Origin of the sequence: Marinobacter sp. (assembly GCF_048259445.1) — a bacterium.
In the GTDB taxonomy this organism is placed as follows: Bacteria; Pseudomonadota; Gammaproteobacteria; order Pseudomonadales; family Oleiphilaceae; genus Marinobacter.
In genome coordinates this window covers 57672-115342 of the sequence record NZ_JBLXHQ010000013.1, presented here as the reverse complement: position 1 = coordinate 115342, position 57671 = coordinate 57672, and the positions used below count along the sequence as shown (strand labels likewise).

General features: G+C 55.0%; 49 protein-coding genes (2 of these 49 cut by a window edge). 14 read left to right on the top strand and 35 right to left on the bottom strand.

Features of this window, described 5'->3' with window-relative positions; translation table 11 throughout:
- From ispH to murJ, 6 genes are all read right to left on the bottom strand, one after another.
- A protein-coding gene (gene ispH / locus ACN0RL_RS11195; protein ID WP_417516726.1) for a 4-hydroxy-3-methylbut-2-enyl diphosphate reductase crosses the window boundary here: on the bottom strand, positions 1–590 show its 5' portion. The gene continues 361 nt to the left of window position 1, outside the view; the window shows 590 of its 951 coding nt (coding positions 1–590); it begins with the start codon at positions 588–590; its stop codon lies beyond the left edge, outside the window.
- Between the two features lie 2 nt (positions 591–592).
- Complete coding sequence (fkpB, locus tag ACN0RL_RS11190; protein ID WP_417516724.1) at positions 593–1045, bottom strand: FKBP-type peptidyl-prolyl cis-trans isomerase; 453 nt, start codon at positions 1043–1045, stop codon at positions 593–595.
- 5 nt (positions 1046–1050) lie between these two features.
- Complete coding sequence (gene lspA, locus ACN0RL_RS11185) at positions 1051–1575, bottom strand: signal peptidase II (RefSeq protein WP_417516722.1); 525 nt, start codon at positions 1573–1575, stop codon at positions 1051–1053.
- On the bottom strand, positions 1575–4394 hold the full coding sequence (gene ileS, locus ACN0RL_RS11180) for an isoleucine--tRNA ligase (protein ID WP_417516720.1): 2820 nt from the start codon (positions 4392–4394) through the stop codon (positions 1575–1577). Before ileS ends, lspA begins: the two co-directional genes overlap by 1 nt.
- Positions 4395–4443: 49 nt before the next feature.
- On the bottom strand, positions 4444–5421 hold the full coding sequence (gene ribF / locus ACN0RL_RS11175) for a bifunctional riboflavin kinase/FAD synthetase (RefSeq protein ID WP_417516718.1): 978 nt from the start codon (positions 5419–5421) through the stop codon (positions 4444–4446).
- 82 nt (positions 5422–5503) lie between these two features.
- Entirely contained in the window at positions 5504–7084 is a 1581-nt protein-coding gene (murJ, locus tag ACN0RL_RS11170) for a murein biosynthesis integral membrane protein MurJ (RefSeq protein ID WP_417516716.1), read from the bottom strand.
- A 298-nt stretch (positions 7085–7382) separates the two neighbouring features.
- Here murJ and rpsT point away from each other — a divergent pair, with 298 nt between their 5' ends.
- Positions 7383–7652, top strand: a complete 270-nt coding sequence (gene rpsT, locus ACN0RL_RS11165; RefSeq protein WP_417516714.1) for a 30S ribosomal protein S20 — start codon at positions 7383–7385, stop codon at positions 7650–7652.
- A gap of 70 nt (positions 7653–7722) precedes the next feature.
- Here the strand turns inward: rpsT and proB are convergent, their stop codons facing one another.
- The 4 genes from proB to rplU all read right to left on the bottom strand — a co-directional run bounded on the left by proB (position 7723) and on the right by rplU (position 10854).
- Positions 7723–8847 (bottom strand): glutamate 5-kinase, encoded by a 1125-nt coding sequence (gene proB, locus ACN0RL_RS11160; RefSeq protein WP_417516712.1) that lies wholly within the window; start codon positions 8845–8847, stop codon positions 7723–7725.
- 58 nt (positions 8848–8905) lie between these two features.
- Positions 8906–10096 carry an Obg family GTPase CgtA gene (cgtA, locus tag ACN0RL_RS11155; protein WP_417516710.1) on the bottom strand — a complete coding sequence of 397 codons (1191 nt, stop codon included), beginning with the start codon at positions 10094–10096 and terminating at the stop codon, positions 8906–8908.
- A 146-nt stretch (positions 10097–10242) separates the two neighbouring features.
- Positions 10243–10506, bottom strand: a complete 264-nt coding sequence (gene rpmA, locus ACN0RL_RS11150) for a 50S ribosomal protein L27 (protein WP_144780029.1) — start codon at positions 10504–10506, stop codon at positions 10243–10245.
- Between the two features lie 36 nt (positions 10507–10542).
- On the bottom strand, positions 10543–10854 hold the full coding sequence (gene rplU / locus ACN0RL_RS11145; protein WP_072799598.1) for a 50S ribosomal protein L21: 312 nt from the start codon (positions 10852–10854) through the stop codon (positions 10543–10545).
- A gap of 249 nt (positions 10855–11103) precedes the next feature.
- On the opposite strand from rplU, the gene ispB reads away from it, so the two are divergent.
- Positions 11104–12072 (top strand): octaprenyl diphosphate synthase, encoded by a 969-nt coding sequence (gene ispB / locus ACN0RL_RS11140; RefSeq protein ID WP_417516708.1) that lies wholly within the window; start codon positions 11104–11106, stop codon positions 12070–12072.
- A gap of 9 nt (positions 12073–12081) precedes the next feature.
- On the opposite strand, the gene ACN0RL_RS11135 is transcribed toward ispB, so the two are convergent.
- On the bottom strand, positions 12082–13065 hold the full coding sequence (locus ACN0RL_RS11135; RefSeq protein ID WP_417516706.1) for a glutathione S-transferase family protein: 984 nt from the start codon (positions 13063–13065) through the stop codon (positions 12082–12084).
- A 102-nt stretch (positions 13066–13167) separates the two neighbouring features.
- Here ACN0RL_RS11135 and ACN0RL_RS11130 point away from each other — a divergent pair, with 102 nt between their 5' ends.
- Together ACN0RL_RS11130 and ACN0RL_RS11125 are read left to right on the top strand one after the other, a co-directional pair.
- Positions 13168–14079, top strand: coding sequence for a LysR family transcriptional regulator (locus tag ACN0RL_RS11130; RefSeq protein ID WP_417516704.1), 912 nt, complete (start codon positions 13168–13170; stop codon positions 14077–14079).
- Positions 14080–14205: 126 nt separating this feature from the next.
- On the top strand, positions 14206–15747 hold the full coding sequence (locus tag ACN0RL_RS11125; protein WP_417516702.1) for a WS/DGAT/MGAT family O-acyltransferase: 1542 nt from the start codon (positions 14206–14208) through the stop codon (positions 15745–15747).
- 22 nt (positions 15748–15769) lie between these two features.
- Here ACN0RL_RS11125 and ACN0RL_RS11120 read toward each other — a convergent pair whose 3' ends face one another.
- Positions 15770–16474 (bottom strand): DUF2057 family protein, encoded by a 705-nt coding sequence (locus ACN0RL_RS11120; protein WP_417516700.1) that lies wholly within the window; start codon positions 16472–16474, stop codon positions 15770–15772.
- Positions 16475–16729: 255 nt separating this feature from the next.
- On the opposite strand from ACN0RL_RS11120, the gene ACN0RL_RS11115 reads away from it, so the two are divergent.
- Positions 16730–16933, top strand: coding sequence for a DUF6316 family protein (locus ACN0RL_RS11115; RefSeq protein ID WP_417516698.1), 204 nt, complete (start codon positions 16730–16732; stop codon positions 16931–16933).
- Between the two features lie 47 nt (positions 16934–16980).
- On the opposite strand, the gene ACN0RL_RS11110 is transcribed toward ACN0RL_RS11115, so the two are convergent.
- The 8 genes from ACN0RL_RS11110 to glyA form a co-directional block, all read right to left on the bottom strand.
- Positions 16981–17508: a phosphatidylglycerophosphatase A gene (locus tag ACN0RL_RS11110; RefSeq protein ID WP_417516696.1), complete on the bottom strand. Its 528-nt coding sequence runs from the start codon at positions 17506–17508 to the stop codon at positions 16981–16983.
- A complete protein-coding gene (gene thiL, locus ACN0RL_RS11105) occupies positions 17505–18461 on the bottom strand; it encodes a thiamine-phosphate kinase (RefSeq protein ID WP_417516694.1) in 957 nt (318 codons plus the stop codon). Before thiL ends, ACN0RL_RS11110 begins: the two co-directional genes overlap by 4 nt.
- Positions 18462–18464: 3 nt before the next feature.
- Entirely contained in the window at positions 18465–18941 is a 477-nt protein-coding gene (gene nusB, locus ACN0RL_RS11100; RefSeq protein ID WP_417516692.1) for a transcription antitermination factor NusB, read from the bottom strand.
- Positions 18941–19417, bottom strand: coding sequence for a 6,7-dimethyl-8-ribityllumazine synthase (gene ribE / locus ACN0RL_RS11095; protein ID WP_417516690.1), 477 nt, complete (start codon positions 19415–19417; stop codon positions 18941–18943). Before ribE ends, nusB begins: the two co-directional genes overlap by 1 nt.
- Before the next feature lie 47 nt (positions 19418–19464).
- The gene (gene ribBA / locus ACN0RL_RS11090; protein ID WP_417516688.1) at positions 19465–20580 is read right to left on the bottom strand and encodes a bifunctional 3,4-dihydroxy-2-butanone-4-phosphate synthase/GTP cyclohydrolase II; all 1116 of its coding nucleotides are present in this window, start codon (positions 20578–20580) and stop codon (positions 19465–19467) included.
- A gap of 75 nt (positions 20581–20655) precedes the next feature.
- Entirely contained in the window at positions 20656–21771 is a 1116-nt protein-coding gene (ribD, locus tag ACN0RL_RS11085) for a bifunctional diaminohydroxyphosphoribosylaminopyrimidine deaminase/5-amino-6-(5-phosphoribosylamino)uracil reductase RibD (protein WP_417516686.1), read from the bottom strand.
- Positions 21768–22286, bottom strand: a complete 519-nt coding sequence (gene nrdR, locus ACN0RL_RS11080; protein WP_417516684.1) for a transcriptional regulator NrdR — start codon at positions 22284–22286, stop codon at positions 21768–21770. Before nrdR ends, ribD begins: the two co-directional genes overlap by 4 nt.
- Positions 22287–22358: 72 nt before the next feature.
- On the bottom strand, positions 22359–23612 hold the full coding sequence (gene glyA, locus ACN0RL_RS11075) for a serine hydroxymethyltransferase (RefSeq protein ID WP_417516682.1): 1254 nt from the start codon (positions 23610–23612) through the stop codon (positions 22359–22361).
- 282 nt (positions 23613–23894) lie between these two features.
- Here glyA and ettA point away from each other — a divergent pair, with 282 nt between their 5' ends.
- On the top strand, positions 23895–25556 hold the full coding sequence (gene ettA, locus ACN0RL_RS11070) for an energy-dependent translational throttle protein EttA (protein ID WP_417516680.1): 1662 nt from the start codon (positions 23895–23897) through the stop codon (positions 25554–25556).
- Positions 25556–26932 (top strand): DNA repair protein RadA, encoded by a 1377-nt coding sequence (gene radA / locus ACN0RL_RS11065; protein WP_417516678.1) that lies wholly within the window; start codon positions 25556–25558, stop codon positions 26930–26932. Before ettA ends, radA begins: the two co-directional genes overlap by 1 nt.
- Before the next feature lie 193 nt (positions 26933–27125).
- Here radA and ACN0RL_RS11060 read toward each other — a convergent pair whose 3' ends face one another.
- The 12 genes from ACN0RL_RS11060 to ACN0RL_RS11005 form a co-directional block, all read right to left on the bottom strand.
- A complete protein-coding gene (locus ACN0RL_RS11060; RefSeq protein WP_417516676.1) occupies positions 27126–27497 on the bottom strand; it encodes a PilZ domain-containing protein in 372 nt (123 codons plus the stop codon).
- Between the two features lie 266 nt (positions 27498–27763).
- Positions 27764–28828 (bottom strand): uroporphyrinogen decarboxylase, encoded by a 1065-nt coding sequence (hemE, locus tag ACN0RL_RS11055; protein ID WP_417516674.1) that lies wholly within the window; start codon positions 28826–28828, stop codon positions 27764–27766.
- A 128-nt stretch (positions 28829–28956) separates the two neighbouring features.
- On the bottom strand, positions 28957–30375 hold the full coding sequence (locus tag ACN0RL_RS11050) for an FAD-dependent oxidoreductase (protein ID WP_417516672.1): 1419 nt from the start codon (positions 30373–30375) through the stop codon (positions 28957–28959).
- A 90-nt stretch (positions 30376–30465) separates the two neighbouring features.
- Positions 30466–34914, bottom strand: a complete 4449-nt coding sequence (gltB, locus tag ACN0RL_RS11045; RefSeq protein ID WP_417516670.1) for a glutamate synthase large subunit — start codon at positions 34912–34914, stop codon at positions 30466–30468.
- 223 nt (positions 34915–35137) lie between these two features.
- Positions 35138–36556: an AAA family ATPase gene (locus tag ACN0RL_RS11040; protein WP_417516668.1), complete on the bottom strand. Its 1419-nt coding sequence runs from the start codon at positions 36554–36556 to the stop codon at positions 35138–35140.
- Positions 36557–36591: 35 nt separating this feature from the next.
- Complete coding sequence (gene aroB / locus ACN0RL_RS11035) at positions 36592–37689, bottom strand: 3-dehydroquinate synthase (RefSeq protein ID WP_417516666.1); 1098 nt, start codon at positions 37687–37689, stop codon at positions 36592–36594.
- Positions 37682–38248, bottom strand: coding sequence for a shikimate kinase AroK (gene aroK / locus ACN0RL_RS11030; protein WP_417516664.1), 567 nt, complete (start codon positions 38246–38248; stop codon positions 37682–37684). The genes aroB and aroK overlap by 8 nt, the downstream gene beginning before the upstream one ends.
- Positions 38249–38381: 133 nt before the next feature.
- On the bottom strand, positions 38382–40445 hold the full coding sequence (gene pilQ, locus ACN0RL_RS11025) for a type IV pilus secretin PilQ (protein ID WP_417516662.1): 2064 nt from the start codon (positions 40443–40445) through the stop codon (positions 38382–38384).
- 65 nt (positions 40446–40510) lie between these two features.
- The gene (locus ACN0RL_RS11020; RefSeq protein WP_417516660.1) at positions 40511–41059 is read right to left on the bottom strand and encodes a pilus assembly protein PilP; all 549 of its coding nucleotides are present in this window, start codon (positions 41057–41059) and stop codon (positions 40511–40513) included.
- A gap of 2 nt (positions 41060–41061) precedes the next feature.
- The gene (locus ACN0RL_RS11015) at positions 41062–41673 is read right to left on the bottom strand and encodes a type 4a pilus biogenesis protein PilO (protein WP_417516658.1); all 612 of its coding nucleotides are present in this window, start codon (positions 41671–41673) and stop codon (positions 41062–41064) included.
- Positions 41673–42236, bottom strand: a complete 564-nt coding sequence (locus tag ACN0RL_RS11010) for a PilN domain-containing protein (protein WP_417516656.1) — start codon at positions 42234–42236, stop codon at positions 41673–41675. The genes ACN0RL_RS11015 and ACN0RL_RS11010 overlap by 1 nt, the downstream gene beginning before the upstream one ends.
- Positions 42236–43300 (bottom strand): pilus assembly protein PilM, encoded by a 1065-nt coding sequence (locus ACN0RL_RS11005; protein WP_417516654.1) that lies wholly within the window; start codon positions 43298–43300, stop codon positions 42236–42238. Before ACN0RL_RS11005 ends, ACN0RL_RS11010 begins: the two co-directional genes overlap by 1 nt.
- 195 nt (positions 43301–43495) lie before the next feature.
- Here ACN0RL_RS11005 and ACN0RL_RS11000 point away from each other — a divergent pair, with 195 nt between their 5' ends.
- The gene (locus ACN0RL_RS11000; protein ID WP_417516652.1) at positions 43496–46012 is read left to right on the top strand and encodes a penicillin-binding protein 1A; all 2517 of its coding nucleotides are present in this window, start codon (positions 43496–43498) and stop codon (positions 46010–46012) included.
- A 90-nt stretch (positions 46013–46102) separates the two neighbouring features.
- Here ACN0RL_RS11000 and ACN0RL_RS10995 read toward each other — a convergent pair whose 3' ends face one another.
- Positions 46103–47368 carry a malic enzyme-like NAD(P)-binding protein gene (locus ACN0RL_RS10995; protein ID WP_417516650.1) on the bottom strand — a complete coding sequence of 422 codons (1266 nt, stop codon included), beginning with the start codon at positions 47366–47368 and terminating at the stop codon, positions 46103–46105.
- Between the two features lie 230 nt (positions 47369–47598).
- Positions 47599–47820 carry a 50S ribosomal protein L31 gene (rpmE, locus tag ACN0RL_RS10990; RefSeq protein WP_096784074.1) on the bottom strand — a complete coding sequence of 74 codons (222 nt, stop codon included), beginning with the start codon at positions 47818–47820 and terminating at the stop codon, positions 47599–47601.
- A 263-nt stretch (positions 47821–48083) separates the two neighbouring features.
- On the opposite strand from rpmE, the gene ACN0RL_RS10985 reads away from it, so the two are divergent.
- The 6 genes from ACN0RL_RS10985 to hslU all read left to right on the top strand — a co-directional run bounded on the left by ACN0RL_RS10985 (position 48084) and on the right by hslU (position 56906).
- Positions 48084–50258 (top strand): primosomal protein N', encoded by a 2175-nt coding sequence (locus ACN0RL_RS10985; protein ID WP_417516647.1) that lies wholly within the window; start codon positions 48084–48086, stop codon positions 50256–50258.
- A 203-nt stretch (positions 50259–50461) separates the two neighbouring features.
- Entirely contained in the window at positions 50462–52339 is a 1878-nt protein-coding gene (locus ACN0RL_RS10980) for an Ig-like domain-containing protein (RefSeq protein WP_417516645.1), read from the top strand.
- 142 nt (positions 52340–52481) lie between these two features.
- Entirely contained in the window at positions 52482–54167 is a 1686-nt protein-coding gene (gene argS, locus ACN0RL_RS10975) for an arginine--tRNA ligase (RefSeq protein ID WP_417516643.1), read from the top strand.
- A gap of 9 nt (positions 54168–54176) precedes the next feature.
- On the top strand, positions 54177–54809 hold the full coding sequence (locus ACN0RL_RS10970; protein ID WP_417516641.1) for an SPOR domain-containing protein: 633 nt from the start codon (positions 54177–54179) through the stop codon (positions 54807–54809).
- A gap of 208 nt (positions 54810–55017) precedes the next feature.
- Positions 55018–55572, top strand: coding sequence for an ATP-dependent protease subunit HslV (gene hslV, locus ACN0RL_RS10965; RefSeq protein WP_417516639.1), 555 nt, complete (start codon positions 55018–55020; stop codon positions 55570–55572).
- A 2-nt stretch (positions 55573–55574) separates the two neighbouring features.
- Positions 55575–56906 carry an ATP-dependent protease ATPase subunit HslU gene (gene hslU, locus ACN0RL_RS10960; protein ID WP_417516637.1) on the top strand — a complete coding sequence of 444 codons (1332 nt, stop codon included), beginning with the start codon at positions 55575–55577 and terminating at the stop codon, positions 56904–56906.
- Between the two features lie 61 nt (positions 56907–56967).
- On the opposite strand, the gene ACN0RL_RS10955 is transcribed toward hslU, so the two are convergent.
- Positions 56968–57671, bottom strand: partial view of a patatin-like phospholipase family protein gene (locus ACN0RL_RS10955; protein WP_417516635.1) — the 3' portion only. 541 nt of this gene lie beyond the right edge of the window; 704 of the gene's 1245 nt are visible here — the last part of the coding sequence; the start codon falls outside the window, past its right edge — the gene reads right to left on this strand; the stop codon is at positions 56968–56970.

The following is a 57671-nucleotide window of genomic DNA, read 5'->3' as shown; positions in this document are numbered from 1 at the left end:
ATGTCGTCTTTACGCGGGCCTTCGATTAAAGGGAATTTCTCACGCAGGGCGTCAATCACCCGGGCGGTGTCGTCCATGGAGAGTGTGGTCTGGGTAACGTAGGAAACGTGGGCCGGGTCTTTTACTTCGAGCTTTGATACGTCTTCTTCGTTCTCAACCAGATAAATATCACCGCCGGTGCTGTGATCATACTGGCCCATGGTGCCTTCCACTTCCGGATGGCCATGGTGACCAATCAGTATGCACTCGCGGCCGTCGCGGCTGTAGCGCATGACTTCCAGGTGCACTTTGGTGACCAACGGGCAGGTGGCGTCGAACACTTTCAGGCCACGGCGGGCCGCCTCGTTCTGAACGGCCTGGGATACGCCGTGGGCACTGAAGATCACCAGCTTGTCATCTGGCACTTCATCCAGTTCGTCCACAAAAATGGCGCCGCGATTGCGGAGGTTGTCGACCACAAATTTGTTGTGCACGACCTCGTGACGCACATAAATTGGCGCACCGAATACGTCCAGAGCGCGATTCACGATCTCGATGGCGCGATCCACGCCTGCACAAAAGCCACGGGGGTTTGCCAGTCTTATTTGCATAGTCAGTGCGTCTGTCCTGCCGGTTCTACATCAATAACTTCAATATCGAAAGTCAGTGTACGCCCGGACAACGGATGATTGAAGTCCACCTCCACCTCATCGCCTTCCACACGGCTCACCACGCCTGGCAGTTCTTGCTGCCGCGCATCCGCAAAGGAGATCATCACACCCGGGTCCAGAACCATATCCGCACTGAATTCGTGCCGTTTGAAGGTTTGCACGTTGTTGGGGTTACGCTGACCAAACGCTTTTTCCGGAGGCACCTGATGGCTGGCCTTGTCGCCGGCCTTCATGCCCATCAGATAGGCCTCAAAGTTCTCCGGCAGGCTTTCGTCGCCAATTTCCAGAGTTGCAGGGTCTTTATCGAAGGTAGAATCAATGACTTCGCCGCTCTCGAATTTGAGCGCAAAGTGCAGGGTTACACGTGTACCTTTATCTACTGGCAGTTCTTTCATAACCACTATTCGCTCCCGTTCGCAGGCTTGCCGGAATCAGCGGGCTTGCGAAACATATCAAGAATCATCATCGCGGCGCCTATGGTAATGGCGGTATCGGCCAGATTGAATGCGGGGAAATGCCAGTCCTGCCAGTAAAAATGCAGGAAATCGACGACATAACCGTGCACTACCCGGTCGTATACGTTACCCAGAGCACCGCCAAGTATCAGTACGATGGCAATGGCCGACCAGGTTTCATGGCGCTGCAGATTTCTCAGCCAGCCGACCAATACCACGCTGACTACAAGCGCCAGGGTTACGAAGAACCAACGCTGCCAGCCGGCGGCGTCAGCAAGAAAGCTGAATGCAGCTCCGGTGTTGTGCAGCAGCGTCAGATTAAACATGGGAATCACCGGCACCGGATTACCGTAGGTCAGCATCGCCGTTGCCATGGCCTTGGAGCCAAGATCCAGCGCGACTACCAGAACCGCCAGCCAGAGCCATTTCAGTTTGCTTCCGGTCACCTGCTCATTCATTGCCAGTTCCATCAGGCAAACGAGCGGGTTTCGCCCGGCCCTTCCACGTTGGTGATGCAGCGGCCACACAGGTCTACATGCTCAGCGTTGGCACCCACATCTTCCCGGTGGTGCCAGCAGCGCTCGCATTTCGCGTGAGTCGCTGGGTTCACTTTTACCAGCAGGCCTTCGTAGCTGGTCATCTCGGCGCTACCGGCTTCCGATACGGGCCTTACGGTTGCTTCGGAAGTAATCAGCACAAAGCGCAACTCTTCTCCAAGAAACTCCAGGTCAGCTGCCAGATCGCCTTCACAGTAGAGCGTTACTTCGGCGCTCAGTGATCCCTTGATCTCCCCTCGGGCGCGAGCTTCTTCAAGGCGCTTGTTTACCGCTTCTTTAACGCCGAAAATCCGGCGCCAGTAGTCCCGGCCCAGCTCAGCATCTTCCGGGAGTGCCGTAAGGCCCGCATACCAGGTTTCGTAGAAAACTGTCTCGCCGCGCTCGCCCGGCAGGTGCTGCCAGATTTCGTCGGCAGTGAAGCTCAGGATGGGCGCTATCCAGCGCACCAGTGCTTCAGCTACGTGGTAAAGCGCCGTCTGACAGGAGCGCCGCGCCAGGCTGTCCGCCTGGGTGGTGTATTGGCGATCCTTGATTATATCGAGGTAAAAGCCGCCCAGTGTGGCTTCGCAGAAGTTGTAAACCTTCTGGTAGATCCGCAGGAAGGCATAGTTCTGGTAGTCCTCATGGAGCTCATTCTGCAACTGCAGAGCGCGATCCACCATCCAGCGATCCAGCGCAATCATGTCTTCCGGCGCGACCATGTGCTGCTTCGGATCGAAGCCGGTAAGGTTACTCAACAGGAAGCGCGAAGTGTTGCGGATACGGCGATACCCGTCTGCTGTCTGGCGCAGAATATCCTTGGAAACCGTCATTTCACCGCTGTAATCGGTTGCTGAAACCCACAAGCGGAGAATATCGGCACCCAGTTCGTTCATGACTTCCTGTGGTGCGATCACGTTGCCCAGAGACTTCGACATCTTCAGGCCTTTGCCATCCACGGTGAAACCGTGGGTCAGCACTTGCCTGTATGGAGCCACACCGTTCATGGCAATAGAGGTTTTCAGCGACGACTGGAACCAGCCACGGTGCTGATCAGAGCCTTCAAGATACATATCCGCCGGGAATTGACCCAGCTCAGGACGTACACGCAGCACGGATTCGTGGGTAACACCGGAATCGAACCAAACATCCAGTGTGTCCATGACTTTTTCATAGTGATCGGCATCGTCGCCCAGAAGTTCGCGGGTGTCGATTTCGTACCAGGCGTCAATGCCACCGGTTTCGATGGCCTGGGCCACTTTCTCAATCAGGCTCTGGGTATCCGGGTGCAGTTCCTGCGTTTCTTTGTGGATAAACAGGGTAATTGGCACGCCCCAGGTGCGCTGGCGTGAGATGCACCAGTCCGGAGACTGCTGGAACATGGCCTCGATTCGATTCTGGCCCCAGGCAGGTACCCAGCGCACACCCTTGATGGCTTCCAGTGCGTCTGCGCGGAGGTTTTCTTTCTCCATGCTGATAAACCATTGCGGCGTCGCACGATAGATCAGAGGTGTTTTGGTGCGCCAGCAATGGGGAAAGCTGTGGCGGAATTTTTCCCTGCGCACCAGTTTGCCTTCCCGGACCAGAGCCTCGCATACAGGCTCGTCAGCCTTGTAAACATGAATGCCTGCAAATTCACCGGTCGCGCTGGTATAGGTACCGTCGGCCTGAACCATGTTCAAGGTACCAATGCCGTAGGCTTTGCCGACCACAAAATCTTCCATGCCATGATCAGGCGCTGTATGTACGGCACCGGTACCTGCCTCTATAGACACATGGTCACCCAGAATCGCCGGAACCTGCTTGTCGTAGACCGGGTGATGCAGGAGCAGGTGTTCAAGGTCAGCGCCCAGGCAAGTGCCCAGCACTTCAAAATCCGCAATATCCCAGCGCGCCATAACGCCTTCGACCATGGCCGCAGCCAGAATCATGCGCTCCGGGCCGTTGCCGGCGTCAACCTGCACCAGTGCATAGTCCAGATCGGCGTTGAGCGATACCGCCTGGTTAGCCGGGATGGTCCAGGGCGTGGTGGTCCAGATAACGATGGAAACGTCACCCTCGCCCTTGTCCGTTCCAAACAGCGACAGAGCTTTGGCCTGGTCCACGGCAGTAAAACGCACATCAATCTGCGTTGAGGTTTTGTCCTGATATTCCACTTCGGCCTCTGCCAGCGCGGACTGACCCACCACACTCCAGTAAACCGGCTTGAAACCACGAACCACGTGCCCTTTGGCAACGATCTTACCCAGCGCGCGTACAATGCCGGCTTCCACTTTCGGATCCATGGTGAGGTAAGGCTTGTCCCACTCGCCCATGATGCCAAGGCGGACAAAGTCCGCTTTCTGGCCTGCAATCTGTTTGGTGGCGTAGTCCCGGCAAGCCTGACGAAAAGTCTTGTAGTCGACCTTCACACCGGCTTTGCCGATTTCCTGCTCAACCTTGTGCTCTATTGGCAGACCGTGGCAATCCCAGCCTGGCACATAGGGCGCATCGAAGCCCATGAAACCGCGAGATTTGACGATCATATCCTTCAGAATCTTGTTAACCGCGTGACCAATATGAATGCTGCCGTTGGCGTAGGGAGGGCCATCGTGGAGAATGAACTTGTCACGCCCTTCGCGCTGCTGGCGCAGATTGGCGTAAACGTCCAGATCCTGCCAACGCTTGAGCATTTCGGGCTCGCGCTTGGCCAGGTTACCGCGCATGGGAAACGCGGTTTCCGGCAGATTCAGAGTGTGCTTGTAGTCGCTCATGGTTTGTGTGCGTACTCTTTTGGTCAGTAGGTTTGGTCAGCTTTTTCGTTCAATTCTGCTCAGAGCTGCTCTTTAACAGGTGTTCGGCCAGCCACGCTCTAGCGTCGTCGAAATCTCTGGCAATCTGCGCTTTAAGCGCATCGATGGATTCAAACTTTTCTTCATCCCGCAGTCCGTGGCGGAAAACAACGTCAATATGCTGGCCGTAAAGTGTGCCAGTAAAGTCAAACAGGTGCACTTCCAGCGCTGGCTGCTTGCCGTCAACGGTCGGGCGCAAGCCAATATTGGCAATGCCGTCCTGATTGCTTCCGTCTTCCAGCGTCACGGTGACAACATACACGCCGCGCAAGGCTGGAATCTGTCGGAGCAGAATGTTCGCTGTAGGCGAGCCGATACGTCGGCCCAGCTGCCGGCCATAAACAACACGGCCCCGGATACGATAAGGGCGCCCAAGCAAAAACTCGGCCTGCTCGAGCTGGTTACCCTGCAGCAGATTACGGATTCGTGTGCTACTTATTCGCTCATCTGAAACGGTTACGGTGCGGGTGTTCTCCACTGAAAAACCCGCGTTTTCGCCGACCTCTTCCAGTAGCGCAAAGTCTCCTGCCCTGTCACAGCCGAAACGAAAATCATCACCTACAACCAGGTGGCGCACCGCCAGCCCATTGATGAGTACGTCATCTATAAAGCCCATAGCGGAGTAGCTGCGAAAGTTATTATCGAACTTCAGACAAAGCACGATATCAATACCCGCTGCCAGCAGGGTTTCAAGTTTCTGCCGGAAACTCATCAGCCTGGGAGGCGCCTCCACACCCTGGAAAAACTCCCTTGGCAAAGGTTCAAAAACCATAACCACCGAAGGTAGATTTAACGCACGCGCTTTGCTTTTTACCTGGTCAATAATCGTCTGATGGCCCAGATGAACGCCGTCAAAGTTGCCAATAGTGGCCACACAGCCCTCCGCCAACGGAGAGTCCACCTGCCTTGAAAGCGTTTTCAGGTTAGTCAGGCTTCGGATCAGACGCATGCAGTGCGAACCTTCATTTGCCAGTTGGCTTTCAGCGCCTGACTGTACGCAAGACGCTGGTGAGAAAACGCGCGATTATACCTTACCTCTGCCGGAAATGTCTTACCCGCACCCCTGCCAGCGCCAGAACGACGAAATAGGTACCACTGGCAGCCACGACCATCATCCCCATGTAAAGTGAACGCTCAATACCGTCTGCCGACAGCCAGCGCATGACCGGCATGTTCAGCCAGAGGATAACCGCAACCATGGCAGCATTCGCGAGGCCAATCTGTAAAAGATACTTTCCCCAGCCGGGCTGGCTTTGCCAGGCACCCTGCCGCTTGAGCCCGCGCCAGAGAAGAATCGCATTAAGCCAGGCTGACAGCGACGTTGCCAGTGCCAAACCAGCGTGGGCCAAGGGTACGATGAGCGCCAGATTGAAAACCATATTGGCCACCATGGCAATGATCCCGATTTTCACCGGCGTACTGGTGTCTTGCCGCGCAAAAAAGCCCGGCGCCAGAACCTTGATAACCATAAAAGCGAGTAACCCCGCAGAATAGGCCCGTAAGCTCTGGGCCGACATGGCCACATCTCTGTCCGTGACTTCACCATAATGAAACAAGGTTGCAATCAAGGGCTCAGCCAGCAGCCCCAGTGCAAGAGCGGACGGAACGCCAATGATCAATACGGCGCGAACCGCCCAATCCAATGTTGCGGCAAACTGATCAGCAGAGGCTGCGGCATGCTTGCGGGATAAACTGGGCAGAATGACTGTCGCGATGGCAATTCCGAAGACCCCCAAAGGCAACTCTGAGAGCCGGTCAGAATAATACAGCCAGGATACACTTCCCGTTTGCAGGAAAGACGCCAGCACCGTATCCAGCAAAAGGTTGATCTGGCTGACAGACACACCGAAGAGTGCCGGCACCATCAACTTGAGAATACGGCTGACCCCTTCGTGATGGTAATCCACCCGCGGCCGGGGCATTAGCCCCAATCGCATAAGGAACGGCAACTGGAAAAACAGTTGTAACGCACCGGCAATGAATACTCCCCAGGCCAAAGCCATTACCGGCTCGCTCATAAGAGGGGCGAGATACACGGCAGCGCCGATCATCGCCAGATTCAATAAAACTGGCGTAAACGCGGGTACCGCAAAGCGGTCATAGCTATTCAGGATACCGCCGGCAAATGCCGTCAGGGAAATCATCAACAAATACGGAAAGGTGATGCGCAGCATGTCGCTGGTCAGCGCAAACTTGACGTCATCATCCAGAAAGCCAGGCGCAAAGACGGCGGTCAGGAGTGGCGCGCCAAGCATCGCCACCAGGGTGATGCCCAGCAATACAAGCCCCAGAGATCCGGCTACTGCATCTATCAGGCGCTTTACGTCGGAGACCGGACGGTTTTCGCGATAGGATGACAACACCGGAACAAACGCCTGGGAAAAAGCACCCTCGGCAAAAAGCCTGCGTAAAAAGTTGGGGATTTTGAACGCAACAAAAAAAGCATCAGCGCCCGCTCCGGCGCCGAAGTAGCGCGCAATCACCATGTCCCGTACCAGCCCAAGCACCCGGGACAGCATGGTCATCATGCCCACCAGACCGGAAGACCTGAGCAGGCCCGGCACTTTGGCAGGCGGCTGTTTTTCCGGTGATGTTTCAGGTTGCGATGACATTCAGGTTTTTATCCGGTTGCGCACACGTTCGGTCGGGTATTTCGGGAATTACCTGCTTCCCTGCTGAACCCGTATCCGGCGAGCCGGGAGTTTACCACAGCCCTTTTGAATCATGGGATCAAATGGGCTTTGGTATTGACATTTACAGGTTTGGGCGGCATAGTTCCGCGTCATTTATTTCGACGCGCTGGTTATGGGCGCGCCCGCGATTTCAGGGAGCCTCTGGTTATTATTTTGCCCGGAGTTTTCCGTACGAATCATTCAGTAACGAATTTAAAGTACTTTCAGGAGTTTTACGGTGGCAAATACCCCGCAAGCCAAAAAGCGCGCACGTCAGAACGAGAAAAACCGCAAGCACAACGCAAGCCTGCGTTCCATGACTCGCACATACATGAAAAAAGTTCAGGCAAAGATTGAGTCTGGCAACTACGAAGAAGCTCAGGCCGCATTCCAGACTGCCCAGCCTATTATGGACAGCATGGTCAACAAGGGCATCTTCACCAAGAACAAGGTTGCTCGCCAGAAGAGCCGCATGAGCGCGAAGATCAAAGCGCTGAAGAGTGCCTGATAGCGCCTTGCGCTAGCCAAAAGCTCTTGTTGCGATTAAAAAAACCGGCTATCAAGCCGGTTTTTTTGTTTCAGACAATCACCATATTGTCCCGGTGAATCATTTCTTCGTCTGAAATATAACCCAGAATTTCAGTAATACTGCTGCTTGAACGACCCGCTATCAACCTGGCCTCGCCTGCATCGTAGTTCGCCAGCCCGCGCGCGACCTCATCACCCTTCTGGTCAACACAGGACACCATCTCGCCTCGACGAAACTGCCCGGCAACACCTTTTATTCCAACCGGCAGAAGGCTACGCCCACCCTGGCGAAGCACCTTCACTGCACCGTCATCCAGTGTCAGCTTGCCCCGGGTCTGCAAATGGCTGGCCAGCCACTGCTTACGCGCTGCGATGCGACCCTGCTCAGGAAGAAGAAGAGTGCCAAGAACTTCACCCTGGCGCAGCCGCGAAAGAACGCCTTCAACACGACCACCTGCAATTACCGTAAAAGCTCCGGATCGCGCGGCCAGGCGTGCGGCGCGAAGCTTGGTTTGCATGCCGCCACGACCAAGAACACCGGCACTTCCGCCAGCCATTGCGTCCAGCTCACGATCACCGGCGAGCCGCTCCGTCACCAGACGGGCATCCGGGTTTTTGCGAGGGTCCTTATCAAACAGGCCGAGCTGATCTGTCAGGATAATCAGACCATCTGCCTCAACCACGTTGGCAACCAGAGCTCCCAGGGTGTCGTTATCACCAAAGCGGATCTCATCGGTAACCACCGTATCGTTTTCGTTTACGATAGGCACAACACCAAAATCCAGAAGCGCCCTGAGCGTACTCCGCCCGTTCAGATAGCGTTTGCGATCAGAAAGGTCGTCGTGGGTAAGCAAAATCTGGGCAGTATGAATACCATGGCGCTTGAACTCAGCCTCCCAGGTTTGCACCAACCCCATCTGTCCGACTGCAGCGGCAGCCTGCAGTTCGTGCAATCTTTCCGGGCGTTTTTTCCAGCCCAAACGACTCATACCTTCAGCGACCGAGCCGGAAGAAACCACAACCAGCTCGACACCCTGCCTGACCAACGCTGCCATCTGGTCTACCCAGAGCCCGAGCGCTGGCACATCGAGCCCTCGGCCATCATTGGTCAGGAGGGCACTTCCGATTTTCACCACAAGGCGTCTGGCCTGAGGCAGCTGGGCGCGTTCAGTCATGATTCAGACACTGTCTCTTTCTGATTACCTGGATAGCCCAGGCTGTAAAAACCTGAATTCATTCAGGCGCATAAACTACTTCAACGTCGTAATCGTCGTCATCAAAGTCATCGTCATTTTCCTCACGGGCCGCACGGCGAGCCTGCTTTTCTTCCTCTATACCGATTCGGGCTTCCTCGTCCATGCGCTTGCGCCTCGCGGCTTCCTGCTCGGCAACCTCCGGATTTTCAGCCTCTTCCTCTGCGCGTTCTTCAATCCAGCGCATCACTGCCTGCGTCAGAGGCTTGGTTCCCTCACCGCTCAGCGCAGAAATACGGAACACAGGGCCCTGCCAATCAAGCTCATCAATGATCGCCTGGCAATGAGCCTCACGATCCTCCTCCGGAACCATATCCAGCTTGTTCAGCACCAGCCAGCGATCACGGCCAGCCAGGGTTTCGCTGAACTTCTCGAGCTCATGAGCAATGGTTGTCACAGCATCAGCCGGCGAGGAACCGTCGAAAGGCGCTACGTCTACCAGATGCAGCAGCAAACGGGTACGTACAAGATGCTTGAGGAAACGAATTCCCAGGCCAGCACCTTCTGCAGCACCTTCGATCAGGCCGGGTATATCCGCTATAACAAAACTCTGATGCGCCTGCACACTGACAACGCCCAGATTTGGCACCAGCGTCGTAAACGGGTAATCAGCCACTTTAGGCGTCGCGGCTGATACAGATCGAATAAAGGTGGACTTGCCGGCGTTGGGCAAGCCCAGAAGACCGACGTCTGCCAGAACCTTCAACTCCAGGCGCAGGTTCCGGAGCTCACCCTCGGAGCCTTTGGACGTTTGACGAGGAGCACGGTTTATTGACGATTTGAATCGGGTATTCCCGAGACCATGAAACCCACCCTGAGCCACCTTGAGGCGCTGACCAATGCGAGTCAGATCGCCGAGCACCTCATGGGTATCCACATCAACCACCGTGGTACCGACTGGCACCGGCAACACCAGATCATCCCCTTTGGTGCCGGTACAGTTACGCCCGGACCCCTGCTCACCGCCGGGTGCTTTATGCTTTCGCTGAAACTGGTAATCAACCAATGTATTAAGCGAATCGCTTGCCTCGAGATATACGGAGCCGCCATCCCCACCATCACCACCGTCGGGACCACCTTTCGGAATGTATTTTTCACGCCGGAAACTGAGGCAGCCGTTACCGCCGTTACCGGCCTCAACGATGATTGTGGCTTCGTCTACGAATTTCATGAATCAACCCTTTGCGCATGGCGCATAAACTAAAAAGCCCCGCAGCCTCAAGAAAGCTTTGCGGGGCTCCGGGCGGCTCTGAATCCTGCTTCGATCAACAGGATATCAGGGCTGCCCAAGGTTCGACAGAACCGTATCGCCGCTGCTTACGCAGCCGCTGGAACGATACTTACGAACTTACGATTCTGCGGACCTTTCACTTCGAACTTGACCTGGCCGTCAGCTTTCGCGAACAACGTGTGGTCTTTGCCCAGGCCAACATTCACGCCTGCGTGGAAACGGGTTCCGCGCTGACGAACGATAATGCTGCCTGCAGATACTGATTCGCCGCCATAGCGCTTTACACCAAGTCGTTTCGACTCGGAATCGCGACCGTTACGGGTACTACCTGCTGCTTTTTTATGAGCCATGACAAGCCTCCTGATTAAGGGGTTTTTTCCGAGAGCCTAGCCCTGGATACCCGTGATCTTTACTTCAGTAAACCACTGGCGGTGGCCCTGACGCTTCATCGAGTGCTTCCGACGACGGAATTTGATGATCTGAATCTTGTCGTGACGGCCGTGGCTGACTACTTCCGCAGTCACTTTGGCACCATCAACAACCGGCGCGCCAACTTTAAAGTTGTCGCCATCAGCAATCAGCAGAACGCGGTCAAACTCGACGTTGCCGCCGGTTTCCACTTCCAGCTTTTCCAGCTTCAGGGTTTCGCCTTCTTTAACACGGTGCTGTTTACCACCGCTAACAATAACTGCGTACATTAACATTCTCCGCGATTGACCCATCCCTGCTCTTATCCACCTGGTTCTAAGGGAAGCGCTCTGGCGACCCTATAGCAGGGAGCGCAGGTTGGGATGAGTTGGGCGCGTGATTGTACGAAAACACGCTTCGCAATACAAGCCAAGTTGACACTAACCGCAGCAATACCTAGCATTGCCGCAACCTGCCTGTATTAACAGTACGCCAGACAGCTCCATAATTACGACACCAGCAAGGGATCCACAAGCCGCATGACAGCCCAGCGCATTTACGACACCGTGGCGGAAGACTTCAGCCGCGTTAATGACCTGATCATCCAGCGGCTTTCTTCGGACGTTCCTCTGGTAGAAAAAATAGCCCAGTACATTATTGAAAGCGGCGGTAAGCGCCTGAGACCCTTACTGGTTTTACTTTCCAGCCGCGCTGCAGGTTACAGCAAAGACGAACACCTGAAGCTGGCTGTGGTGATCGAATTCCTGCATACGGCCACTCTGCTCCATGACGATGTGGTAGACACATCGGATATGCGTCGGGGCCGGAGCACAGCCAATGCGAACTGGGGGAACGCGCCCAGTGTATTGGTAGGTGATTTCCTCTACGCCCGTGCATTCGAGATGATGGTCGAGCTGAAGAGCCTTCCTATTATGGAGATCCTGTCTCATGCCACCGCGGTAATCGCCCAGGGCGAAGTCATGCAGCTGATGAATGTAAAGAACCCGGATCTCACCGAAGATCAGTACATGACCGTGATACATAACAAGACGGCCATGCTGTTCGAAGCTGCATCCCACTCCGGCGCTTTGCTCGCCGGCGCAGACGGCGCTCAGGAACAAGCACTGAAAGATTACGGCAAACATCTGGGGCTGGCCTTCCAGCTGGTGGATGATGTGCTCGATTATCGTGGTGATGCGGAAGCCATGGGCAAAAACGTTGGCGATGATCTCGCCGAAGGCAAAACCACCCTGCCCCTGATCCACGCCATGGCCCACAGCAACGAAGAAGACCGGCAGCTCATTCGCCAGGCCATTCGCAAAGGCGGGCTGGATGATTTACCGCGGGTTCTGAAGCTTGTTGAATCATCCGGAGCGCTGGAATACACCATGGAGCGAGCCAAAGCTGAAGCAGCCAAGGCTTCTGACACCCTGGCTACCCTGCCTGACTCACCCCACAAAAACGCCCTGGAGCTATTGACCCAGGTCGCCGTGGCGAGAGTAAGCTAAAGCCTGCCTTTATAGCTCATCACGCCCGTGGGGAGTCGTGAAATCCAGGTGCGGCCCCACCGGCACGACCTGCGTGGGGTTAATGGTGCGCTGGCTCACGTAGTAGTGCTGCTTGATCTGCCCAATATCAACGGTATCGGCCACCCCTGCCACCTGGTACAACTCCCTCAGGTAGCCTGAAAGCGCCGGGAAGTCACTGATGCGCTGGCGATTACATTTGAAATGACTGTAATAAACCGCATCAAATCGAACCAGTGTTGTGAAGAGCCGCCAGTCTGCTTCTGTTATCGTAGCTCCCGTGAGATAACGCTGCTTCGACAGCCTGGCTTCCAGCCAGTCCAGCGAATCGAACAACTCGACATAGGCCTTTTCATACACATCTTGAGCCGTGGCAAAGCCTGCCTTGTACACGCCATTATTAACAGTGTTGTAAACCCGCTCGTTCACCGCATCAATGTTTGCCTGAAGCGCTTCCGGGTATAAATCCAGATCAGCGTTCACTCCTTCCAGACCATCAAACCCGGAGTTAAACATACGGATAATATCCGCGGACTCGTTGCTGGCAATGGTCTGCTGATGCTTATCCCACAGAACCGGAACCGTCACCCGCCCAGAGTACTCAGGCGCGGCTCTGGTATAGATCTGATGCATAAAACGGAAGTCATACAGATCGTCCCTGTGCATTTCCTCGCCGGGCCGGAACTCCCAGCCATTCTCCACCATATCCGGATGAACAACAGACACTGACACATGGGCCTCAAGCCCCTTCAGTTTCCGGAAGATCAACGTGCGATGCGCCCAGGGACAAGCCAGAGAAACATACAAATGATAACGGCCCGACTCTGCCTTGAAACCACCTTCACCCGCAGGCCCCGGAGAGCCATCCGCCGTAACCCAGTTCCGGAACCGGGCAGCTTCGCGCTCAAACTTGCCACCGGTCTTGTCGGTGTCATACCACTGATCATGCCATTTACCGTCTACGAGAAGACCCATACCTGACTCCATTAAATTTACTGATAGTCTGAGAAGAATAACGGCCACCCTGCTACCCTCTCAAGCAAGCAATTCTGGCCAACAACCTCAGATAATTCGAACATGCAAACAGCCATCACAATAGACGCCCTGAAAGTCCTCGACGCCATCGACCGCAAAGGCAGCTTCGCCGGTGCCGCCGGTGAACTCTTCCGGGTCCCCTCGGCAATCAGCTATACCGTGCAAAAGCTTGAAGAAGACCTGAACGTGGCCCTGTTCGACCGAAGCGGTCACCGGGCCGTTCTCACCCCGGCCGGCCTTTATCTTCTGGAAGAAGGGCGAACACTGCTTGATGCGGCCGACAACCTCGCACATTCAACCCGGCAAGTTGCCCAGGGCTGGGAAACCCGGCTGCGCATCGGGTTCAACTCTCTACTGCCCGCGGAGTGCCTGTTCCCGGCCATTAGAGAATTCTGTGCTCTGGGCATTCCGGTTGACGTTCAGATTACCGAAGAAGTTTTTGCCGGTACCTGGGATGCACTTCAAAGCCGCAGGGCTGATCTTATTGTCGGCGCCGACGACATCAGTAAGCCCGCCGGAAACTTCACCAGCCATATCCTTGGCAAAATGACCTTTGTTTTTGCCATCTCCCCCGACCACCCGCTGGCAAATGCACAAGAACCGCTGACTGAAGAAGATATTTGCCGCTATCCGGCAGCGGTCGCCGCAGACACCTCCCGTTCTCTGCCCGCTGGTCATGCTGGCATCTTTCACCGGCAGCGCACGCTGACCGGCGCGAATATCGATCATAAAATTGCCATGCAGAAGGCAGGTCTCGGTGTAGGTTGGTTACCAAAACCTCGAGTGAAAGAGCTTCTGGCTTCCGGCCAACTCGTTGAAAAGCAGGTAGGGGAGCCAAGGCAGGCAGTCGCGCTGCAGGCAGCAAGGCATGCTGACGATAAAGGCAAAGCGCTGATGTGGTTCTGGCAAAGACTGATCGGCGATTCGGCGGTAACAGAATGGCTTGATGACTGAAGCTTCGGGAAAGGTCAGGTGCAATATTGACTCCGCCGCAGAATTCTGACAGGCAAATGAGTCAACCGAAGCGACAGCAGATTCATCTATACTACGGAAAACCCGGAAAATAAACGGAGCCCATTGATGCGGCAGCTATCCGAACTGGACGCTTCCTTCCTGTACCTCGAATCCGCGAATGCGCCGATGCACATCGGTAGCATCTACCTCTTTGATGCCAGCGAACGGGACACGCCCCTGGCGTTCAGTACCTTTATTGCGTATCTGCGCAGCCGCCTTCATGTAGTGCCTGTTTTCCGCCAGCGCCTGAAAGAGATTCCTCTACGCCTGGGACGGCCCTACTGGATTGATGATCCTGAATTCAGCATCGAACGGCACCTGGCCTATGTAAGCCTCGGCGAAAACAGCCGGGAGGCAAACCTGATGACACTTGCCTCGAAAATTATCGAAGAACCCCTCAAACGGGATCGGCCGCTTTGGCATATAACCTTCGTGGACGGCTTTCGTCTGGGCGAAGAAAAAGAAGGCAGCGAGAAAGGTCGAGAGGGCTTTGCCCTTATCGTCAAACTGCATCATGCAGCCATTGACGCCTTCAGCGGCGAAGAAATTATCAGCAAACTGCTTGAATATACTCCGAAGCCGCAGCCCATCAATGCTCCACGCCCCTGGCAACCGCGCCCGAAGCCATCCGAGGAACGGGTGATAGTCCAGGCCGGTGTCAATATCCTGCGCACACCCTGGCGATTCGCCTCCCTTGCAGTGGGCGCGGCGGAGACGACCGCCCGGGGACTCATCCAGAAGCAACTGCTGAAAATCCCTCTGCCGTTCCCCCTGTTTTCCGCACCTCACAGCCCATTCAACCGGAAAATCACACCCAATCGCCAGATCGTGCCGGCTAAAATTGAATTGTCCCGACTCAAAGCCGTCAAGGCAGCACTGGGTGATGTCACGCTTAATGACGTGGTATTGGGGCTTTGCGCGGAAACTCTGCGGCGATACCTTGGAAATCAAGGCACAAACACGGGCCAGTCTCTGATTGCCATGACGCCGATTTCAGTGCGCTCAAGCACGCTACGCAGAACCACAGGAAATCAGATGTCCGCCATGCTGCTGGACCTCGCCACAAACGAATCCGACCCGGCACGGCGCATCCGGAAAATTCACTGGAACGCGGTATCCTCAGAGCCATATCGGGACGCGATTGCAGCAGACCGACTCACAGAGCTTTTACCGTCAAGCATGCTGGCGCTGTCGGCCAGGCTGTATTCTGAACTGCAGATTGCCCAACGTTATCGGCCTGTATTCAATCTGGCAATTACTAACGTGCCTGGCCCCCAGGTACCTCTTTACCTGCAGGGTGCGAAGCTGACCCAGCAGTATAATGCTGCGCCACTGTTCGACAGCATGGGTCTGGTTATTGTTGCGGTGAGTTATCAGGGCAGCCTGACACTCAATTTTACTGTCTGCCCCGATGTCGTGACCCAGAGTGATTCGCTCCGGAGCCATGTCCATGACAGCCTTGAGGCCATCGAGAAAGCTGCCAGTGAGCTTGATCCGGAGGAGATGCACACTCCACTTACCGAGACCCGGAGCCAGACACTGACAGACGATGCAATGGGCCTACTGGAAAGCGCACTGAAGAGGCTTACGGGCCGCTTCAGGCGGTAACGGCTGACAAAGCGCCGGGCGATTACTCAAATGCCCAACGTAAAAACGCTTTTTTCTCTTCGTCATCAGCAGTTGCCCAAACGGCCTTCAAACGGTTCAGTGCACTCATTCCGTCACCGGATACGGCTTCCTCGCCAACAACCTGGTCACCCGGTACAGGCGTTCGCGCTGCGACAGTGTTGTCGGCTTGCGACCAGTTTGAAGATTGGGCAAGCGCCTGACCATCCGGCCCTACAATGGCAGAAGAGAATTCCGGTAACATCTGCTCTGCCTGCCGACGGGAACTCGGCTTATCAAATTCAAACCGATACGTCTCGTCAGGCCTCGCCTCAAACCGCACTACCTGGGGCTTGCTTTCGATCACGTGCACCTTCGATTCACCATTTTCCACAACTCCGGTTTTAGCCCAGATTGTTTTGTAGGTGAATACCACCTCGTTCTCACCGGGAAGCAGAGCATAATCCAGCGCCAGATCGTCCATCAGGTAGTTAGTCATGGCCCGGCCATTAACCCGGCTGACCTGAATAGCACCGGGCGCTTTCAGTGTCGCCGCATTCACTGCTGTCGCTGGATTGCCCTCCCAGGTCTCGAGCTTGGTGACTGCGGATGAACAGCCCACCAATACAGAAAGAAGCGCAGCGGGGAGGAATGCCCAAACCAACTTTAACCAGCGGGTGGAAGGACTCAACCCGGAATTACTAACGCGCAAGACGTGACTGATACTCATTTTATCTCCTTTAGGACTCAGGTGAGGCATAGACGGGCGAAGAGTGCGGCCAGTTATCGTGTATTCTGAACACAGCCACCGCTGAGGGCAACCGCATACGCAAAAGAACACTGCCTGCGGTCGCGATCACTTCAGCAATCATATAATTGTCAAAAAATGTTGAATTCCCCCGGATTTGTATTAATTTTAAACAAACGTTCATCCATCACGCAGCGCCCGAAACGCAGACATTTGGCACTTGCACAGGAGTCGGCCATGAATACTCACGTCAGGTCAGGAGAAGAGGGCAGCGTACCCTTTCGTAGCAGCCGGTTTTTCTGCGTCGGGAACAAATGGTATTTCACGACGCGTGAGGGCTTTGACAGCGGGCCCTTTGCCTCCAGAGATCGAGCGGAAATCGGGCTGAAACGCTTCCTGCATGTGGTCAGGCTGCTACCGGAAGAACAGCAGGTGCACTAACAACTCTTCAAAGCCTCTGGCATTTTGCAGTGCCCCACAAGCTTCTTTCAGAGAATATAAGGCGCAAGCCAGGCATCAATCGCGATCAGGCACAGGAGTGCCATACCACCGGCAACCACGTCATCCACCATGATACCCAGTCCGCCGGGTAATCGCTCATCCAGCCAGTTTATGGGCCATGGCTTGAGAACATCGAAAAACCTGAAAATCAGAAACGCCAGCAATACACCGTAAATCTGATCCGGGAAGAGCCCAAGAGCAATCCACATTCCAACGAACTCATCCCACACTATTCCGCCATGGTCGTGCACTTTCAGGTCAGCGGCTGTTTTCCCACACAACCAGATACCTACCAAAAAGGCCAGCGCAACAACGAGCCAATAAGCGACCGGTGGCAGCCATGCAAACCCATACCACAAAGGAATTGCAGCGAGACTGCCCCAGGTTCCGGGAGCGCGGGGCGCGGCACCGCTGCCAAACCCGAAGGCCAAGAGGTGTACGGGATTTTTCAGAAACCCCGGAGGCAGAATAGCCTGGGGCAAATCCGGCTCTGGCCACTGATCTTCCTGGCTCATGATATTCTCCTGAAATGGTCAAAACCTACTGCCTCAGATTCCGACACTACAGCAGCGCCATCAAGGCGCAAACCCTGCTCTGACTCTATCACGCCAATAACAGTGAGCTGTTGTTTCAGTGACGATGGCACAATGGCCCAGTTTGCCTCAGGAATGGTGAGGCATAGCTCGTAGTCATCTCCGGAGTGCAGCGCAAAATCGCCGGCAGCGGAACCTGTCAACCGGTTGAGTGCAGGCGACACCGGCAAACGGGAACGCTCGATATTCGCACCAACCGAGGAAGCTTCAAGAATATGGCCCAGATCGGCCAGCAAGCCGTCTGACACATCAATGGCAGCAGTCGCGAGATTTCTGAGAGCTGCGCCCAGCTTCAGCTTCGGCTCAGGATGGTGGTAGCGCTCAAGCACAAACGCCTGATCTGCGGAAGGGTTCTGGACGTCAAGGTACTCCAGTGCAGCACCCGCATCACCCAGGGTACCGGATACCACGACCAGATCCCCCGGCCCGGCACCGGAGCGACGGATGCCAGTACTTTGAGGGACCAGACCGTGTACCTGCAAACTTAAAGCCAGGGGTCCACGGGTTGTGTCACCGCCCGCGAGCACCAACCCGAACGCCTCAGCAGCTTTTCCCAGCCCGAAAGCAAAGTCCCGTAGCCAGCACTCATCAACTTCCGGAAGGGTCAGGGCAAGTGTAAAACAGGCTGGATCAGCCCCCATAGCCGCAAGATCGCTGGCAGCAACTGCAAGCGCCCTCCAGCCAAGATAATCCGGGCGGTAGTTGAGGGGAAAGTGTACGCCTTCAACAAGGGTATCAATGGAAAAAACCAGGTCGGAGCCGGCGGGAATTCTCTGGATGGCACAGTCGTCGCCCGGTCCCACAAGAACAGAGTGGGAGCCGAGCGAGCGGGCTAATGGCATGAAATAATGCCGGATCAGCTCAAATTCGCCCATCGGTCAGCGCGAACGGGTCTCGGCAAGGCGCAGTCGGCGGCCCAGCTTATCGAGCACACTGTTGACGAACTTGTGTCCCTCTGTACCACCGAATCGCTTCGCAAGCTCAATGCCTTCGTTAATCACGACTTTGTAAGGTACATCCAGCCGGTGACGCAGCTCATAAGCACCCACGCGAACGATGGCCAGTTCCACGGGGTCCACTTCAGGCAGCGGACGATCAAGGAATGGCTCAATCAGCTTATCGAGCTCTGCCTGCTCGCGATGGACGCCGCGCAGGACATCCCGGAAGTACAGGGTATCCACTTTAGCCATGTCGTTATCGACCATGAACTCGGCTTCGATATCTGAAATCGGACTCTTGGTAAAGTGGCGCTGATAAAGCCCCTGCATTGCCAGAATACGGGCACGACGGCGATCGCCAGCTTTTGGCTGGCCAGATGGCGCCGGGCTGGACGTCGTATCTTCAGTGTCACTCATTACTCACCCAGTTTTCTGAACAGGCTAACCATTTCCAGCGCTGTAATAGCCGCTTCTGCGCCTTTGTTGCCGGCCTTGGTGCCGGAGCGCTCGATTGCCTGCTCGATAGAATCAACGGTCAGCACACCAAAGGTCACCGGCACGTCTGTTTCCAGGCTTACCGCGCCAAGGCCGCTTGAGGCTTCGCCTGCCACATACTCAAAGTGCGGAGTTCCGCCGCGAATAACAGCGCCCAGAGCAATGATGGCGTCGTAGCCACCCGTCTCTGCAACACGTTTCACAGCCAGCGGCATCTCATAGGCTCCGGGGACGCGCACAATGGTGATGTCACTGTCGGAAATACCGTGGCGTCGCAGGGTGTCAACTGCACCGCTTACCAGACTTTCCACAACAAAGCCGTTAAAACGGCCAACCACCAACGCATAACGACCGCTGCACTGGGTAAAATCGCCTTCAATTACTTTAATATCTGCCATCTATGGCTCCTTCTCGGGCTGCAGCCACAGTGCTACAGCCAGGTTTATCAGTCTGGGGTGTACGGAATGTACTCAACCACTTCCAGATCAAATCCGGAAATAGCCGAGTATTTTACGGGCGGGCTAAGCAAACGCATCTTGCTTACGCCCAGGTCCCGCAAAATCTGGGAGCCTGTACCCACAGTGAAATAAACACCAGAACTGCCCTTACCGGCAGGCCCCTGGCCCTGATCAAAGAATTCCTGAATACGGTCTTCCAGGTTGTAGCTGTCTTCTGCACTGTTCAGCAGAACCACAACACCACTACCTTCGGTTGCAACTTTTTCAAGCGCATGGTGTAGCGGCCAGCTTCGGGAATCCTTACGGCGCGCCCCAAGCAGATCCCGAAGCGTATCAGTAATGTGAACGCGCACATGCACCGGCTCATCCACCGGGATCTCACCATAAATCATGGCCAGGTGCGTAGAGCCCTGAATAACATCCCGGTATGTACGAAGTTTGAACACACCGTATTCAGTATCGAGCTGGTTCTCTTCAACGCACTCGACGGTGCGTTCATGCGTGGTGCGATAGTGAATCAGATCAGCGATAGTCCCGATTTTCAGATCGTGCTCCGCAGCAAAACGCTCAAGATCTTCCCGCCGCGCCATGGAACCGTCATCGTTCATGATTTCGCAAATAACACCCGCGGACTCACAACCGGCCAAAGCTGCCAGGTCGCAGGATGCTTCTGTATGCCCTGCACGGCTTAGCACGCCGCCGGGATCCGACATCAGAGGGAAGATATGCCCAGGCTGAACGAGGTCCGACGCCTTGGCATTGCGGGCCACGGCAGCCTGCACTGTGCGAGCGCGGTCTGCGGCTGAAATGCCTGTGGTTACACCCGTCGCTGCCTCAATGGAAAGCGTAAATTTGGTACCAAACCCTGAGGCGTTCTGCTGCACCATTAATGGGAGGCCCAGCTGTTCGCAGCGGTCACGCGTCATAGGCATGCAGATAAGACCGCGGCCAAACCGGGCCATGAAGTTGATAGCCTCGGCAGAGCAATGCTCAGCCGCCATCACCAGGTCCCCTTCGTTTTCCCGATCTTCATCATCCATCAGGATAACCATCTTGCCCTGGCGAATGTCCTCAATGATTTCTTCAACGCTGTTCAGTGCCATACTGTTTTGCACCCTTTCAATGCACCCATTGCAGCTTCAGGCCGCAACACCGGGACGCACCGTGAATTTAAACGTTTAACGGCGAACCAGGATCAGACGCTGGTCGTCTCCTACCTGTCGCCGGTCTTGTACGATCCATTCGATCTTGTCAGCCATGGTCTCCAGCGGTAGATGCGCCGTTGGCCGGCCAGTACTGCCCAGGAATACCGGAGCCTGGTAGAGCCAGAGTTCGTCTACCAGCTGCTCACTGATAAAGGTACCTGCCAGCGTTGGCCCGGCCTCCACCAGCAGTTCATTGATACCCATCTCCCCCAGCGAGTCCAGTAGCTCGGAAACATCTATGCCGTTATCCTTCCAGGCAACCCCGGCCAGCCGTATACCCAGGGCTGCAAGATCCTGGGCCGGTGCTGTTGCAAGAGTGGACGAAGCACAAAAAACCTGAACCTTACCACCGCGCAAAATAGTTGCAGACGGCGGCGTTCTGGCATCCCTGTCGGCGATCACACGCAACGGCTGCCGCGAAGGCTCGGTTGCATCGCCTATATCCCCAAGCTCTTCCCGCCGAACAGTCAATGAGGGGTCATCTGCAAGCACGGTTCCTACGCCGGTAAGAATCGCATCACTGATAGCCCTGAGCCGCTGAACGTCGCGACGGGCTTCATCGCCGGTAATCCACTGGCTTTCACCGGAGGCCATGGCGGTGCGACCATCCAGACTGGCGGCCATCTTGAGCCGAACCCAGGGGCGCCCGGTATTCATGCGCTTCATGAACCCGGGGTTCAGGCGCGCAGCTTCCTCCGCCAAAAGCCCTTCGCTGACCCTGATACCGGCTTCACGAAGCATATCCAGACCCCTTCCGGAGACTGACGGATTAGGGTCTTTGGTCGCAGCGAATACGCGCGACACACCCGCGTCAATCAAAGCCCGCGCGCAGGGTGGCGTGCGACCAAAATGACTGCAGGGTTCCAGAGTGACATAGGCCGTGGCACCACGTGCAGCCGGACCAGCCTGGCTGAGCGCCCGGGTTTCCGCATGGGCTTCTCCGGCCCGCTCATGCCAACCTTCGCCCAGAATCTTGTCACCACGGGCTATCACGCAACCCACCCGCGGGTTGGGATGGGTCGAATAGCGGCCCCGCCATGCAAGCTGCACAGCCCGGGCCATCATGGACCGTTCCCGGAGTTCGGTCATTTCTTTCCTTCAGGAGCGTGGTTATCCGCCAGTACTTTCGCAACATCAACCGGCGCCTCACCATTGCTGGCAGAGAGCCGTTCAATTTCTTCCTTGAATTCGTTGATGTCCTGAAAGCTGCGATAAACGGAAGCAAACCGGACATAGGCAACCTTGTCGAGCTGGCGTAGCTCGGTCATCACCTCTTCACCCAGCTGCATGGACTTGACCTCACGCTCCCCCGCCGCCCGCAAGCGATATTTGATGCGATTAAGCGCTGCATCGATTTGTTCGATGCTGACGGGGCGCTTTTCCAGCGCCTTCATGATGCCTGATCGCAGTTTATCTTCATCAAAGGGCTGCCGGATACCGTCCTGCTTGACCACTCTTGGCATGACCAGCTCGGCCGACTCAAAAGTAGTAAAACGTTCCCTGCAGGAAAGACACTCTCTGCGGCGGCGCACCTGATCGCCCTCTGCCACCAGGCGCGAGTCAATAACCTTGGTATCTGCTTCACCACAGAAAGGACAATGCATATCAGGAACTCCGCAGAGAGGGCCGGGCAGCGCAGCTGTTTCGCGCCCTGCCCGGCAGGTCTTGCCAGACGTTTAGCTGTAAACCGGGAAACGCGCACACAGGGCTTCTACCTGCTCGCGAACACGATTGCTTACAGCTTCGTCTTCCAGATTATCAAGGATATCGCAGATCCACCCCGCCAGCTCACGGCATTCTGCTTCACCAAAGCCACGGGTGGTGATTGCAGGTGTGCCGAGACGCAGGCCGGAGGTCACAAACGGCGAGCGCGGATCGTTGGGAACTGCGTTCTTGTTCACCGTGATGTGCGCACGCCCCAGAGCCGCGTCGGCATCTTTACCGGTAATATCCTGCTTGATCAGACTTACCAGGAACAGATGGTTCTTGGTGCCGCCGGACACAACGTCGTAACCGCGGTCAACAAACACATCAGCCATGGCTGATGCGTTCTTTACCACCTGCTGTTGGTAGGCCTTGAACTCGTCGCTCATGGCTTCCTTGAAACAGATTGCCTTAGCGGCAATCACGTGCATCAACGGGCCACCCTGGCCACCCGGGAAAACGGCAGAGTTCAGCTTCTTGTGCAGGGCTTCGTCGTCACAAGCCAGAATCAGGCCGCCACGGGGGCCGCGCAGTGTTTTGTGTGTGGTAGTCGTTACTACGTGCGCATGGGGCACAGGATCAGGATAGACACCGGCGGCGACCAGACCTGCCACGTGGGCCATGTCTACAAACAGGTAAGCACCAACCTTGTCCGCAATAGCACGGAATCGGGCAAAATCCAGCTCCTGGGAATAAGCAGAGAACCCGGCGATGATCATCTTGGGCTTGTGTTCAACCGCCAGCGCTTCCAGCTCATCGTAATCGATCAGGCCGGTGTCGGTGTTGATGCCGTACTGCACAGCGTTATAGATCTTGCCGGAAAAGTTCACGCCGGCGCCGTGAGTCAGATGGCCGCCGTGGGCCAGGCTCATCCCCAGAATGGTATCGCCCGGGTTAACCAGCGCCATGAAGACAGCTGAATTAGCCTGCGAGCCGGAATGCGGCTGCACGTTGGCGTAGGCCGCGCCAAAGAGCTCTTTGGCGCGATCAATAGCCAGTTGTTCAGCGATGTCCACAAACTCGCAACCACCGTAGTAACGCTTGCCTGGATAACCCTCAGCGTACTTGTTGGTAAGATCGCTACCCTGAGCTTCCATGACCCGCGGGCTGGTATAATTCTCGGATGCTATCAGCTCAATATGAGCCTCCTGACGCTTACTTTCCGCCTGCATGGCATTCCAGAGTTCGTCGTCGAAACCCGCGATTTTCATGTCACGATTAAACATCGGTGCGCTGCCCCTGTGTGCTTGACTGGCCCGGGGAGTCTTGGAAATAGCCCCCGGAATCCCTTAAAATTCGGGCAGCTATTCTAGCCCATTATCGGGTTGGAAATCACCCTTTATGCAGTTCGCAGATACCGTCATACGGATATCACCCGTTTTGCTGAAATTGCTATAGCTCCCGGGTTTCGATACCTTACAAACCCAACTAGCAAGTTCTGTGAGACGACGGATCTAAGCGTCTCAGACACCCTGTCACATCTCGTTTTCAAAGAGGGTAATGCCTTTATGGCTCAGTACGTATACAGCATGAACAGAGTGGGCAAAGTGGTTCCGCCCAAACGTGAAATTCTCAAAGACATTTCGCTGAGCTTCTTCCCGGGCGCCAAAATCGGCGTACTGGGCCTGAATGGCTCAGGTAAATCAACTCTTTTACGCATTATGGCGGGCGTGGATCAGGATTACATCGGCGAAGCCCGGCCCCAGCCCGGCATCAATGTGGGCTACCTGCCCCAGGAGCCGGAGCTGGACGACAGCAAAACGGTCAAGGAAATTGTTGATGAAGCTGTGGCCGACGTGCACAACGCCCTGGCAGAACTGGACCAGGTTTACGCCGCCTACGCTGAGCCGGATGCCGATTTCGATGCGCTGGCCAAAAAACAGGGCAAACTGGAAGCTCTGATACAGGCCACTGATGGCCACGATATCGAACGCAAAATGGAAGTCGCTGCAGACGCGTTGCGCCTGCCCGCCTGGGATCAGCCGGTAAAGAATCTCTCTGGCGGTGAACGCCGCCGGGTAGCCTTGTGCCGCCTGCTGCTTTCCGGCCCTGACATGCTGTTGCTGGACGAACCAACCAACCACCTGGACGCAGAATCGGTGGCCTGGCTGGAGCGCTTTCTACACGATTACGAAGGCACTGTGGTTGCTATTACTCACGACCGCTACTTCCTCGACAACGTAGCAGGCTGGATTCTGGAGCTCGACCGAGGCCAGGGCATTCCTTTTGAGGGCAACTATAGCCAGTGGCTGGAAAACAAGGAACAGCGTTTGCGCACCGAAGCCAAGCAGGAGTCTTCGCACCAGAAAGCCATGAAGCAGGAACTGGAGTGGGTGCGTAGCAACGCCAAAGGCCGGCAATCCAAGAGCAAAGCCCGCCTTGCCCGCTTCGAAGAAATGAGCTCGCAGGATTTCCAGAAGCGCAACGAAACCAACGAGATCTATATCCCGCCCGGGCCCCGTCTTGGCGACAAGGTCATCGAAGTAGAAGGCATCAGCAAAGCTTTTGGCGACCGCCTTCTCTATGAAGATGTTTCCTTTGTTGTACCCCCTGGCGCTATCGTCGGCATCATCGGTGGTAACGGCGCTGGCAAATCTACCCTGTTCCGTATGATCGCCGGCCAAGACCGGCCTAATTCCGGCACCATCACCGTGGGTGAAACGGTCAAGCTGGCCTATGTAGATCAGAGCCGGGATCTGGATGGATCCAAAACCGTGTGGGAGCTCCTCAGCGACGGCCAGGACATCATCAAAGTGGGTAACTACGAAACCCCGTCGAGGGCCTATGCCGGTCGCTTCAACTTCAAAGGATCCGATCAGCAAAAGCGCGTAGGCGACTTGTCTGGCGGTGAGCGTAACCGCCTGCACCTGGCAGCACTTCTAAAAGAAGGCGGCAATGTGTTGCTGCTGGACGAACCTACCAACGATCTGGACGTGGAAACCCTGCGCGCGCTGGAGGAAGCCCTGCTGAGCTTCCCCGGCTCTGCGATGGTTATCTCGCACGACCGCTGGTTTCTTGACCGCGTAGCCACGCACATTCTGGCATTTGAGGATGACGGCCAAGTGGTTTACTTCGAGGGCAACTTCGCCGAATACGACGAAGACCACAAAAAGCGCAAAGGGGATTCCGCCATGGTGCCCCAGCGCATGAAGTACAAGAAGCTGGCCTGATGGCAAAAGCCAAAACCGCGTATGTCTGCACCGAGTGCGGTGCAGACTACTCAAAATGGCAGGGCCAATGCACGGCCTGCCAGGCCTGGAACACCATCAGCGAAGTTCGCGGCGTCAGCAGCAATGCCAAAGGCGCTCGCGGTGTGCGTTTTGAGGGCTTTGCCGGCAGCCTGTCTGCAGTCCAGAGCCTGAATGAGGTAAGCCTCTCCGAGAAGGAACGGATCAGCACCGGCATGCAGGAGTTCGACCGGGTTTTGGGGGGCGGGCTGGTAGAAGGCTCCGCCGTTCTGATGGGTGGCCATCCGGGTGCCGGCAAGAGCACCCTGTTGCTCCAGGCCGTTTGCCATCTGGCTGCCAGTGTTCCCGCGCTTTACGTTACCGGTGAGGAGTCGTTGCAGCAGGTCGCTATGCGTGCCAAACGTTTGGGCCTGCCTACCAAAGATCTGAAGATGCTCTCCGAGACCAGCACCGAGCGGGTCCTGCAGGTTGCAGAATCGGAAAAGCCACGAATTCTGGTGGTGGACAGTATTCAAGTGATGCACATGGCGGATATCGAATCCGCTCCCGGCTCGGTTTCCCAAGTGCGTGAAAGCGCAGCGTTTCTGACCCGCTTCGCCAAACAAACGGGCACCATTCTGTTTCTGGTTGGCCACGTCACCAAAGACGGCAGCCTTGCCGGCCCCAAGGTGCTGGAGCACATGATCGACTGCTCCATTTTGCTGGAAGGCTCCAGTGACAGCCGTTACCGCACCCTGCGTGGTATCAAGAATCGTTTTGGCGCGGTGAATGAGCTGGGTGTTTTTGCCATGCTTGAACAGGGCCTCAAGGAAGTTAAAAACCCCAGCGCAATTTTCCTGAACCGTGGCGAACAAGCGGCGCCGGGTAGCGTGGTTATGGTGGTATGGGAAGGCACCCGACCCATGCTGGTGGAGATTCAGGCGCTGGTGGACATGGCACAGGGTGGATACCCTCGGCGCGTGGCTGTTGGTTTGGATCAGAACCGGCTGGCAATGCTTCTGGCTGTGCTGCACCGCCACGGTGGTTTGCATGTGTCAGATCAGGATGTGTTTGTGAACGTGGTTGGTGGCGTGAAGGTTAACGAGACCAGCGCGGATTTGGCGTTGTTGGCTGCCATCGTGTCTTCGTTCCGCGATCGGGCGCTGCCTCAGGATCTGGTGATATTCGGGGAAGTAGGGTTATCGGGGGAAATTCGGCCGGTGCCCAGTGGCCAGGAAAGGATTAATGAGGCAGCTAAGCATGGCTTTACCCGTGCCCTTGTTCCTAAAGCCAACGCACCACGCAAACCTATTGCAGGAATGACGGTAATTCCTGTGACCAAGCTTAGTGAGGCTATTACGGCATTGGAGGAGCTTTAAGCTTGGCCCCCAGCGTGCCTGATTTGGAGTTTACGGCAGAATTGCTCTTTTACCGTCCAAAAACCGCTACGAGCACATCCATGTGCGCTTGTCTCCGGCCGTCCTTGGCCTCCGACATTTTTGGACGGTAAAAGCCCAATCCCGCCTGCGTGCTCTGGTGCAAAACCCCAACCCCAACCGCTAGAGATATTGGCTAGTCAATTAAACGAGCAAATTCCCGCTCAAGAAGAACCTGATCTCCCAGATTCAGCTCAACCAGACGTTTAAGGTGGGTAGCGCTTTCAAGGTCAATGTACTGGCATTTGAAACCAAGCCTGTGTGGCTCAACATGCTTTAACTCAACCGCCATCACAATCCCCGCCTGCTGCCCATCAAGATGAACGATCACCTCGCAAGGCTGACTCAGCGGCACGTTCCACCCCTCCGGTCGTTTGACCAGAACGCCTTTCAGGGAAATATCCAGCACCTCCGTTGTCCACATGCTCTCAAGGGCATGCAACTCGCATGGAGCGTCGAAGCTTATGCGGTGGAACTTCCGTTTTTCTGAGGCTTTGGCGGCAGGCAAGGGGCTGCTCCTTTATTGTCGATGTCGTCTGACATGACTATAGACCGAGGGGAGTTTTACATCCAGAGGCGCCCTATTCAGGAAATCAGTCAGAGCAGACGCGCTGAGAAGATAAATGCGGGGATTGCGTAACCGATTCCAAAAATGTCGTAGGCCATGGACGGCCGAAGACAAGCCACATGGATGTGCTCGTAGCGGTTTTTGGAATCGGTTACGCAATTCCCGTTTCCCGGCGCTAGCAGGCCAGGAAACGAGGATAGCAAATGCTAACGGTGATACTCCGGACTCAACTCAACAACAGCCTCAATGAACGCCTTGGCGTGCTCGGGATCAACATCCGGAGTAATGCCATGCCCAAGGTTGAATATGTGGCCTGGGCCGGAGCCATAGCGACGCAGTATGTCGCCCACTTCCTCGCGAATACGCTTTTTCGGCGCATAGAGCATCGTAGGGTCCATATTACCCTGCAGAGCTACACGGTCGCCCACGCGGGCACGAGCATCACCGATATCCGTGGTCCAATCCAGACCAACAGCATCAGCGCCTGAATCTGCTATGGATTCCAGCCACTGACCGCCGTTTTTGGTGAACAGGATAACCGGAACACGGCGCCCGTCATTCTCACGGATCAGGTTATCAACGATCTTTTTCATGTAGCGCAGAGAAAATTCCTCATACGCCCAGCTGCTCAGCACACCACCCCAGGTATCAAAAATCTGAACAGCCTGAGCTCCGGCTTTGATCTGGCCATTGAGGTAATCAATAACTGCGTCCGCGAGGTGATCCAGCAGTTGGTGCATGACCTCGGGCTGGCTGTACATGAGCTTTTTGGCTTCGCGGAAGTCCTTGGAGGACCCACCTTCCACCATATAGGTTGCCAGCGTCCAGGGGCTGCCTGAGAAGCCGATCAGCGGGACACGGCCATTGAGCGCACCCCGGATCGTAGAGACAGCGTTCATTACATAGTCGAGATCGACTTCAGCCTTGATGGTCGGCAATGCGTCAACATCCGCTTTGGAGCGAATGGTATTTTTGAACTTCGGGCCTTCACCGGTTTCAAAGTAAAGCCCGAGACCCAGAGCATCCGGAATAGTGAGTATGTCCGAGAACAGAATCGCTGCGTCCAACGGAAAGCGCTCAAGAGGCTGGAGGGTTACCTCACACGCCAGCGGCGTGTTCTTGCACAAGCTGAGGAAGTCACCCGCTTTCTCCCGGGTGGCGCGATACTCGGGTAAATAACGGCCGGCCTGGCGCATCATCCATACCGGGGTACGATCAACAGGCTGGCGCATCAGGGCGCGCAGGAAGCGGTCATTCTTCAGCTCGGTCATAGGGATTCCAGCATTGTCTCTTTCAGATGGTCTTAATGGAACGGAAGCAATGATACCCCGTTTGCCATAATAAAAAAGGGCGGCTTACCCTTAGTAAGCAGCCCTTCTGATCCGGATCAAACGATTTTTCAGATATCCAGATAATCCATGATGCCCTCGGCAGCCTGACGGCCCTCCCAGATTGCCGTAACAACCAGATCGGAACCTCGAACCATATCACCACCTGCAAAGATCTTCGGATTACTGGTCTGGAAGCCGAACTCTGCCTGTTCCGGAGCGGTTACCCGCCCGGAATCGTCGGTACTGATGGCAAGCTCGTCAAACCAGTCGGCCGGGCTCGGCCGAAAGCCGAAAGCAACCAACACGGCATCGGCTGGTATGACTTCCTCGCTGCCCGGAACCACCTCGGGCCGGCGACGGCCATTTTCATCCGGCTCACCCAGCTGAGTCGAAACCACTTTCACACCTTCAACCTGGTCTTCACCGATAATGGCTATGGGCTGCCGGTTGAACAGGAATTTAACACCCTCTTCCTTGGCATTCGCAACCTCCCGACGTGACCCCGGCATGTTGGCCTCATCACGACGATAAGCGCAGGCCACGCTCTCTGCCTGCTGGCGAATCGAGGTGCGATTACAGTCCATTGCGGTGTCACCACCACCCAGCACTACGACGCGTTTACCTTTCATGTCGATGAAATCCGCTGCGTCTTTTTCAAAGCCCAGGCGGCGGTTAACGTTGGACACGAGGAACGGCAAGGCATCGTATACGCCCGGGAGATTCTCACCCGGGAAACCGCCTTTCATGTAGGTGTAGGTTCCCATGCCCATGAACACCGCATCGTACTCATCAAGTATGTCCTTCAACTGAACATCCTTTCCCACTTCGGTAGACAAGCGGAACTCAACACCCATTTCCTCAAACACCTGGCGCCGGCGGGTCATCACAGACTTCTCCAGTTTGAACTCCGGGATGCCGAAGGTCAGCAGGCCGCCGATCTCAGGGTAGATATCAAACACCACCGGCTTCACGCCGTTGCGAACCAGCACATCGGCACAGCCCAGGCCCGCAGGGCCAGCACCGATAACCGCTACTTTTTTGTCCGTCCATTTGACCGCGGACATGTCCGGCTTCCAGCCAAGAGCGAAGGCGGTATCGGTAATGTACTTTTCGACCGAGCCAATGGTAACGGCACCAAAACCATCATTCAGGGTACAGGCCCCTTCACACAAGCGATCCTGCGGGCAAACACGACCGCAGACTTCAGGCAGCGAGTTGGTCTGATGACACAACTCGACCGCTTTCATGATATTGCCTTCGGAAACCAGTTTCAGCCAGTTAGGAATGTAGTTGTGTACCGGGCACTTCCATTCGCAATAGGGGTTTCCGCACTCGAGACATCGGTGAGATTGGGACGACGCGTTCTCAGACGTAAAGGGGCGATAGATTTCGCCAAACTCTTTTTTGCGCTTCTTCGCGGGGACTTTCTTGGGATCTACCCGCCCTACTTCCACAAACTGAAAATCGTTACTAAGTCGTTCTTTCATGTTGGCGTTCTCATCAGCTCAATATCGACAAGGGTCGCTTCCATCGGCAACCCTGAACCCTCGCAAGTAACCAGCCTCAACACCCTGAGCTTATTCAGGGCGCGCACGAGTACTTGCCAACAGGCTGCGCAAATTCGCAGCTTTGGGTTTCACCAGCCAGAAACGGCCGATGTAATCGTCGAAATCTTCAAGAATATGCTCAGCCCAGGCACTACCGGTTTCCGAGATGTGCTCACGAATCACGCTGCGCAGATGGTTGCGGTAAGCTTCCATTTCTTCGCGGGAAATACGCTGAATTTCCACCAGCTCGTGGTTGTATTTGTCTACGAACGTATTGTCCATATCCAGTACATAAGCGAACCCGCCGGTCATGCCGGCACCAAAGTTCGGCCCGGTAGACCCCAGTACGGTAACCAGCCCGCCTGTCATGTACTCACAGCAGTGATCGCCGGCACCTTCAACAACCGAATGGGCACCTGAGTTGCGCACAGCAAAGCGTTCGCCGGCCGTGCCTGCCGCAAAGAGCTTGCCTCCTGTGGCTCCATAAAGGCAGGTGTTTCCAATAATGGCTGTTTCCTGCGTGTTAAACGTACTACTGCGGGGCGGCTTGACGACGAGCTTGCCGCCGGTCATACCTTTGCCGACATAATCATTGGCATCGCCTTCGAGAATCAGGTTCAGCCCGCCTACGTTCCAGACACCAAAACTCTGTCCGGCAGTACCCACAAGATCCAGCGTGATCGGTGCATCAGCCATGCCCTGGTTTCCGTGCTTTGCAGCAATTTCGCCAGAAAGACGGGCACCGATTGAGCGATCACAGTTGGTTACCCGGTAGTTCCAGGCACCTCCGGTTTTTCCTTCGATCGCAGGCGCAATTGCCCTTAGCATTTCTTCAGCGAGCAGGCCCTGATCGAAGGGTACATTGCGCTCAACCTGACAAGTTTGTGGCTTGTCTGCCGGAATATGATCGTTAGACAACAGCCGTGTCAGATCCAGCTTTTTCTGGCGCTCAGTGTCGCCCGGCAGGCGAACGAGAAGATCAACACGCCCGACAAGCTCTTCCAGACTGCGAACCCCCAACCTGGCCATCCATTCTCGTGTCTCTTCCGCCACAAAGCGGAAGAAGTTCATGGCCATTTCCACAGTGCCTTTGAAGTGCTCTTCACGGAGGTGTTCGTTCTGGGTTGCGACACCGGTTGCGCAGTTGTTCAGGTGGCAGATGCGGAGGTACTTGCAGCCCAACGCTACCATGGGCGTGGTGCCGAAACCGAAACTCTCGGCCCCCAAAATGGCTGCCTTCACTACATCCAGGCCAGTTTTAATGCCGCCATCGGTTTGAAGACGGATTTTTCCACGCAAATCATTGGCGCGCAGCGCCTGCTGCGTCTCGGTCAAACCGAGTTCCCAGGGCGATCCCGCGTAGCGAATCGAGGCAAGCGGGCTGGCCGCCGTGCCGCCATCATAGCCAGAGACGGTAATCAGATCGGCGTAAGCCTTTGCCACGCCTGCGGCAATCGTTCCCACACCCGGCTCAGAAACCAGTTTCACCGAAACCAGCGCTTGCGGGTTGACCTGTTTAAGGTCGAAGATTAGCTGCGCCAGATCTTCAATCGAGTAGATATCATGGTGCGGCGGCGGCGAAATGAGGGTGACTCCCGGCACTGAATAGCGCAGGCGTGCGATCAGCTCATTGACCTTGCCCCCGGGCAATTGACCACCCTCGCCAGGCTTGGCGCCTTGAGCAACCTTGATCTGCATGACATCGGCACTGCGCAAGTACTCCGCAGTCACACCAAAACGACCTGAGGCAACCTGCTTGATTTTGGATCGCTTTTCGGTGCCATGACGGGCCGGATCTTCGCCACCTTCACCGGAGTTGGAACGGCCACCAAGGGTATTCATCGCTACCGCCAGCGCCTCATGGGCCTCCGGCGACAAAGCACCCAGGGACATGGCCGCAGAATCGAATCGGGTGAAGATCTGCTCGACTGGCTCAACCTCGGAAATCCCGACGGCCTCTATACCTTCACGAAATCCCAGCAAATCCCTGAGCGTGGCTATCGGGCGTTCGTTAACCAGCGCCGCATACTCCTTGTAATGGCCGTAGTCGCCGGTAGTCACCGCTTCCTGCAGTTTGCCAACGACATCCGGATTAAACGCATGGTATTCCTGACCATGGATGTATTTCAGCAAGCCACCCGGGGTAATCGGCTTACGCGGCTTCCAGGCGGTAGACGCAAGTTGTTCCTGATCCTGCTGAAAATCGAAAAATCCGGCGCCCTGAATACGGCAGGGCACGCCCTTGAAGCAAAGATTCGCAACATCGTCCGCAAGGCCAATCGCCTCAAAAAGCTGCGCCCCACGATAGGAAGCAATGGTTGATATTCCCATCTTGGACAGAATCTTCAACAGACCCTTGTTAATACCTTTACGGTAATTATTCTTCGCTTCAATGGGATCGACCAGCAGTTCGCCGGTGCGAATCAGGTCGTTGAGCACCTGATAAGCCAGATATGGATAGACTGCCGTAGCGCCAAAGCCGAACAGTACAGCAAAATGGTGGGGATCTCTGGCCCAGCCGGTCTCCACAATGATGTTAGAGTCACAGCGCAAAGCATTAGCCACCAGATGGTGGTGAACCGCCCCGGTTGCCATCAGGGAGCTTACCGGCAGCTCGCCCTGCTTCAATTCCTTGTCTGAAAGAATCAGCAGCACTTTACCTTTGCGAACGGCCTGCTCGGCTTCATTGCAAATCCGTCGGATAGCCTGCTCAAGCCCCTCCTCAGGAAGGTAACTCATGGAAATCCGGGCGACCGTGAAGCCCGGGCGATCATTATTGGCAATCCGCAGGTATTTTGCCGGCGACAGAACCGGCGTTGTAAGAATAATCCTGTTGGCGTGCTCTGCGGTTTCCTCGAATACGTTTCGCTCCGCTCCCAGGCAGGTTTCCAGCGACATCACAATCGCTTCCCGCAGAGGATCAATCGGCGGATTGGTTACCTGGGCAAATTTCTGTCGAAAATAGTCCGCTACATGCCGGACCTTGCTGGACAGCACAGCCATGGGCGTGTCATCCCCCATTGAGCCAACCGCTTCCTGGGCATTTTCAGCCAGAGGGCGCAAAACCTGATCTCGCTCCTCGTAGGACACCATGAACATCTTCTGGTGTACCAACAGCTCATCCGCATCCATCAATCGGAAGTCAGGCGTATCCTGATTCAGAGTTGTTTCCACTCGCAATGCATTTTCACGCAGCCAGCGCTTGTAGGGCTTTGCTGTCTTGAGCCGCTGATCGATATCCCGCGTGTGCAACACCTCTCCGGTTTCGGTATCAATGGCCAGCATCTGTCCGGGGCCTACACGACCTTTGGCCACTACGTCTTCTGGCTGATAACCGTATGTTCCAATCTCCGAAGCCAGGGTGATGAAGTCATCCTTGGTAACCACCCAACGGGCCGGCCGCAGGCCATTTCGGTCCAGCATGCAGACCGCGTAACGGCCATCCGACATAACCAGCCCGGCAGGACCGTCCCAGGGCTCCATGTGCATGGAGTTATATTCGTAGAAAGCCCGGAGCTCGGAATCCATGGTGTCGACATTCTGCCAGGCCGGCGGAATCATCATGCGAGCAGCGCGGAACAGATCCACGCCGCCTGCCAACAGAATTTCCAGCATGTTGTCCATGCTCGAAGAATCCGAGCCCGCCAGGTTCACGAGTGGCTGCATGGTTTTCAGATCGGGCAGGTCCGGAGAGCTGAATTTGGCCGCCCGGGCAATAGCCCAGTTTCGGTTACCGTCAATGGTGTTGATTTCGCCATTATGCGCCAGATAGCGGAACGGCTGAGCCAAAGGCCAGCGAGGCATGGTGTTGGTGGAAAAGCGCTGATGGAACACGCAAATAGCTGTGGCGAAATCAGGATCGCCCAGGTCTTTATAGAAGTTCGCCAGATCCGCCGGCATCATCAGGCCTTTGTAGGCAAGCGTGCGATGGGAGAGGCTGCAAATATAGAACTCGGAGTCATCCGCCATATCCCGCTCGGCATGGCGGCGGCCGACAAACAAGCTGATGGCAAATTCCTGTTCCGACTTGGCCGCAGGCGATACAAACACCTGCTCGATTCGAGGCATGCAATCCAGAGCCATTGGCCCCAGACATCTGTTGTCAACCGGCACTTCGCGCCAGCCCATTACCTCGAGCCCCTGGTCAACCAGTCGTTTTTCCAGAGAGGCACGACCTCTGGCCGCTTTGGCCGAATCCGGGTTAAGAAAGACCTGACCGACCGCAAACAACTCACCGGGCTCTTTGCCGAACGCCGTTTTTGCCGCTTTTTTCAGGAACGTGACAGGGCTTTGAATCAGCAGACCGCAACCATCCCCGGTTTTTCCGTCTGCTGCAATACCACCCCGGTGAGTCATGCAGGTGAGCGACTCGATAGCCGTCTGTAAAAGCTTATGGCTGGCATCGCCTTTCATGTGAGCGATCAGTCCAAAGCCGCAATTGTCCTTGAATTCGTCGGGATGATACAAACCTGACTTCATAAGCGCTCTCTTGCATATAAATGCTTCTTAATCAGCGACTTATGCACCAAAACAGTGCAAAAAACCAGCCGACATTAAAAAAATGGGCTGATCATTCTACACACGTACAAACACTTACTCAAACAGGTTTGACAATATTTTCAGGGCAGAATACCCGCAACCTCGAGCTTTTCAGCTTAAGAAAGAAGACGTTAAAAGGGAGTGCTTCGCGCCTGGAGATCCGTCACAAACCGTCAGTTGAACGCACCCAGGGCGAACGGGAAACCAGTGAATCAGGAAGTAAGGAGGCTGCTTTTCGGGCCTCTTCCTTGGACGCATAGTTTCCGTAAAACACCATGAACCAAGGCTCCTTGTTACGCTCCCCCAACGTATAAACCATTTCATCAAGGCCCGGGTAACGTGAAATAACGTTCAACGCAGTCTGCTCGAGATTCCCGGCGACCAACTGAATTGTCCAACCTTTACTGCGGCTGCGCAGCTGATCAATATCGACGAATCTGTCGACACTTTTTGGAATGAAATCAGGCTCAGGCTCAGGCTCAGGCTCAGGCTCAGGCTCAGGCTCAGGCTCAGGCTCAGGCTCAGGCTCAGGCTCAGAAACAGGGTCCGGCAAGACTGCTGGCTCTGTCAATGGCGGGAGAAGCTCATCCGCTCCTTCCTCTTCCAGCGCCTCTTCAGAGTTTTGGGGGCCGATGGTAATGCTCTTGCGGATCCTGTCAGGTTCCGGAGCGATTTCCTGCTCAAGAGCCACTGTATCGTCATATTGCTGGGATACGAACCACCAGGAGCCACCGAGTATCAGAAGTGCCAAGGCAGGCAGGCGTAGCTGTTTGAAGTCGAAACCCGGAGAGTGCTTCTGCTTCGAGGCATCGGAAACAATATCCATCCAGATACCAGGCGTTACTCTTTTAAGTCGCGAGAAACTGCCTTGGCTGAGGTCATGTATTCGCGCCAAACGGGCCGGACTCAGGAGTTCGTTTACCTTGCCGCCCGCTTTGTGGACACGCGGCTCAAGGTAGGAAAACACTTCCTCCCTGGTAAGCGGGCGCAAATGAATCTGGTGAATGGAGACTGATGAGTCCTCAAGACCCAGAAGCGTCACAAGTCGGTCGTCACCGGCGAAGACCGGAACCGCTGCCTTGGCCCGATCAGCCGCCAGAAAACCATCAAGGATCAGCCTGAGCAGATCAGGCGCCGCACGATCAGCGTCGTCGATGAGCAACACCATGCGCTGCCCCTTGCCAACTCTACTCTCTGACCACCGAAAAAAACGATAAACGGCCTCCCGCGGATTGTCATCCGCACTCGCACCTGAGCGGGCAACCTGTTTGAGATCTCTTGCCAGCGCATTCGAACTTGTCATGGCGGCGGCAGACAGACGATGAAACCCCAACCGAGAGGATTCGCTGCGCACCAATTCAGCCAGCAACCGGCTCTTACCCGAGCCCGGCGCGCCAGTGAGCAGCAGCGCCATATCACCAAACCCACAAAGGTGCCGAAGCGCTTCCAGCGCATGGTGGCGCATGCCATCTGGAAAAAACGGAGTCTCCATTTCCATCGGGTTATCTCTCAAACCGTATCGCTGCTGCAATCGGGGGAATAACCCGCCACCATCAAGACTGCTGAAACTGTCGTCAGTCACAAAAGATCCCTGCTATTCACTGTTCCATCCTCCGCTCAGTTTTCATTCCGACAGAACGCCTTCAGCGTTGCAGCGAGATTTCCCGGAGATGCATCAGACGTAACCACTGCATCCCCAACTGATCGGAGTAATACCAACCTCAAGTGTCCGTCGACATTCTTCTTGTCAACGGCCATCAGGTGCATGAAATCCGCCGGCGTCATATCCGCCGGCGGCAAAGCAGGCAGGCCGGCTCTGCTAACAAGCTGCAGGATGCGGTCATAATCGGCCTGACTGATAGAGCCTTCCCGCACCGACAGATCGGCGGCCATGATCATACCCGCTCCTACTGCCTCTCCATGCAACCAGTTACCGTATCCGGCAAAGGTTTCTATGGCATGCCCGAATGTATGGCCAAGGTTCAGCGTGGCTCTGAGCCCGCTTTCGCGCTCATCCTGGGCAATAACATCCGCTTTGCAGGCGCATGACCGGAAGATGGCTTCCGCAAGAACTCTGTTATCGCAAGCTACCAGCTGATTAATCTCAATCTCCAACCACTCGAGAAAGTCCGTATCCCGAATCAGGCCGTACTTGATAACCTCTGCAAGCCCTGCAGAGACTTCTCTCCGCGGCAGCGATTGGAGAGTATCTGTATCAATAAGGACGGCTTCCGGCTGATGAAAAGCTCCGACCATATTTTTTCCAAGCGGATGATTGATGCCTGTTTTTCCACCCACCGAGGAGTCAACCTGAGACAAAAGAGTCGTCGGTATCTGAATGAACGGTACGCCACGCTGGTAAGATGCAGCAGCAAACCCCGTCATATCGCCAACAACGCCGCCGCCCAGCGCCACAAGAGTGGTTTTACGCGTGTGCCGCTTTTCCAGCAAGGCATCAAAAATCAGATTCAGTGTTTGCCAGTCTTTGTGCTTTTCACCATCAGGCAGCACAACGGTATCCACGCTCTTGCCGGGAAAGCAGGCTCTGGCCTGCTCAAGATACAAAGGACCGACGACATCGTTGGTCACAATCATTACCTGAGAGCCACCAACGTAACTGGAAAGATCGTACGCGCCCAACATGCCTTCGCCGATCATGATGGGGTAACTGCGCTCTCCCAGACTGACATGAAGTTCGTGAAGCAGGTTATACATGGTTGCGGCCTTCCTTTCGCACCTGTCTTTGTTGTCGCGGTGTTTTGGGGTTAATACGATTAACGAGCTGGCGCACTACTAACCGGGGGCTCTTGCGATCTGTGTGCATAATGATGTCAGCAAGTTCGGTGTATAACGGATCCCTGACTGCAAACAACCTGCGTAAAACACCTTCGGGGTCATCGTTCTGCAGCAATGGCCGATTGCGATCCTTACGAGTGCGCTCTACCTGTTGCTCTATCGAGGTTCTCAAATAAACGACCACCGCATTTTTTTTCAGCACCGGATGGTTTTCTATACGCATGACAGCACCTCCGCCGGTTGCCAGAACCGTCCCGGGCTCAGCAGACAACTCCTCCAGCATGGCGGTTTCGCGCTGCCTGAATCCTTCCTCACCTTCAACATCGAATATCCAGGGAATATTTGCCCCGCAACGTTCCTCAATGATTCGATCAGAATCGAGGAATCGATACCCCAGCTCCCGGGCGAGCATCCGGCCAATCGTACTTTTACCAGCGCCCATGGGGCCAACCAGGACTACGCGTTTGGGCAAAGACATAACTTCCGCTCAATAGGGTTCAGGCGGGTGAGAATATCACAGGGCTGAAGATTGCATAAGCTTCAGCGCCGCCGGATCTGCAGACACAAAAAAGCCGCCGGTATATCGCGGCGGCTTTTTTCACCCGTTCGGGTTATCGGATCATGTCGTTCCTTATGATCTTGGGTGTGATAAAAATCAGGAGCTCGCTGCGCTCATCGACCTTCTCTGTGCGCTTAAACAGGCGTCCAAGATAGGGAATGTCTCCCAAGAATGGAGTCTTGGTAGTTTGCGTGGCGACTTCTGACTGGAAAACACCGCCCAGCACAACCGTCTCACCATTACCTACTAGCACCTGGGTTGTAACCGAATTGGTATTGATAGATGGAATGCCAGCGGTTACCTCCCCACGGGAGTCCTGATTAACAACAAGATCCATAATGATTTTATCGTCCGGTGTGATCTGCGGGGTCACCTCCAGAGACAGCACGGCTTCCTTAAATGAAACGGAAGTTGCGCCGCTAGAAGAAGCTTCCTGATATGGAATCTCTTCACCCGACTTGATGGACGCTGTCTGCCGGTCTGCCGTTATAACACGCGGTTGAGATACGACTTCCGCCTGACCATCGGTTTCAAGTGCTGACAATTCGAGATCTACCAGGAAGTCGTCACTGCCCCAACCCAAGGCAAAAGATGAAGCACCTTCACCAGTTACACCAAGATTCACCGCAAGCGCACCAGGGAACGTAATGCCACCCGAGCCACCACCAGCGGCATCGCGAGCCTCTTCCACGGCGCCTTGAGAGCCACCGAACGAAAACACGTTATTCCCGCTTACGTCGTACCCTGCACCACCCCAGCGTACACCGAGGTTTTCCGCCACATTTGTCTGCGCGCGCACAATCCGGGCTTCAATGGATACCTGACGAACAGGTACATCCCAAGTGGAGACAAGGCGACGAATTTCTTCCAGTTTGTCAGTCGACTCACGAACACTGATCGTATTGGTTCGCACGTCAGAAGACACGAAACCGCGATCCGATATCAGCTCTTCATCCGCCTTGATCAATTCAACAATATCCGCTGCCTTGGCATAATTGACCTGCACGATATCCAGTCGAACCGGTGCAAGCTCAGCAATCTGTTTAGTCGTTTCGAGCTCAAGCTTCTCTCGGGCAGCAATTTCATCGGCAGGTGCAACAAGCAGCACATTACCGATCTGACGCTTGTCCAGACCTTTGGTTTTCAATATCAGATCCAGAGCCTGATCCCAGGGCACGTTCTGCAGACGCAAAGTGATGCTGCCGCCGACCGTGTCACTTGCCACAAGATTCAAGCCGGTGAAGTCAGCTATCAGCTGCAGAACCGAGCGAACCTCAATGTCCTGGAAGTTCAGAGAGAGCTTTTCGCCAGTGTATGGGAACTTTTCTTCCCGGCGGGATTCAGCCTCTTCTTCACTCAGCTTTTCAACACTGACGGTAAACTGGCTGCCCGACTGATAGGCGATATAGTCATAGTTGCCTTCCGGACGAATCTCGATCACCGCGTTGCCATCTTCAACGAAAGTATCAATGCGACTGACCGGCGTTGCGAAGTCAGTTACATCGAGACGGCGACGCAGATCTGCGGGCACAGCGATACCATCCAGGGTAAGGCGAATTTTTCCACCAAGCTCAGACAGGTCGACTTGAGTGCCCGAACTGCCAAGATCGACAATTACGCGACCCTCGCCATCCGTGCCGCGACGGAAATCAACGCCGGCAAGCGTGTTCGGGGATGCTGCAGGCTTCGCAGAAGCAGAGCTTCCCGATGTATTGGCTGCAACCGCACCGCCGCTTGATTCCCCGCCGATGGTCATCACCAGAGAATTGTTATTGCGGACAGTCTCGTAAGGCGCCAGCTCAACCAGGTTAAATATCAGGCGGGTACGATCCTTGGTTTCTACTACGGTCATGCTTTGTGCGTTGCCAGACCCCAGAGGAATACTACGGCTGCTAAGGCCGCTGGTAGTGTCGCGCAGATCAACCGCGATGCGCGCGGGCCGCTCAATGGTATAGCCGGATGGCTCAGGTGGCTGACCATCAAACTTGAGTGTCACTTCCAGGCGTTCTCCCGGTAACGACGAAAACGACACATCTTCCAGCGTGACCGCACTGGCCAGGCCGGATAACAACCCAAAAGCAATCACGCTGACGTATAGATTGAGTTTTCTGAACATCGCTAGCCTCGACCCCGAACTTTTTTGTATATGCATTTTTCTTTCAATTTTCATCCAGCCGCTCCTTACCCTGCGTCTTCTTCCAGGGTCAGAGAGCGAGGACGCTCTACCCAACCACCCCGGCCATTAGGAACGATTTCGATAAGTTCGATCCGGGTTTCACTTACGCCAATAATCCGGCCGTAATTCTGCCCCATGAAGTTTCCGGTACGAACGCGGTGAATACCACCCGCATTGTCCTGAATCAATGCATAGAGACTGCCCGAAACACCCTGGAGCGTACCGACCATACCGAGATCTTTAAGATCGAAATTCTCAAGTACTTCGTTCGGCCGGTCCAGATCTGGCTCAATATCACTGACCGGCTTTTCATCAATCATGGTCAATTGAACGTCTATTGGCGGCTCGAATGGCGCGCGCCGATCCGCCGAAGAATAGCTGAATGCCTCGTAAGCGCTGAATTCCGGCAATGGCTCGACATGACCCCGAGGCTTGGCTCGAGTGTCTGCCATAAACTTGTCCAGATCGGAAAATCCGCTTCCCTGGGAGCAGGCCGTCAGGAGTGACACCAGACAAACACCCAGCCAGGCTTTTCCCGCATGCTTTGCTGCCATGCTCATTCTCCAGCCCGGTAGCGGTAGGTACGGGCAACAACTTGCATATCAAGTCGGTCTCCGTCTCCGCCAGTTGGTTTAATGGTTAGATCGTGCAACGTTACAATCCTCGGAAGGCTCGCAACGCTGCTCACAAAAGTAGCAAGCTCGTGATATGAGCCTGAAACGCGGATATTAATCGGCAATTCAGAATAGAAATCACGTTTTTGCTCAGCCTGAAGCTTTACTTCCTGGAGCGCCAGGCCACTACCCAGGGCCGTATTGGTAATATCTTCCAGAAGCCCCGGCACTTCCGTTTCGCTTGGAAGCTGTCGCACAAGCGCGCCAAAGGTTTCTTCCATCTCGACCATCTGCGCTTTAAAAACCTCCAGGTTAGCGACCTGATAGGCTTTCTCTTCGTACTTTTTGCGCAAATCCTGCTCTGTTTTCTCCACCCGATCGAGCTGCACGTACTGATCCTTGATAAAGAACCAGTAACCGCCACCCATAATCAGGCCGAAAACGATCAGGACAACGATGGCCTTGATGGGGGCCGGCCAGATACCTGCATTGTTTATATCAAGGTCGTTGATATCAAATTCATTGAGGCTTTTCAGCGAGTCCGCGAGGCTCATTACTTATCCTCCCCTTCGGGCTCAGGTGTTTTTTGTTTAACAGTCATAGTGAACTGACTGTATCCCGCTCGCCGGCTGTCTGCCGATGATACATTGGAGAGGTTCGGACTGGTGAACCAGTCGGATTCCTCAAACTGCCGCATGAGTGTTGAGACACGACTATTTGATTCTGCCATACCTACAATACTCACCTGGTCGCCTGACCGTTTCATATCTGTATAAAACAGACCATCTGGCAAAGTGCGAACCAACTCATCAAAGGCCCGGACGATGACAGGACGTTTGCCCTGCAGATCCTGAATAACCTTCATACGGGCCAAAAGCTCATCACGCTTGCGCTTGAGGCTTTCTATTTCCCGGATCTGTTCGTCCAGTTTTTTTGCGGCAGATTCGATGTAAGCATTACGGGATTGCTGATATGAAATACTGCTGTCGAGATCGGTATTCCAGAGGAACGTAAGGCCTCCCGCAATGATAGCTGCACCCACAACCATCACGACAAACTGCTTTTGTTTCTCTGCCCGGAGCTCTTCGCGCCAGGGCCTGAGGTTAATTCTTGCCATCAGTCGAAGCTCCTCATTGCCAGCCCGCAGGCAATCATCAGCGAGGGCGCATCGTTGCTGAGCGCAGATGCGTTAACCCGTGAACCGACCGCCATTTCTGCAAAGGGATTCGCGACCAACGTCGGCGTTCCTGTTTTCTCTTCCACCATTTCTGTCAGCCCCTGAATCGAAGCGGTACCGCCGGCGAGCACTACATAATCCACCGCATTGTACTGGCTGGCTCCGAAGAAGAACTGAAGCGCACGTGCAACCTGCTGAACAACAGCTTCGCGGAACGGTGTAAGCACTTCGGACTCATAATCATCCGGCAGACCACCCTGCTTTTTAGCGAGACCTGCCTCTTCAACAGACAGACCATACCGGCGCTGGATCTCCTCGGTAAGCTGCTTGCCCCCGAATATCTGCTCCCGGGTGTAAACAGTTTTGCCTTCCGCCAGAACGCTCAATGTGGTCATAGTGGCGCCAACGTCAACAATGGCGACCACAAGATCTTCCCCCTGGGAGTCCAGCTGGGACTCAATCAGAGCGTAAGCACGCTCCAGAGCATAGGCCTCAACATCCACGATTTTCGTATTCAGCGACGCGATTTCCAGCGCGTCTTCACGGATATCCACGTTCTCTTTACGGCATGCCGCAAGGAGCACATCTACCTGATCCGGGTTGGTTTCCGAGGGGCCCTGCACTTCAAAATCTATCGCAACTTCGTCGAGCGGATACGGAATATACTGATCAGCCTCTAGGGCAATCTGATCTTCCATTTCAAACTCGTTGAGGCCGCCATCCATCTGGATGACCTTGGTAATAACTGCAGAACCGGAGACTGCCACCGCTACCTGCTTGACACTGGTACGGGACTTGGAAGCCACTCGCTTGAGAACTTCACCAACGGCTTCTACATCCGTGATGTTTTTTTCGACGACAGCGTTGGCCGGCAACGGCTCAACGGCGTAGCTCTCGACCTTGTAACGGTCGCCCTGTTTCGACAGCTCGAGGAGCTTGACAGAGCTTGAGCTCACATCCACGCCCAATACTGCACTGGATTTCTTTCCGAACAATCCGAACACGCGCTCACCCTATACCTGGCTAGAAGCACCCGGTTACATGTGTTATGTGTTTTTTATTTAAGAGAATTTCTTCATTATTCCGTTTACAATGATCGCTCTTACTCAGCTGAGCATAATTGCGACGGTGAAGCGACTCATCCTTCCTAAAGCAATTTCTCAAATGATAGACCTATATCCAACAGTTGTCAGAAAAAAATGTCTCATTTGTTGCGTACTTCTCGCCTTTTTGCATGGTTATTTCTCACCGGACTGAGTGTCGCCGTTATCGTAGGCTCAGGCTTCTATCTTTACCTCCGCCCGGGCCTTCCCCCTGTTGAGCAACTCCTGGACATAAAACTCCAGACGCCGCTGCGGGTGTATAGCAAAGACAACAGATTAATAGCAGAATTCGGCGAAAAGAGAAGGGCACCGATCACAATAGAACAGATCCCAACAATTCAGTTACAAGCCTTTATGGCGGCAGAAGACGCCCGATTTTACGAACACTTTGGGGTCGACATCAAAGGCCTGGCGCGGGCTGCAATCGAACTGATCTCCACCGGCTCGATCCAATCCGGCGGCAGTACCATCACAATGCAGGTTGCAAAAAATTACTTTTTGTCACGTGATCGTACCTTTATCCGCAAGTTCAACGAGATACTCCTGGCAGTTCAGATAGAGCGTGAACTGGACAAAAACCGGATTCTGGAACTGTACCTGAATAAGATTTATCTGGGTAACCGAGCCTATGGTATAGCTGCTGCTGCGCGCGTTTATTACAACAAACCGGTCAACGAACTCTCTCTTGCTCAAATGGCCATGCTGGCCGGCCTGCCAAAAGCACCTTCAGCCTACAACCCCCTGGCCAACCCCCAACGCGCAATGCAGCGCAGAGACTGGATTCTGGGCCGGATGAAAGAGCTCGGCTTTATCAGTGCAGATGCTTACGAGCTCGCCATCACGGCCCCTCTCACAGCTACTTACAATGCTACCGAGACCGAAGTAGATGCTGACTACGTAGCCGAAATGGCCCGAGCCGAGATGGTCAGGCGCTTTGGTGAAGAGGCCTACACTGATGGATACACTGTAACGCTGACCGTTGACAGCAAAGACCAGCAAATGGCTACGGACGCCCTCAGGAGCGGCCTTGAAGCCTATGACCGCCGACATGGGTTCAGGGGCGCGATAGGCCAACTCGACGCCGAAACGCTGGCGGATGAAGACCTTTCAAACGTCATGCTGAACTATCCGAGGATCGAATCCCTGATGCCTGCCGTTATAACGGCGGTCAGCGATGACAAAAACGAGACCCTCGCCCACGTCCGCAGGTTCGGCCCTGCCGTTATGCCGTTCGAATCGATGCAGTGGGCTATGCGCTACAAAACAGAAAACCTGACCGGACCCAAGCCGGAAAAGCCTTCGGATGTTTTGAGCGTTGGTGATGTTGTTTATGTTCGAGTAGACGAGCTACCGCAAGCCCCAACAACGCCTGAAAACGGCGAGCCTGAAGAAGAGATTGCAGCGTCCGGAACTGGCCAGCCTGTGAAGGTTTCGCTGATGCAGGTGCCGAAAGCTGAAGGAGCGCTGATCTCCCTTGAGGCAAAAACGGGTGCGATTGAAGCACTCGCCGGCGGGTACAGCTTCGGGCAAAGCAAATATAATCGTGCCATGCAAGCGAGGCGTCAACCGGGCTCGACCTTCAAGCCGTTCTTGTACCTGGCAGCCCTGGAAAGTGGCGTCACACCCGCAACCATCTACAACGACGCCCCGATTGTGTTTGACGACTCGGAGCTGGAAACCGCCTGGCGCCCGCAAAACTCGTCTGGACAGTTTTATGGCCCGACCACACTGCGCGAAGCGCTCTATCGCTCACGAAACCTGGTTTCCATCCGACTACTCAGGGATATCGGCATCCCCCAGACGCTCGACTATCTCAAACAGCTGAAGGTTCCGGTTGAGAACATGCCCAAAGACCTTTCCCTCTCGCTGGGCAGCGGCCAGCTCTCCCCCATGGAGCTGGCCCGCGGCCTCGCTGTCATAGCCAATGGCGGTTATGACGTGGAGCCTTTTCTGATTCAGAGCATTACAGATGTTAACGGCAAGACAATTTATAAAGCTCCGGACGTCGTCCTTTGTGACCAGGACTGCGACACGATTGACATTGAACCCGCAAACATCGCCGATGAAACCGATAATTCGCCAGCCACCACAGCAGAAGCCGCCCCCGACACGCGCGTAATGCGACGACTGGCAGATGAGCGCTCCGTCTATATCCTGCACTCAATGCTCCGGGATGTTGTCAAACGCGGAACCGGGCGCCGTGCGCTGGCACTGGGGCGGGACGATATAGCCGGCAAAACAGGCACAACCAACGAGCAGAGGGATACCTGGTTTGCAGGTTTCAATCACGACCTTGCCACTACCGTATGGGTAGGCTTTGATCAGCCAGCCCCACTCGGACGCAGAGAGTTTGGCGCAAGCACCGCCCTGCCTATCTGGGTCGACTATATGAAAGTAGCGCTGGATGGAACGCCCTCGGCCTTTATGCCCAGACCGAACGGTATCGTTAACATTCGCATAGACTCCGAAACGGGTAAGCGCGCAAGACCCGGCGAAGAGGGTGTTTTCGAGATATTTAAAGAAGAAGATGCGCCCGCACCGCTGGCAGCAGATGATTTGGGCCCGGACGGCACACGCGGAAACGGGGATGACCTCTCGCGCCAGATTTTCTGATCTTGACACCAGGGCGTAACACAAATTTATAACCATAAAAAAACCGGCGGGATCACCGCCGGTTTTTTCGTAAGCTCACAACGTCATCGGTCAGATGATGTCGTCCATGCTCTTCAGCGGATAGTGTGCAGGATACTCTTTACGAGCAACGCCTGAATCCACTGCTGCGCGCGCTACGGCTGCCGGAACGACTTCCAGAAGGCGAACATCCATAGGCTTGGGAATGATGTACTCTTTACCAAACTCAAAGCTTTCAGCCCCGTAAGCTTCGCAGATTTCCTGCGGAACCGGCTCTTTGGCAAGTTTGCGAATAGCATCTACCGCAGCCACTTTCATTTCCTCGTTGATGCAGGTTGCACGCACGTCAAGAGCACCACGGAAGATGAACGGGAAGCCCAGAACATTGTTCACCTGATTCGGGTAGTCCGAACGACCGGTAGCCATGATCAGGTCATCTCGAACCGAGCGGGCCAAGGCAGGATCTATTTCCGGATCAGGGTTGGAGCAGGCAAACACAACCGGGTTAGGCGCCATCTTCTTGAGCTGATCAGCACTCAACAGGTCTGGACCAGATAGACCAAGGAAAACATCAGCGCCTTCCATTGCATCGTCAAGGGTGCGCTTGTCGGTATCGTTGGCGAACATGGCCTTATACTGGTTGAGATCATCACGACCTGAGTGGATCACACCCTTACGGTCAAGCATGAAGATGTTTTCAGAGCGGATACCGCAGCTGATCAACAACTTCATGCAAGCGATTGCAGCAGCACCGGCGCCCAGGCAAACCACTTTCGCATCTTCAATTTTTTTGTCCTGCAGCTCCAGCGCATTGATCATGCCGGCCGCTGTAACAATCGCCGTGCCGTGCTGGTCATCGTGGAAGATGGGCACATTGCACCGCTCGATCAGCGCGCGCTCGATCTCGAAACACTCCGGCGCCTTGATATCTTCAAGGTTAATACCGCCAAAGGTGTCAGCAATACGCTCAACGGTTTCAATGAACGCCTGCGGGCTTTCGGAGTTGACCTCGATATCGAATACGTCAATTCCGGCAAAGCGCTTGAACAGTACGCCTTTGCCTTCCATTACCGGCTTGCTTGCCAGCGGGCCCAGGTTACCAAGACCAAGAATCGCAGTACCGTCGGAGATAACCGCCACAAGGTTGCCTTTGGCCGTGTACTTGTAGGCGTTCTCCGGGTCCTTCGCGATTTCGCGGACCGGTTCGGCGACTCCGGGGCTGTATGCCAGAGCCAGGTCGCGAGCGGTCGCAGTCGGCTTGGTGATTTCAACACTAAGCTTTCCAGGCCGCGGCTTGGCGTGATATTCAAGGGCTGCTTCTTTCAGATCTTGAGACATTGCCACTGTTCCGTTTGTCACGTTTAAAGGTAATAGGCCTCCAGACAGCAGGAGCCTAACTGAAGGAGCGCGCCATTATGGCTCGACCGCCCCAAAACGACAAGGGCGCGCCGAGCAAAATCTGACCAGTCAATACGGCCAATTGCTTATAATCAAAAACAACACCGATATTTTTTTACCTGCCACAAAAAAAGCGCCCTGGGGCGCTTTTTCGAGAATCAGCAACTGTATCAGTCTTTCTTACCCGCGATACGACCACCAAAACGCTTCTGGAAGCGGTCAATACGGCCGCCAGTGTCCATAACTTTCTGCTTGCCAGTGTAGAACGGGTGGCACTGTGAGCAAACGTCAAGCTGCAGATCATGACCAATAGTAGAACGGGTCTTGATCACGTTACCGCAGGAGCAGGTTGCGGTAATCTCTTCGTACTTGGGGTGAATACCTTCTTTCATGGCGAACCTCTGTGGGTCATGCCGCTACCTGATCACGGGGCAATCATTATAGCCCTGGTGCCAGGCACCGCATGTTTGAATCAATGGAGAAGACGGGGCACAATCATGCCCTGCCGCAAACAGACCGCGAATCTTACTTGCAAATATCCTGACAGGCAAGTCTTGCGCGCGCCCAGACCCTGCGCTTTCCAGCTGTCCGGCCGCGCCAAGGAGCTAACAGGATAAGCAGATACCGTAACGCCCAAACTACAAGGAAGCACTTGGTGCCATCCACCGTTCGCATCGCTCTGAATCGGCCGCTCAGAAGGCTCTTTGACTATCTTGTACCCGAAGGGCTCACCCTGGAACCCGGCCAACGCGTAAAGATTCCTTTCGGGCGCCAGCAGGCGATCGGTCTGGTCGTGGAAACTGACATCGAGCCGCCGGCAGGAATCACTCTCAAGCCCGTTCACAATGCAGTGGAAGACTGGCCCGCCCTGCCAGACGAAACCTTTCAGCTTCTGAGCTGGGCCAGCGACTACTATCAGCATCCGCTGGGAGAATGTCTGTTTACCGCCCTGCCCCCTGCATTACGCCGGGGCCGTCCAGCTGCAGGAAAAACCGAGGACTGGTGGCAGGCCTGCGCCAGTGGCGCTGCGTTGCCGGCAAACGCCCATAAACAGAAAACCCTGCTTGACTGGATCGCACAGCATAAACAGGGTGCAAAGGGCAGCGACATTATCAAAGCCGGGTTCACCCGTCCGCAGCTAAAGACATTGAGAGACAAAGAACTGATCCAGGCGATAGCACCTGCGAACGAAAGCTCTCAAAGCCATAAATATAATGAAACCATTGCTGCTCCTGAACTGTCTACAGCACAGCTCGAAGCAGCCTCTCAGCTCCCACTGCCAGCCGGCGGATTCAGCGCCTCTCTTCTATATGGAATCACGGGAAGCGGTAAAACTGAAATCTACCTGCATTATCTCAAACAGAATCTTTCGGCCCAGGACCAGGCATTGGTGCTGGTTCCGGAGATAAACCTTACGCCACAGACAGTTGCCCGCTTCCAGCGCTATTTCGGCGAACGCATTCTGGTATGGCACTCGGCCCTCAATGACAGCGAACGCCTGAATGCCTGGCTGAAAATCCGCAATGGCGAGCCAGTTATCCTCATTGGCACGCGCTCGGCCGTACTTCTTCCGTTTACAGCCCTGAAAACACTGATCGTGGACGAAGAGCACGACAGCTCATACAAACAGGGCGAGGGCTTTCGCTACTCCGGCCGGGACGTAGCGGTCTATCGGGCCCATCTGAATCGCTGCCCGATTATTCTGGGCTCGGCCACGCCTTCGCTGGAGTCCTATCACAATGCTCTGACTGGAAAATATCAGCTTTTACGGTTGGAAGAGCGGGCAGGCAAAGCGAAGCCTCCGACAATCAGCCTGCTGGACATCCGGAGCAGGCCACTTGAAGGAGGGCTTTCGCGGCCAGCCCTCAACTCGATTCGACAGACTCTGGACAACGGCAACCAGGCATTGGTGTTCGTGAATCGTCGGGGATTTGCGCCGGTCATGATGTGTTTTGATTGTGGCCATATGGTTGAGTGCCCGCGTTGCGACACACGCCTTACCTACCATCGCCGCGACCGGGCGATGCGTTGCCACCACTGTGATTACCAGGCCCCGGCGACTGAAACCTGCCCCAAATGTAAAAGTGAAGCATTCAAGCCTGTTGGCCAGGGAACAGAGCAGACTGAAGACATACTCGCCGCTAACTTTCCGGATACGCCCGTAGTTCGTGTTGACCGCGACAGCACCCAGCGCAAAGGCAGTATTCAGAGCATCCTGAAACAGGTCAACAGCGGAAAACCCTGTATCCTCGTTGGAACACAGATGCTGGCCAAGGGCCATGACTTCCCGAACGTGACCCTGGTGGTTGTGATCAATGCCGACGGGGGGCTTTTCAGCGTCGATTTCAGGGCTCCGGAACAATTGATCCAGACACTGCTGCAGGTGAGCGGGCGCGCGGGGCGCGGAGAGGCATCCGGCAAGGTGGTTGTGCAAACCTGTCACAGTGACCACCCTCTCCTTAAATCACTTTGCCATGGCCGCTACCTGGATATGGCAGACCAGCTTCTGGAGGAACGCGAGGCCGGCCAGCTCCCGCCTTTTCGCGCCATGGCAATCTTTCGGGCCGAAGCAGAGATAATGCAACACAGCCTGCAAATACTGGACAGTATAAAACCACTAGCAAGCGCACCTGGCATAGAAATCTGGGGCCCGTTACCAGCGCTGATCGCGCGACGCGCCGACAGGCATCGGGCGCAATTGGTCCTGAATACAGATAACCGGAAACGACTCAATATGCTGCTAAGCAATATTTGCCAGGCACTTGAGGGGCAAAAACTCCCCAAAGGAGCCAAATGGATGATTGATGTTGACCCTCAAGAGACCGGCTGACGCCCCTCTTTTACTGACCGTCAGGATGTTACAAAGAATTTCAAAAATGAATACTAATCAGCATTGTAAGTACGAAACCTATGCTATGCTTTTCCGCAAACTAAGCGCCAAACTTTAAAAATATTCAAACTTGCGTTCTTCCTGCGGGAGCGAACGCGCGGCCTGTGAAGATCTGTGCTGTAAACGGAAACTGGAGAAAAATAATGTCAGGGAAAATCCTTGCGCGTGCTTCGGCAATCTCATTGACTCTCATACTTGCTGCCTGTGGCGGGGATAGTGACTCGACCCCTTTAGCTGGATCTGGAGGCAGCAGTGACGGCGGAACTACAACAACGCCTTCTGATACCGCGGAAGTTGGCACTATCGAACTGGTGGCCAGTCCTGTTCGACTGGACACCTCTGCAAATGCTCAATCCGCTATTACGGCGCGAGTCAAAGACGCTAACGGCGTTCTGCTGGAAGGCGTATCCGTGGTTTTCAGCGCCACCAACGGCGGCACTCTCCAGGTTACGCAGAATGAAACAGACCAGGCAGGCACCTCATCTGCAATCCTTACAACGAATGGTGATCCCCGAAACCGCTCAGTAACAGTTACAGCCCAAAGCGGGTCTGTCTCGGATGCTGTCAATGTAGATATTTCGGGCACTTCGCTGGCCATTTCGGGCTCTTCCTCCATCGCTTTGGGTAGCAGCGCCTCTCTGAGAGTCACCCTTGCAGACGCAGACGGCACAGGCATACCAAACGAGCCAGTGAATCTGTCAACGAGCCTGGGTACCCTCTCAGCGTCAACAGTAACCACCAGCTCCAACGGTTTCGTCGACGTCGTACTCAATAGCGGAGCTACTGGCGGCAACGCAACCGTGACTGCCTCGGCTTACAGCGGGTCAAGTACGATATCAGCAAGTCGCAATATTGTGATTGCAGGTGACAGCTTTGGCTTTACCGACCCAGCAGTCAACGCTGAGGTTGACCTGGGCACCCAACAAGCAGTGGCTATTGAGTGGTTGGTGAACGGAGCCCCAGTAGCCGACGGCACGCAAATCCAATACACGGCGACAAGAGGCTCACTGACGCCTGCCAGCGGCCTAGTCACAACAACTGGCGGCCAAGCAAGCATTGACATAACTTCTAACAATGCTGGCATAACCACAGTAACCGCCTCCGATCCGAATTCAGGACTTTCGGCGGACCTTTCGTTTGAGTTTGTGGCAACAGTACCTGATGAAATAAACCTGCAGGCATCTAAAACCCAACTCGACCTAGGCGAGTCCTCGGAAATTATTGCCATCATTCGAGATGCCAACAACAATCTGGTCAAGAATCAGGAAGTTTCGTTCAGTATTCTTGAAGACGGCAGCGGAGGCAGCCTTGCGAGCAGCAGAGATGTGACAGACTCACAAGGACGAGCTTCAACTGTTTATAATGCTGGCTCGAATACAAGCGGTCGTGACGGTGTTGAAATAAGTGCAATTGTTGGTGGGACGATTTCTGACACGGTAACCCTCACCGTTGCACGCCAAGCTCTGCGCTTGGCTATCGGCACCGGCAATGAAATTGAAGAGCCGGACACTGTCAGATATCGCAAGGACTATCTTGCTATCGTCACAGACGCAAACGGCGCGCCAGTCGAGAACGCGAATATTGAACTCAGTGTGCTGCCCACAGGGTACATCAAAGGCAGGTACGCAGTATCCACCGATGACACTTGGGTTATAAGCCCTTTGAATCCTTTGTTCTGTAATGCAGAGGATGTAAACCGCAACGGTCAATTGGACGCTGGTGAAGACGTCAATGGAAGCATGTCACTTGAGCCAACGAACTCTGCAACTACAAGTTCGTCATCAGTAACCTCAGCCGCTGACGGATCAGCCGACTTCGCTCTGCTTTACCCGCAAAGCCATTGCAATTGGGTTCGAGTGAAGCTGACTGCGACAGTCCGTGTGGGTGGTTCCGAGAGCGTAGAGACCTCTGAATTTTATCTATCCTGTGCTGCGTCTGACTTGAACAACACTGATATCTCCCCACCGGGAGGCACCGAAGGCCTATACGGTGTTGAGCAAGACTGCACTAACGAAAATTAACCAAAAAGCCCCGTAGCAATACGGGGCTTTTCTTGTTCGCCGTTTGAGTACACAACTCGTTTCCGTGATAATACCCCCCTTCTGTTTCCATAGGGCGCTCCGCCCCTATCCAACTTTCCAGTAAACCGAGTCGCCTCACAGCATGAAAGAGACCGTTTCCGACCTGCTCCAGTCCGCGCTGGCCGCCCTTCAAACCGAAGGTACACTGCCTGCCGACCAGACATACACGCCGCAAGTGGGTAACACCAAGGATAAATCCCATGGTGATTACGCCTGTAACATCGCGCTGATTGCCGCCAAAACGGCCGGCTGTGCGCCTCGCAAACTGGCTGAGATGTTGATAGAGAAGCTGCCTGAAAGCAGCGCCGTGCAGAAAGTGGAAATCGCTGGCCCGGGCTTTATTAACTTTTTCATGAGCACCGCCAGTGCATTCGAGATCGTTAACACGGTACTGACTGAGGCGGGCCAATTCGGTCGCAACAATGGCGGCAAGGGCGAAAAAGTTCAGGTGGAATTTGTCTCTGCCAACCCGACCGGCCCGCTGCATGTGGGCCATGGCCGGGGCGCGGCAATTGGCGATTGCCTTTGCCGGTTGCTGGAAGCCAACGGCTATGACGTTACCCGCGAGTTTTACTACAACGATGCCGGTGCGCAGATCAACAACCTGGCACTCTCAGTGCAAGCTCGCGTCAAGGGGCTGACACCTGAGGACGACAGTTGGCCGGAAGACGGCTACCGCGGTGATTACATTACCGATGTTGCCGCAGCGTATCTAGCCGGTGACACCGTCACCGCCGATGATCGCGAAGTGACCGCCAGCGCAGATCCGGAAGATCGCAAAGCCATTCAGGAGTTTGCCGTCGCGTACCTGCGCCGGGAGCAAGACCTGGACCTGAAGGCGTTTGGTGTTGAGTTTGATGTGTACTTCCTGGAGTCATCCCTCTACCAGGACGGCAAGGTAGAAGCCACCGTCAAGCGCCTGCAAGACAATGGCTATACCTATGAAGACGGCGGAGCTCTGTGGCTGAAAACCACAGAATTCGGCGACGATAAAGACCGGGTGATGCGTAAGAAAGACGGCGGCTACACCTATTTTCTGCCAGACGTCGCGTACCACCTGGATAAATGGCAACGCGGATACACCACCGTGATTAACGAACAGGGTGCCGACCATCACTCCACAGTGACCCGGGTTCGCGCAGGATTACAGGCCCTGAAAGCGGGCATCCCTAAGGGATGGCCAGATTACGTGCTACACCAGATGGTCATGGTCACCCGCTCCGGCCAGGAAGTAAAAATATCCAAGCGCGCCGGTAGCTACGTCACCATTCGCGATCTGATTGATGAAGTAGGCCGGGACGCCACCCGTTTCTTCCTTGCGGCACGGCGAGTCGACTCCCAGTTGACCTTTGATATCGACCTTGCCCGCTCCCAGACCAATGAAAACCCGGTGTACTACATTCAGTATGCCCATGCGCGCATCTGCAGTGTGTTGCGAAAACTGGCCAGTGAAGGCGTTGAGCGGGGATTCAACGAATGCGTAGGCGATCTTTCTGTACTCACTCTGGATGAAGAGAAAGAGCTGGCGAATCAACTGGCAAAGTATCCGGAGCTGCTTGCCAACTCCGCAGCCCAGCGCGAACCACACCACCTCACGCACTATCTGAGGGATCTGGCAGGACAGTTCCACACCTATTACAACGCCCATAAAGTGCTGATTGAAGACACAGCATTACGTGATGCCCGCTTGAGCCTCTACCTCGCCGTGCGCCAGGTAATCGCTAACGGGCTCGACCTGCTGAGTGTCAGCGCCCCGGAAGAGATGTAAGTAAGAACAATGCCCCGAGACTACGCTCGCAAAAACCGATCAGGCTCGCCTTCAACTACTGCAAAGAAAAAGCCTGCCGGGCCTGCGCGCGGCCATAAAAAACGCACGAAGCCGGCAGCACCGGCTCGCTCCCAGCACGGAGGGCTATCCTTGAAGTGGATTTTGTCACTGGCTACGGTCGGCGGTTTTATCGGGTTTATTGTCTATCTGAATACCGTACCACCCAGCGAGGGGCCGCAACAGCAGTCTGTGATCGAAAAGCCGGTGCAGCAACCGTCGGGGAAAACCACCAAGCAGGTCGAGAAAAAGCCGGGCTTCCGGTTTTACGAAATGCTTCCCGAATCGGAAGTTATACCTCCGAAAGTCGATGCATACACCCCGGGCCCGGCCAAACAGGATTTCGACTACCTGGTGCAGTCCGGCTCGTTCCGCAGCAAGGAAGACGCCGAGCGCCAGCGCGCGCAGATTGCCTTCCAGGGACTCCGGGCCGTGGTGCAACGTATAGAGCTGGATAGCGGCTCGGTCTGGTACCGGGTGAACGTTGGTCCATTCACGTCCCGCAGCCAGATGAGCTCGGCGATCGACAAGCTGGTGTCGATTAACATTCAGCCGCTTATCCGGAAGATCCCTAAACAGGGTTAACCGTTTCCGCAGGCTACTGGAGGCTATGGGGCAGAGCTTTCCAAAACCGTGCGGAGCCATGGATGGCGGAGCCGAGCGTACAGGGAAGTATTCACAGCGTGTTTTGGAAAGCTCTGCCCCATAGCCTCCTCCTCCCAGCCACTTGAATTATCCCTGGCTGCCTCCATAACTTGCCAATACCGATTTTTATCATGCAATTGGAGCCCTAATGACTACCATACTTTCCGTCAGACGCGATGACGAAGTTGCCATGGGTGGCGACGGCCAGGTTTCTCTGGGGAATACCATGATGAAGGGCAACGCCCGCAAGGTCCGCCGTCTATATAACGGGCAAGTTATCGCGGGTTTTGCAGGTGGTACTGCGGATGCTTTTACTCTATTCGAACGATTCGAGGCCCAGCTTGAGAAGCACAACGGAAATCTCACAAGAGCAGCCGTTGAACTCGCCAAAGACTGGCGCACAGACAGAGCCTTGCGCAAGCTGGAAGCGCTTCTTGCTGTGGCGGATAAAACAGCGTCCCTGATCATCACCGGAAATGGTGATGTTATTGAGCCCGAGCACGGGTTGATTGCTATTGGTTCCGGCGGTCCGTTCGCTCAAGCGTCCGCCCGCGCGCTGCTTGAAAACACCGAGCTTTCCGCCCACGACATTGTGGAGAAAGGTCTGGAGATAGCAGCGGATATCTGCATTTACACGAATCATAATCGCACGATCGAACTGCTTTCCAAAGAAGCGCCCTCCAAAACGACCGACCCGGAGTAACCATGTCTGCAATGACTCCCCGTGAGATTGTTCACGAGCTCAATAAACACATCGTGGGTCAGCAAGAGGCCAAGCGGGCTGTGGCGATTGCCCTCAGAAACCGCTGGCGCCGGATGCAACTGGACAGCACCCTTCGCGACGAGGTCACGCCCAAGAACATCCTGATGATTGGCCCGACAGGCGTGGGTAAAACCGAAATTGCCCGCCGTCTGGCCAGGCTTGCCGATGCACCTTTCCTCAAAGTAGAAGCCACAAAGTTTACTGAAGTGGGCTACGTTGGGCGTGATGTGGAATCCATCATTCGTGATCTGGCAGATATGGCCGTGAAAATGTTGCGGGTGAAGGAAATGAAACTCCACGAAGAAAGAGCTCTGGATGCCGCTGAAGACCGCATTCTGGACGCCCTGATCCCGCCACCCCGGAGTTTTAATGAGGACAGCCAGAAGTCTTCCGAAGACTCCTCCACTCGCCAGCTGTTCCGGAAAAAGCTGCGGGAAGGTGAACTGGACGACAAGGAAATCGAGATTGACCTGCGGAACGCCGGCGCCGGCGTTGAGATCATGGCGCCTCCCGGGATGGAGGAGATGACCAACCAGCTGCAGAGCATGTTCTCCAACATGGCTTCTGAAAAATCCAAGCCGAGGAAAATGAAAGTATCCGAAGCCCTCAAGCGGGTGAAGGAAGAGGAAGCGGCCAAGCTGGTCAATGAAGAATCAATCAAACAGAAAGCCATACTTGCAGTGGAGCAAAATGGCATTGTGTTTCTTGATGAAATTGACAAGGTTGCCAAGCGCTCGGAGAACACTTCATCGGATGTTTCCCGTGAAGGGGTTCAACGGGATCTTCTACCCTTGATTGAGGGCAGTACCGTGAGCACAAAATACGGCTCGGTACGCACAGATCACATCCTGTTCATTGCCTCCGGCGCCTTCCACCTGGCCAAGCCATCGGATCTTATTCCGGAGCTGCAGGGCCGCCTGCCAATCCGTGTCGAACTGCAGGCCCTCAGCCCCGACGACTTCAAGCGTATCCTTACAGAACCAGATGCCTCACTGGTTCAGCAGTACGAAGCTCTGATGGCCACCGAAGGCGTGAAACTGACATTCAGCGAAGATGCCATCGCACGCATCGCAGAGATTTCCTGGAAGGTAAACGAAACCACCGAAAACATCGGTGCGCGGCGCCTTCATACGGTATTGGAGCGACTGCTGGAAAGCCTGTCTTTCGACGCAGGAGATGGCGTAACGGAAGTGTTTGAAGTTACTGCGGATTACGTCAATGAAAAGCTTGGAGAGCTGTCGGAAGACGAGGATTTAAGCCGCTACATCCTCTGACCCGCAACCGCGGGATCAGGACAACCGGACCAGAGGTATCACATATCTCTGTTCCGGTTGTTTATTCTGCTTTTGAAAACAGCTGGGTGACGTTTTCCAGCCCGGTCACCAGCCTGCCCTTCCCTGCTGCCTTTTTCTGTCTGCTCTTGGCTACATACAGCGGTAACATTTCGCCATAAAGACTGGTGCTGATGGTACGCTGCTCGTCCTCCAGTCTGTCCCGGCGCAACGTAATGCCATATTTAGCCAGCTTTGGTTCCAGCTCGTCGGCCCGGTTCAGAAGATCCCGTCGCGTCATTTGATAAGCATGCTCGCACACCATCCTGCGTGACTGAAAGCTGAACACGTTAGAGAAAAACAGCTTTGCGTCGTCTCTGGTAGGTTCAAACAACAAAATGTCTTTATCGGGATAATCCGTCGCGTAGTGCGCCATTCCAGACTTCATTCGTGAGTAAACCATGGTCCGGAACATCTGTGACAAAAGATTTGGCATACCCGAACGGGTCAGTTCCCCTGGAGACATGGTTCCCGCGCGAACCGCCGCGCTGGCGTCGATCGGGACCTGGGGGTTTACAGCGAAAACCAGATCCGCGCCGTCCTCAAACGCTACCGACGCATGCAGGCCTTTACGCAGTGTTCCGTCCACATAATACCGGCCGTCTATCTCAACAGGTACGTAAAGACCGGGCGACGCCGTGCTCGCCTGGATGGCTCTGGAAATCGGCACATGGTCAAATCCCGGAGCACCGAAACATACGGCTTCAG

Excerpts from the sequence above, each read along its gene's own strand:
- lspA (WP_417516722.1), bottom strand. The coding sequence starts at position 1,575 with ATGGAACTGGCAATGAATGAGCAGGTGACCGGAAGCAAACTGAAATGG.
- rplU (WP_072799598.1), bottom strand. The coding sequence starts at position 10,854 with ATGTACGCAGTTATTGTTAGCGGTGGTAAACAGCACCGTGTTAAAGAA.
- ispB (WP_417516708.1), top strand. The coding sequence starts at position 11,104 with ATGACAGCCCAGCGCATTTACGACACCGTGGCGGAAGACTTCAGCCGC.
- ACN0RL_RS11110 (WP_417516696.1), bottom strand. The coding sequence starts at position 17,508 with ATGAGCCAGGAAGATCAGTGGCCAGAGCCGGATTTGCCCCAGGCTATT.
- rpmE (WP_096784074.1), bottom strand. The coding sequence starts at position 47,820 with ATGAAAGAAGGTATTCACCCCAAGTACGAAGAGATTACCGCAACCTGC.
- ettA (WP_417516680.1), top strand. The coding sequence starts at position 23,895 with ATGGCTCAGTACGTATACAGCATGAACAGAGTGGGCAAAGTGGTTCCG.
- aroB (WP_417516666.1), bottom strand. The coding sequence starts at position 37,689 with ATGTATAACCTGCTTCACGAACTTCATGTCAGTCTGGGAGAGCGCAGT.
- ACN0RL_RS10980 (WP_417516645.1), top strand. The coding sequence starts at position 50,462 with ATGTCAGGGAAAATCCTTGCGCGTGCTTCGGCAATCTCATTGACTCTC.
- argS (WP_417516643.1), top strand. The coding sequence starts at position 52,482 with ATGAAAGAGACCGTTTCCGACCTGCTCCAGTCCGCGCTGGCCGCCCTT.
- proB (WP_417516712.1), bottom strand. The coding sequence starts at position 8,847 with ATGACTGAACGCGCCCAGCTGCCTCAGGCCAGACGCCTTGTGGTGAAA.
- hslV (WP_417516639.1), top strand. The coding sequence starts at position 55,018 with ATGACTACCATACTTTCCGTCAGACGCGATGACGAAGTTGCCATGGGT.
- hemE (WP_417516674.1), bottom strand. The coding sequence starts at position 28,828 with ATGACCGAGCTGAAGAATGACCGCTTCCTGCGCGCCCTGATGCGCCAG.
- ribE (WP_417516690.1), bottom strand. The coding sequence starts at position 19,417 with ATGGCAGATATTAAAGTAATTGAAGGCGATTTTACCCAGTGCAGCGGT.
- fkpB (WP_417516724.1), bottom strand. The coding sequence starts at position 1,045 with ATGAAAGAACTGCCAGTAGATAAAGGTACACGTGTAACCCTGCACTTT.
- ACN0RL_RS11015 (WP_417516658.1), bottom strand. The coding sequence starts at position 41,673 with ATGAGCCTCGCGGACTCGCTGAAAAGCCTCAATGAATTTGATATCAAC.
- ACN0RL_RS11020 (WP_417516660.1), bottom strand. The coding sequence starts at position 41,059 with ATGGCAGCAAAGCATGCGGGAAAAGCCTGGCTGGGTGTTTGTCTGGTG.
- ribF (WP_417516718.1), bottom strand. The coding sequence starts at position 5,421 with ATGCGTCTGATCCGAAGCCTGACTAACCTGAAAACGCTTTCAAGGCAG.
- pilQ (WP_417516662.1), bottom strand. The coding sequence starts at position 40,445 with ATGTTCAGAAAACTCAATCTATACGTCAGCGTGATTGCTTTTGGGTTG.
- ACN0RL_RS11050 (WP_417516672.1), bottom strand. The coding sequence starts at position 30,375 with ATGAAAGAACGACTTAGTAACGATTTTCAGTTTGTGGAAGTAGGGCGG.
- ACN0RL_RS11135 (WP_417516706.1), bottom strand. The coding sequence starts at position 13,065 with ATGGGTCTTCTCGTAGACGGTAAATGGCATGATCAGTGGTATGACACC.
- nrdR (WP_417516684.1), bottom strand. The coding sequence starts at position 22,286 with ATGCATTGTCCTTTCTGTGGTGAAGCAGATACCAAGGTTATTGACTCG.
- radA (WP_417516678.1), top strand. The coding sequence starts at position 25,556 with ATGGCAAAAGCCAAAACCGCGTATGTCTGCACCGAGTGCGGTGCAGAC.
- ACN0RL_RS11130 (WP_417516704.1), top strand. The coding sequence starts at position 13,168 with ATGCAAACAGCCATCACAATAGACGCCCTGAAAGTCCTCGACGCCATC.
- ACN0RL_RS11120 (WP_417516700.1), bottom strand. The coding sequence starts at position 16,474 with ATGAGTATCAGTCACGTCTTGCGCGTTAGTAATTCCGGGTTGAGTCCT.
- thiL (WP_417516694.1), bottom strand. The coding sequence starts at position 18,461 with ATGGGCGAATTTGAGCTGATCCGGCATTATTTCATGCCATTAGCCCGC.
- ACN0RL_RS11000 (WP_417516652.1), top strand. The coding sequence starts at position 43,496 with ATGTCTCATTTGTTGCGTACTTCTCGCCTTTTTGCATGGTTATTTCTC.
- ribD (WP_417516686.1), bottom strand. The coding sequence starts at position 21,771 with ATGACCGAACTCCGGGAACGGTCCATGATGGCCCGGGCTGTGCAGCTT.
- ACN0RL_RS11125 (WP_417516702.1), top strand. The coding sequence starts at position 14,206 with ATGCGGCAGCTATCCGAACTGGACGCTTCCTTCCTGTACCTCGAATCC.
- ACN0RL_RS10970 (WP_417516641.1), top strand. The coding sequence starts at position 54,177 with ATGCCCCGAGACTACGCTCGCAAAAACCGATCAGGCTCGCCTTCAACT.
- ACN0RL_RS10995 (WP_417516650.1), bottom strand. The coding sequence starts at position 47,368 with ATGTCTCAAGATCTGAAAGAAGCAGCCCTTGAATATCACGCCAAGCCG.
- nusB (WP_417516692.1), bottom strand. The coding sequence starts at position 18,941 with ATGAGTGACACTGAAGATACGACGTCCAGCCCGGCGCCATCTGGCCAG.
- hslU (WP_417516637.1), top strand. The coding sequence starts at position 55,575 with ATGTCTGCAATGACTCCCCGTGAGATTGTTCACGAGCTCAATAAACAC.
- cgtA (WP_417516710.1), bottom strand. The coding sequence starts at position 10,096 with ATGAAATTCGTAGACGAAGCCACAATCATCGTTGAGGCCGGTAACGGC.
- rpmA (WP_144780029.1), bottom strand. The coding sequence starts at position 10,506 with ATGGCTCATAAAAAAGCAGCAGGTAGTACCCGTAACGGTCGCGATTCC.
- ileS (WP_417516720.1), bottom strand. The coding sequence starts at position 4,394 with ATGAGCGACTACAAGCACACTCTGAATCTGCCGGAAACCGCGTTTCCC.
- aroK (WP_417516664.1), bottom strand. The coding sequence starts at position 38,248 with ATGTCTTTGCCCAAACGCGTAGTCCTGGTTGGCCCCATGGGCGCTGGT.
- ACN0RL_RS11010 (WP_417516656.1), bottom strand. The coding sequence starts at position 42,236 with ATGGCAAGAATTAACCTCAGGCCCTGGCGCGAAGAGCTCCGGGCAGAG.
- murJ (WP_417516716.1), bottom strand. The coding sequence starts at position 7,084 with ATGTCATCGCAACCTGAAACATCACCGGAAAAACAGCCGCCTGCCAAA.
- ACN0RL_RS11115 (WP_417516698.1), top strand. The coding sequence starts at position 16,730 with ATGAATACTCACGTCAGGTCAGGAGAAGAGGGCAGCGTACCCTTTCGT.
- glyA (WP_417516682.1), bottom strand. The coding sequence starts at position 23,612 with ATGTTTAATCGTGACATGAAAATCGCGGGTTTCGACGACGAACTCTGG.
- ribBA (WP_417516688.1), bottom strand. The coding sequence starts at position 20,580 with ATGGCACTGAACAGCGTTGAAGAAATCATTGAGGACATTCGCCAGGGC.
- gltB (WP_417516670.1), bottom strand. The coding sequence starts at position 34,914 with ATGAAGTCAGGTTTGTATCATCCCGACGAATTCAAGGACAATTGCGGC.